This is a genomic window from Burkholderia sp. EMB26, from assembly GCF_024730645.1.
Taxonomy (GTDB): domain Bacteria; phylum Pseudomonadota; class Gammaproteobacteria; order Burkholderiales; family Burkholderiaceae; genus Burkholderia; species Burkholderia cenocepacia.
Genome location: NZ_CP078070.1, coordinates 1,075,280 through 1,131,687 on the forward strand (window position 1 = coordinate 1,075,280; position 56,408 = coordinate 1,131,687).

At 66.9% G+C, this 56,408-nt stretch carries 52 protein-coding genes and 1 other RNA gene (2 of these 53 running past the window's edge); 31 read left to right on the forward strand and 22 right to left on the reverse strand.

Features of this window, described 5'->3' with window-relative positions; all coding sequences use genetic code 11:
- The 7 genes from guaD to KU887_RS05120 all read right to left on the reverse strand — a co-directional run.
- Nucleotides 1-117: the 5' end (the start) of a guanine deaminase gene (gene guaD / locus KU887_RS05090; protein WP_062884693.1), read on the reverse strand. 1,203 nt of this gene lie to the left of the window's left edge; 117 of the gene's 1,320 nt are visible here — the first part of the coding sequence; its start codon is at nucleotides 115-117; its stop codon lies off the left edge, out of view.
- Nucleotides 114-461 carry a hypothetical protein gene (locus KU887_RS05095; protein ID WP_069352412.1) on the reverse strand — a complete coding sequence of 116 codons (348 nt, stop codon included), beginning with the start codon at nucleotides 459-461 and terminating at the stop codon, nucleotides 114-116. Before KU887_RS05095 ends, guaD begins: the two co-directional genes overlap by 4 nt.
- A gap of 27 nt (nucleotides 462-488) precedes the next feature.
- Nucleotides 489-1,514, reverse strand: coding sequence for an adenosine deaminase (locus KU887_RS05100; RefSeq protein ID WP_006482041.1), 1,026 nt, complete (start codon nucleotides 1,512-1,514; stop codon nucleotides 489-491).
- A gap of 18 nt (nucleotides 1,515-1,532) precedes the next feature.
- Nucleotides 1,533-2,537: a xanthine dehydrogenase accessory protein XdhC gene (gene xdhC, locus KU887_RS05105; protein ID WP_077190905.1), complete on the reverse strand. Its 1,005-nt coding sequence runs from the start codon at nucleotides 2,535-2,537 to the stop codon at nucleotides 1,533-1,535.
- 624 nt (nucleotides 2,538-3,161) lie between these two features.
- The gene (locus KU887_RS05110) at nucleotides 3,162-3,674 is read right to left on the reverse strand and encodes a disulfide bond formation protein B (protein WP_006489750.1); all 513 of its coding nucleotides are present in this window, start codon (nucleotides 3,672-3,674) and stop codon (nucleotides 3,162-3,164) included.
- 136 nt (nucleotides 3,675-3,810) lie between these two features.
- The gene (locus KU887_RS05115; protein WP_077056107.1) at nucleotides 3,811-5,187 is read right to left on the reverse strand and encodes an amidase; all 1,377 of its coding nucleotides are present in this window, start codon (nucleotides 5,185-5,187) and stop codon (nucleotides 3,811-3,813) included.
- Nucleotides 5,188-5,193: 6 nt separating this feature from the next.
- Nucleotides 5,194-5,874, reverse strand: a complete 681-nt coding sequence (locus tag KU887_RS05120; RefSeq protein ID WP_258254955.1) for a GntR family transcriptional regulator — start codon at nucleotides 5,872-5,874, stop codon at nucleotides 5,194-5,196.
- 281 nt (nucleotides 5,875-6,155) lie between these two features.
- Between KU887_RS05120 and KU887_RS05125 the strand changes: the two genes are divergently transcribed.
- Entirely contained in the window at nucleotides 6,156-7,346 is a 1,191-nt protein-coding gene (locus KU887_RS05125; protein WP_006496556.1) for a gamma-glutamyl-gamma-aminobutyrate hydrolase, read from the forward strand.
- Between the two features lie 115 nt (nucleotides 7,347-7,461).
- On the forward strand, nucleotides 7,462-8,160 hold the full coding sequence (locus KU887_RS05130) for a DUF2968 domain-containing protein (RefSeq protein WP_077190904.1): 699 nt from the start codon (nucleotides 7,462-7,464) through the stop codon (nucleotides 8,158-8,160).
- 78 nt (nucleotides 8,161-8,238) lie between these two features.
- On the opposite strand, the gene KU887_RS05135 is transcribed toward KU887_RS05130, so the two are convergent.
- Nucleotides 8,239-9,192, reverse strand: coding sequence for a hypothetical protein (locus KU887_RS05135; RefSeq protein WP_258254956.1), 954 nt, complete (start codon nucleotides 9,190-9,192; stop codon nucleotides 8,239-8,241).
- Nucleotides 9,193-9,546: 354 nt separating this feature from the next.
- Between KU887_RS05135 and KU887_RS05140 the strand changes: the two genes are divergently transcribed.
- Entirely contained in the window at nucleotides 9,547-10,842 is a 1,296-nt protein-coding gene (locus KU887_RS05140; RefSeq protein WP_006496552.1) for an MFS transporter, read from the forward strand.
- A gap of 81 nt (nucleotides 10,843-10,923) precedes the next feature.
- On the opposite strand, the gene KU887_RS05145 is transcribed toward KU887_RS05140, so the two are convergent.
- Nucleotides 10,924-12,831 (reverse strand): tetratricopeptide repeat protein, encoded by a 1,908-nt coding sequence (locus KU887_RS05145; RefSeq protein ID WP_043205431.1) that lies wholly within the window; start codon nucleotides 12,829-12,831, stop codon nucleotides 10,924-10,926.
- A gap of 58 nt (nucleotides 12,832-12,889) precedes the next feature.
- On the opposite strand from KU887_RS05145, the gene KU887_RS05150 reads away from it, so the two are divergent.
- The gene (locus KU887_RS05150) at nucleotides 12,890-14,536 is read left to right on the forward strand and encodes an FAD-dependent monooxygenase (RefSeq protein ID WP_006496550.1); all 1,647 of its coding nucleotides are present in this window, start codon (nucleotides 12,890-12,892) and stop codon (nucleotides 14,534-14,536) included.
- A gap of 6 nt (nucleotides 14,537-14,542) precedes the next feature.
- Here KU887_RS05150 and KU887_RS05155 read toward each other — a convergent pair whose 3' ends face one another.
- From KU887_RS05155 to KU887_RS05170, 4 genes are read right to left on the reverse strand one after another with little or no spacing between them, the layout of a single operon-like run.
- Nucleotides 14,543-14,794, reverse strand: coding sequence for a formate dehydrogenase subunit delta (locus KU887_RS05155; protein WP_006486928.1), 252 nt, complete (start codon nucleotides 14,792-14,794; stop codon nucleotides 14,543-14,545).
- Nucleotides 14,795-14,801: 7 nt separating this feature from the next.
- Nucleotides 14,802-17,753 (reverse strand): formate dehydrogenase subunit alpha, encoded by a 2,952-nt coding sequence (gene fdhF / locus KU887_RS05160; protein WP_124550252.1) that lies wholly within the window; start codon nucleotides 17,751-17,753, stop codon nucleotides 14,802-14,804.
- A gap of 17 nt (nucleotides 17,754-17,770) precedes the next feature.
- Nucleotides 17,771-19,348: an NADH-quinone oxidoreductase subunit NuoF gene (locus KU887_RS05165; protein WP_006486862.1), complete on the reverse strand. Its 1,578-nt coding sequence runs from the start codon at nucleotides 19,346-19,348 to the stop codon at nucleotides 17,771-17,773.
- Nucleotides 19,345-19,845, reverse strand: a complete 501-nt coding sequence (locus KU887_RS05170; RefSeq protein WP_034200858.1) for an NAD(P)H-dependent oxidoreductase subunit E — start codon at nucleotides 19,843-19,845, stop codon at nucleotides 19,345-19,347. The genes KU887_RS05165 and KU887_RS05170 overlap by 4 nt, the downstream gene beginning before the upstream one ends.
- Before the next feature lie 131 nt (nucleotides 19,846-19,976).
- Between KU887_RS05170 and KU887_RS05175 the strand changes: the two genes are divergently transcribed.
- The 3 genes from KU887_RS05175 (at nucleotide 19,977) to KU887_RS05185 (ending at nucleotide 22,154) form a co-directional block, all read left to right on the forward strand.
- Nucleotides 19,977-21,083, forward strand: a complete 1,107-nt coding sequence (locus tag KU887_RS05175; protein WP_196433031.1) for a substrate-binding domain-containing protein — start codon at nucleotides 19,977-19,979, stop codon at nucleotides 21,081-21,083.
- Between the two features lie 100 nt (nucleotides 21,084-21,183).
- Nucleotides 21,184-21,453, forward strand: coding sequence for a hypothetical protein (locus KU887_RS05180; protein WP_006486884.1), 270 nt, complete (start codon nucleotides 21,184-21,186; stop codon nucleotides 21,451-21,453).
- Nucleotides 21,454-21,800: 347 nt separating this feature from the next.
- Nucleotides 21,801-22,154, forward strand: coding sequence for a DUF4148 domain-containing protein (locus KU887_RS05185; protein WP_059721541.1), 354 nt, complete (start codon nucleotides 21,801-21,803; stop codon nucleotides 22,152-22,154).
- 248 nt (nucleotides 22,155-22,402) lie between these two features.
- Here KU887_RS05185 and ssrA read toward each other — a convergent pair.
- From ssrA to ompA, 4 genes are all read right to left on the reverse strand, one after another.
- Nucleotides 22,403-22,772, reverse strand: a transfer-messenger RNA (tmRNA) gene (ssrA, locus tag KU887_RS05190).
- Between the two features lie 17 nt (nucleotides 22,773-22,789).
- Nucleotides 22,790-23,503: a phosphoglycolate phosphatase gene (gene gph, locus KU887_RS05195; RefSeq protein ID WP_124550251.1), complete on the reverse strand. Its 714-nt coding sequence runs from the start codon at nucleotides 23,501-23,503 to the stop codon at nucleotides 22,790-22,792.
- A 13-nt stretch (nucleotides 23,504-23,516) separates the two neighbouring features.
- Nucleotides 23,517-24,215, reverse strand: a complete 699-nt coding sequence (gene ubiG, locus KU887_RS05200; RefSeq protein WP_006486844.1) for a bifunctional 2-polyprenyl-6-hydroxyphenol methylase/3-demethylubiquinol 3-O-methyltransferase UbiG — start codon at nucleotides 24,213-24,215, stop codon at nucleotides 23,517-23,519.
- Between the two features lie 152 nt (nucleotides 24,216-24,367).
- Nucleotides 24,368-25,036: an outer membrane protein OmpA gene (gene ompA / locus KU887_RS05205; protein WP_006476579.1), complete on the reverse strand. Its 669-nt coding sequence runs from the start codon at nucleotides 25,034-25,036 to the stop codon at nucleotides 24,368-24,370.
- A 541-nt stretch (nucleotides 25,037-25,577) separates the two neighbouring features.
- On the opposite strand from ompA, the gene gyrA reads away from it, so the two are divergent.
- The 16 genes from gyrA to cysM all read left to right on the forward strand — a co-directional run bounded on the left by gyrA (nucleotide 25,578) and on the right by cysM (nucleotide 43,276).
- Complete coding sequence (gene gyrA, locus KU887_RS05210) at nucleotides 25,578-28,181, forward strand: DNA gyrase subunit A (protein ID WP_012492866.1); 2,604 nt, start codon at nucleotides 25,578-25,580, stop codon at nucleotides 28,179-28,181.
- Between the two features lie 83 nt (nucleotides 28,182-28,264).
- A complete protein-coding gene (locus KU887_RS05215) occupies nucleotides 28,265-28,864 on the forward strand; it encodes a DUF2059 domain-containing protein (RefSeq protein ID WP_006486966.1) in 600 nt (199 codons plus the stop codon).
- Between the two features lie 155 nt (nucleotides 28,865-29,019).
- Complete coding sequence (gene serC, locus KU887_RS05220) at nucleotides 29,020-30,102, forward strand: 3-phosphoserine/phosphohydroxythreonine transaminase (protein ID WP_258254976.1); 1,083 nt, start codon at nucleotides 29,020-29,022, stop codon at nucleotides 30,100-30,102.
- A 33-nt stretch (nucleotides 30,103-30,135) separates the two neighbouring features.
- The gene (gene pheA, locus KU887_RS05225; protein ID WP_027807564.1) at nucleotides 30,136-31,218 is read left to right on the forward strand and encodes a prephenate dehydratase; all 1,083 of its coding nucleotides are present in this window, start codon (nucleotides 30,136-30,138) and stop codon (nucleotides 31,216-31,218) included.
- A 185-nt stretch (nucleotides 31,219-31,403) separates the two neighbouring features.
- Nucleotides 31,404-32,330, forward strand: a complete 927-nt coding sequence (locus KU887_RS05230; RefSeq protein WP_006496542.1) for a prephenate dehydrogenase/arogenate dehydrogenase family protein — start codon at nucleotides 31,404-31,406, stop codon at nucleotides 32,328-32,330.
- A 13-nt stretch (nucleotides 32,331-32,343) separates the two neighbouring features.
- Nucleotides 32,344-33,648 (forward strand): 3-phosphoshikimate 1-carboxyvinyltransferase, encoded by a 1,305-nt coding sequence (aroA, locus tag KU887_RS05235; protein WP_006496541.1) that lies wholly within the window; start codon nucleotides 32,344-32,346, stop codon nucleotides 33,646-33,648.
- Between the two features lie 13 nt (nucleotides 33,649-33,661).
- Entirely contained in the window at nucleotides 33,662-34,348 is a 687-nt protein-coding gene (cmk, locus tag KU887_RS05240; RefSeq protein WP_258254980.1) for a (d)CMP kinase, read from the forward strand.
- 142 nt (nucleotides 34,349-34,490) lie between these two features.
- Nucleotides 34,491-36,203, forward strand: a complete 1,713-nt coding sequence (gene rpsA, locus KU887_RS05245) for a 30S ribosomal protein S1 (protein ID WP_012492864.1) — start codon at nucleotides 34,491-34,493, stop codon at nucleotides 36,201-36,203.
- A gap of 22 nt (nucleotides 36,204-36,225) precedes the next feature.
- Nucleotides 36,226-36,549: an integration host factor subunit beta gene (locus tag KU887_RS05250; protein ID WP_006486894.1), complete on the forward strand. Its 324-nt coding sequence runs from the start codon at nucleotides 36,226-36,228 to the stop codon at nucleotides 36,547-36,549.
- Nucleotides 36,550-36,759: 210 nt separating this feature from the next.
- A complete protein-coding gene (locus KU887_RS05255) occupies nucleotides 36,760-37,053 on the forward strand; it encodes a lipopolysaccharide assembly protein LapA domain-containing protein (RefSeq protein WP_006486935.1) in 294 nt (97 codons plus the stop codon).
- A gap of 53 nt (nucleotides 37,054-37,106) precedes the next feature.
- A complete protein-coding gene (gene lapB / locus KU887_RS05260) occupies nucleotides 37,107-38,279 on the forward strand; it encodes a lipopolysaccharide assembly protein LapB (protein ID WP_006496539.1) in 1,173 nt (390 codons plus the stop codon).
- A gap of 90 nt (nucleotides 38,280-38,369) precedes the next feature.
- Nucleotides 38,370-39,770, forward strand: coding sequence for a UDP-glucose/GDP-mannose dehydrogenase family protein (locus tag KU887_RS05265; RefSeq protein ID WP_034200853.1), 1,401 nt, complete (start codon nucleotides 38,370-38,372; stop codon nucleotides 39,768-39,770).
- Between the two features lie 7 nt (nucleotides 39,771-39,777).
- The gene (gene rfaE1 / locus KU887_RS05270) at nucleotides 39,778-40,728 is read left to right on the forward strand and encodes a D-glycero-beta-D-manno-heptose-7-phosphate kinase (RefSeq protein WP_006486931.1); all 951 of its coding nucleotides are present in this window, start codon (nucleotides 39,778-39,780) and stop codon (nucleotides 40,726-40,728) included.
- Between the two features lie 64 nt (nucleotides 40,729-40,792).
- Nucleotides 40,793-41,785 carry an ADP-glyceromanno-heptose 6-epimerase gene (rfaD, locus tag KU887_RS05275; protein WP_006496538.1) on the forward strand — a complete coding sequence of 331 codons (993 nt, stop codon included), beginning with the start codon at nucleotides 40,793-40,795 and terminating at the stop codon, nucleotides 41,783-41,785.
- Nucleotides 41,786-41,858: 73 nt separating this feature from the next.
- Entirely contained in the window at nucleotides 41,859-42,164 is a 306-nt protein-coding gene (locus tag KU887_RS05280; protein ID WP_060266629.1) for a helix-hairpin-helix domain-containing protein, read from the forward strand.
- A 209-nt stretch (nucleotides 42,165-42,373) separates the two neighbouring features.
- Nucleotides 42,374-43,276, forward strand: coding sequence for a cysteine synthase CysM (cysM, locus tag KU887_RS05285; protein ID WP_012492863.1), 903 nt, complete (start codon nucleotides 42,374-42,376; stop codon nucleotides 43,274-43,276).
- A gap of 77 nt (nucleotides 43,277-43,353) precedes the next feature.
- Here cysM and mltB read toward each other — a convergent pair whose 3' ends face one another.
- Nucleotides 43,354-44,697, reverse strand: a complete 1,344-nt coding sequence (gene mltB / locus KU887_RS05290; protein ID WP_077021933.1) for a lytic murein transglycosylase B — start codon at nucleotides 44,695-44,697, stop codon at nucleotides 43,354-43,356.
- A gap of 43 nt (nucleotides 44,698-44,740) precedes the next feature.
- Here mltB and KU887_RS05295 point away from each other — a divergent pair, with 43 nt between their 5' ends.
- Nucleotides 44,741-45,664: a histone deacetylase family protein gene (locus KU887_RS05295; RefSeq protein WP_006486840.1), complete on the forward strand. Its 924-nt coding sequence runs from the start codon at nucleotides 44,741-44,743 to the stop codon at nucleotides 45,662-45,664.
- 28 nt (nucleotides 45,665-45,692) lie between these two features.
- Here KU887_RS05295 and KU887_RS05300 read toward each other — a convergent pair whose 3' ends face one another.
- Nucleotides 45,693-46,601, reverse strand: coding sequence for an alpha/beta hydrolase (locus KU887_RS05300; protein WP_006486872.1), 909 nt, complete (start codon nucleotides 46,599-46,601; stop codon nucleotides 45,693-45,695).
- A 216-nt stretch (nucleotides 46,602-46,817) separates the two neighbouring features.
- Here KU887_RS05300 and KU887_RS05305 point away from each other — a divergent pair, with 216 nt between their 5' ends.
- The 5 genes from KU887_RS05305 to KU887_RS05325 all read left to right on the forward strand — a co-directional run bounded on the left by KU887_RS05305 (nucleotide 46,818) and on the right by KU887_RS05325 (nucleotide 51,248).
- A complete protein-coding gene (locus tag KU887_RS05305; protein WP_012492862.1) occupies nucleotides 46,818-47,852 on the forward strand; it encodes a methionine ABC transporter ATP-binding protein in 1,035 nt (344 codons plus the stop codon).
- Nucleotides 47,842-48,495 (forward strand): methionine ABC transporter permease, encoded by a 654-nt coding sequence (locus KU887_RS05310; RefSeq protein WP_006486982.1) that lies wholly within the window; start codon nucleotides 47,842-47,844, stop codon nucleotides 48,493-48,495. The genes KU887_RS05305 and KU887_RS05310 overlap by 11 nt, the downstream gene beginning before the upstream one ends.
- A gap of 28 nt (nucleotides 48,496-48,523) precedes the next feature.
- Complete coding sequence (locus tag KU887_RS05315; protein ID WP_059721535.1) at nucleotides 48,524-49,318, forward strand: MetQ/NlpA family ABC transporter substrate-binding protein; 795 nt, start codon at nucleotides 48,524-48,526, stop codon at nucleotides 49,316-49,318.
- A 228-nt stretch (nucleotides 49,319-49,546) separates the two neighbouring features.
- Nucleotides 49,547-50,296 (forward strand): electron transfer flavoprotein subunit beta/FixA family protein, encoded by a 750-nt coding sequence (locus KU887_RS05320; RefSeq protein ID WP_006496532.1) that lies wholly within the window; start codon nucleotides 49,547-49,549, stop codon nucleotides 50,294-50,296.
- 16 nt (nucleotides 50,297-50,312) lie between these two features.
- Nucleotides 50,313-51,248, forward strand: coding sequence for an electron transfer flavoprotein subunit alpha/FixB family protein (locus KU887_RS05325; RefSeq protein ID WP_006486854.1), 936 nt, complete (start codon nucleotides 50,313-50,315; stop codon nucleotides 51,246-51,248).
- A 226-nt stretch (nucleotides 51,249-51,474) separates the two neighbouring features.
- Here the strand turns inward: KU887_RS05325 and KU887_RS05330 are convergent, their stop codons facing one another.
- A complete protein-coding gene (locus KU887_RS05330; RefSeq protein ID WP_034200850.1) occupies nucleotides 51,475-52,761 on the reverse strand; it encodes a D-amino acid dehydrogenase in 1,287 nt (428 codons plus the stop codon).
- 146 nt (nucleotides 52,762-52,907) lie between these two features.
- Here KU887_RS05330 and KU887_RS05335 point away from each other — a divergent pair, with 146 nt between their 5' ends.
- Entirely contained in the window at nucleotides 52,908-53,396 is a 489-nt protein-coding gene (locus tag KU887_RS05335; protein ID WP_012492860.1) for an Lrp/AsnC ligand binding domain-containing protein, read from the forward strand.
- 90 nt (nucleotides 53,397-53,486) lie between these two features.
- Nucleotides 53,487-54,665, forward strand: a complete 1,179-nt coding sequence (locus tag KU887_RS05340; RefSeq protein ID WP_069352405.1) for a PA0069 family radical SAM protein — start codon at nucleotides 53,487-53,489, stop codon at nucleotides 54,663-54,665.
- A 51-nt stretch (nucleotides 54,666-54,716) separates the two neighbouring features.
- Here the strand turns inward: KU887_RS05340 and KU887_RS05345 are convergent, their stop codons facing one another.
- Nucleotides 54,717-55,184, reverse strand: a complete 468-nt coding sequence (locus tag KU887_RS05345) for an NINE protein (RefSeq protein WP_006486876.1) — start codon at nucleotides 55,182-55,184, stop codon at nucleotides 54,717-54,719.
- A gap of 111 nt (nucleotides 55,185-55,295) precedes the next feature.
- Nucleotides 55,296-56,408, reverse strand: the 3' portion of a protein-coding gene (locus tag KU887_RS05350; protein ID WP_258254988.1) for a sorbosone dehydrogenase family protein. 27 nt of this gene lie beyond the right edge of the window; only the last 1,113 of its 1,140 coding nucleotides appear in the window; its start codon lies beyond the right edge, outside the window; it ends in the stop codon at nucleotides 55,296-55,298.

Below are 56,408 nucleotides of genomic sequence, written 5' to 3' on the forward strand. Positions count from 1 at the left end.
GACCTTGCCGTCGTCGACGATCAGGAGCCCGTCGGTCTCGTGGTTCGCGGCCTGGCTCGATTGCGCCGGGTCGCCGTTGAAGGTCAGCAGCTGGGAACGGAAAGCGGTTTGCGTCATGACGAATGGTCCTGCATCAAGGTAAGGCGAACAGAAGAAAGCGATCGGCGCAGCACGGCGGCGGGACGGTGCGTCGCGAGCGGCAGCGGCACGCGGCGTGCGGCGCGGCCGGCGGCGATGGCATGGGCGAACGTGGCGGCCGAAGCCGCCCGCAAGTGGTTGCCCGCGCACCTCGCGGCCGTTGCACCCGCATCCGGTGCGGCGGCGAACGGCACGGCCAGCCGCGACGGCCGGTGCGCACAAGCGTCGACACACGGCGCCGTCGCGCCGCATGCACGCAGCCCACCGGCCCGGGGCCAGGCCGAACCGGTGAGCGCGAAGCGGATGCCGTTGCCGTGTTTCATCTGTCTAGCGTTCCTCGATGCGGGCCGTCACGCCGCCTGCCAGTACGCGTCGAGGCGCGCGTACAGTGCGTCGCGCTGCGCCGGTTCGATGAACGACGCCTCGAAGCCGTTGCGGATCACCGCATGGACTTCGGCATCCGTGAGTTGCAGCCCTTCGGCCGTCGCGAAGTAGTTTTCATTGACGTAGCCGCCGAAATAGGCCGGATCGTCGGAGTTGATCGTCACCGCGACGCCGCGGTCGAGCAGCGCCTTCAGCGTGTGCTTCGCCATGTCGTCGAACACGCACAGCTTCAGGTTCGACAGCGGGCAGACGGTGAGCGCCGTGCGCGATCGGGCGAGGCGTTCGACGAGCGCGGCATCCTCGATGCTGCGCACGCCGTGGTCGATCCGGTCGACCTTCAGCACGTCGAGCGCTTCGTAGATGTAGGCGGGCGGGCCTTCCTCGCCCGCATGCGCGACGAGCTTCAGCCCGAGTGCGCGGGCCTTCTCGAACACGCGCGCGAACTTCGTCGGCGGATGGCCGAGCTCGGACGAATCGAGGCCCACGCCGATCAGGCGATGACGATAGCGTTCGAACAGCGGCAACGCGGATTCGAACGTCGCGAGCGCGTCCTCTTCCGACAGGTGGCGCAGGAAGCACAGGATCAGCTTGCTCGACAGCCCGCGTCGTTCGGCATCGGCGAGCGCGCGCTCGATGCCCGCGACGACCGTCTCGATCGGCACGCCGCGCTCGGTGTGCGTCTGCGGGTCGAAGAACAGTTCGGTGTGGACGACGTTGTCGGCGAGCGCGCGTTCGCAGTACGCGGCCGTCATGTCGTAGAAATCCTGCTCGGTGAGCAGCACGCTCGCGCCGGCGTAGTAGATGTCGAGGAACGATTGCAGGTCGGTGAACGCATACGCGGCGCGCAGCGCATCGATCGAGTCGTAAGCGAGCTTCACGCCGTTGCGCTGCGCGAGCGCGAAGATCAGTTCGGGCTCGAGCGAGCCTTCGATGTGGATGTGCAGCTCCGCTTTCGGCGCGCGGGCAATCTTGTCCTTGAATGTCGGGGTCATGGCGTCGTTCTTGGTCGGTCAGTAGGTAGGGGAAGCCTGCGCGGACGCATTCGCCTCGACGGCCTGCAGCAACTGCGCGGCCACCGAGATCGCAATCACTTCGGGCGCCTTGTCGATGATGCCTTCGACACCGATCGGGCAGCGCATCCGCGCGACCTGGGCCGGGTCGATGCCGATCGCGGCGAGCCGGTGATCGAACTGCACGCGCTTCGTGTGCGAGCCGGTCATCCCGAAGTACGCATAGTCGCCGCGTCGCAGGATGCGCTCGGCCAGCACGAAATCGAGTGCATGGTCGTGCGTCATCACGACGAAGTAGGACTGCGGCGGCGCGGCGTCGACCGCGTCCGCCGGGGACGCAGCCGCGTCGATCACGAGGTTGCCGATATCCGCGAGCGCGTCGGCCGGCGGGAACACCGCATCGGGCCCGTCGATCCAGCGCACCTGGCACGGCAGCGTCGCCAGCACCTTCACGAGCGCGGTGCCGATGTGCCCGGCGCCGAACAGCACGACGGGGAACGCATACGGCGCGATCGTCTCGGTCATCAGCGATACGCCGCCGGTTTCCCACAGCAGGCAGTCGGCACGCGCGGCTTCCGATTCGGGCTCGCTCAACAGCGGCGCGCCCGGCGAGGGGCCGAATGATACGCTACGCACGGTCGCGGCGCCGGCCGCGACGCGCTTCGCGAGCGACATGATCCAGCCGAGATCGCCGACGTCGAGCCGCTCGAACGCGAGCACCACGGCGCCGCCGCAGCACTGGCCGAGACTCGGGCCGAGCGCGAGCCGCTCGAGCCGGCGGGCGTGCGGCACGTGCGCGCCGTCCTTCAGCAGGTGCCGCGCGATCTCGATCGCCTTCCATTCCAGATGACCGCCGCCGATCGTATGGCGGGCCGTGTCGCGCGTGACGAGCATCTTGGTGCCGGCTTCGCGCGGCGCGGAGCCGTCGGTGTGCGCGACCGTCACGAGCACGGCCGCTTCGCCGTGCGCGAGCAGTTGCTGCAGATCGCCGAGCCAGGCTTCCATCAGCACGCTCCGTTCGGGACGACGCGGCACGACACGCGGCGCGGGCTGGCGGGCGCGGCGGCAACGAGGACGGACGGGAGCGGGGCCGGCCGGCTGCAGGGCCGATGCCGTGCGGTGGCCGCGGACTGACGGCGTGCGCGTACGGCGCCGCCGGACGCGCGGACGCCATGAGGGTGACGGATGCGGATGGTTTGCGTTGTCATGATGAATCCAGTCGACATTGCGGATCGGGCGCGCGTTACGCAGGGAGCGGTGAGACCGCCTGGCCTCGCGCACGTAGATCGCCATCCAGTCCCGAAGATAGCACCGCCACGCGGCCGGAACATGGCCGGGCGGTGATCCGGGCTATCAGGAGGCGATCATGTCGATCATAGGCCCGCCGCGCGGGATCGGGGGACGATGCATGCACATCGGGCCGAAACGCATGCGTGGCGGGGCGGGGGCGCGGCAATCGCGCGACACGCGTTCGCCCGGAAATCCAGGCGACGGCGGGGTAGGTGTTTACGCGCGGCGGCCGGGCAGGGCCGCCGGAGGCGTCGGCTGCAGCCGGGTGACGACTTGCCGGCGGCGCGCGGCCCGTTCGGCGGGGCCGCGCAGGCCATGGGCCAAAACGCGGCCGGCCGGTCAGCCCGCGAGCTTGCGGCGATGGCGCCAGAGGCTCGCGACGACCGCGACCAGGATCACGGCGAAGCCGATCAGCGCCCAGCCGGGCAGCAGGATGCCGAAGATCGGCGGGTAGACGGTCTCGCACAGCCCGGCGACCTTGAACATGCCGGGGAACCACTGCGCGGGCGGCAGGCTGTCGACGATCGGCTGCAGCGTGTCGAAGCCGCAGCTGAAGCCCGGATTCATCTGGATCGACAGGTGCCGTGCGGCCGTGCCGACACCGCCGGCCGCGGCGATCGCGATCAGCAGCTCGAGTACCCAGACGCCGCGCCAGTTGCGGATCCCGGCAGCCAGGAACGCGAAGATCCCGATCGCGCAGAAGAAGTAGCGCTGGATGATGCACAGCGGGCACGGGTCTTCGTTCTTCACGTACTGCAGGTACAGCGCGCCGGCCAGCAGGGCGATGCACACCCATCCGAGCAGCATCAGCAGGCGGCGTTCGCGGCGTAGTGCAAGCGTGTAGTCGTTCATGTCGGCGGGGTTCCTCGTCGGTCGGTCCGGAAAACAATCGCGCGATTTTAGCGCGAACGGTCTGGCACGAAACTGACAGCGCGCGTGCGGCACCCTGCCGCACCGCGCTCGGTCCGCCGACGATCGGCGGGCGCGGTCAGCGGATCGTGTTCAGCACGGCCTCGACCGACTGGCCGATCGCGAGCAGCGCGTCGTCGCGATGCGGCGCCGCCGCGAGCATCAGGCCGACCGGCGCTGCGTCGCGCGGATGGCACGGCAGCGACAGCCCGCACGCATCGAGGAAGTTGAACGCGCTCGGGTTGCGCAGGATCAGCGCGTTGGTGCGCGTGAACGCGTCGTCGTCCGTTTCGAGTTCGGCGATGCGCGGCGGCACGACCGGCACCGTCGGCGCGACGAGCGCGTCGAAGCGCGCCCAGACCGTGTGCGCGGCTTCGTCGAGCATCGCGGCGCGCGCGGCGAGCAGGTCGAGATAGTCGGCGGCGCTCGCGGGTTCGCCCTTCAGGATCCGCGTCAGCACGCGCGGGTCGTACTGGTCGCGATGCGTGGCGAGCAGCGGACGATGCCACGCGTACGCCTCGATCGGCGAGAAGCCGAAACGGTTGATCTCCGGCAGCCGGTCGAGCGCGGGGAAGCGCACTTCGGTGACGATCGCGCCGGCGGCTTCCAGATGCTTGAGCGCGGTGTCGAGCGCGGCCGCGACGTCGGCATCGACGCCGTCCGTCACGTAGTTCGTCAGCACGCCGAGCCGTACGCCTTCGAGCGGCCGGGCGGCCGGCACGTGCGGCTCGAGCCCCGCCAGCATCCGGTCGACGAGCGCGCAGCACGCGACCGTGAGGCCGATCGGGCCGAACGAGTCGAGCGTCGTCGACAGCGGCACGCCGCCTTGCGTCGGAATCCGGCTCGCGGTCGGCTTGAAGCCCGTGAGCCCGCACAGCGCGGCCGGGATGCGGATCGAGCCGCCGGTGTCGGTGCCGAGCGCGACGGCGGCCATCCCGTCGGCGACCGACGCGGCCGCCCCCGACGACGAGCCGCCCGAAATCCGCGCGTCGCCCGGCACGTCGCGGTGGTACGGCGAGCGCGGATTGCCGAAGTGCGGATTCAGCCCGAGCCCCGAGAACGCGAATTCGCTCATGTTGGTGCGGCCGACCAGCACCGCGCCCGCGCGCTTGAGCCGCGCGACGGCGACCGCATCGGTGCGCGCGGCCGGTGCGCCGTCGAGCACGCGCGAGCCCGCGCGCGTCACCTGGCCCGCGACGTCGAACAGGTCCTTGACCGATACCGGAATGCCCGCGAGCGGCGACAGCACGGTGCCCGCGGCGCGCAGCCGGTCGTGCGCGTCGGCGGCCGCGCGGGCGTTGTCGGCATCGACTTCGGTGAAGACGACCGCGCCCTGGCCCGCCGGATCGGCGATCCGGTCGAGCGCGGTGTCGACGAGCGCGCGGCTCGTGGTCCGGCCGGCGGCGAGGTCGGCGGCGAGCTGGGCGAGCGGGGGGAACGGCGTGAAAGTGGTCATGGCGGCTCAGGGGCGAAGATGTTGGACAAGCGTGAAGCGGAACGAATCGATGTGGCTTTCGACGGCTGCGCGCGCACCGGCGGCGTCGCGGGCGGACAGCCGGTCGAACAGCGCGCGGTGCTCGTGCTGGACGTCGGCGAGATGGTGCGGTTCGGACAGCGTGACGAACCAGAAGCGCAGCGAGCGCTCGTGCAGCGCGCGCAGGATGTCGGCGAGCACCGCATTGCGCGCGGCCGCGGCGATCGTCTGGTGAAACGCGCGGTCGAGCTCCATCATGCCTTCGACGTCGTGCGTGTCGACGCAGGCCTGCCCGTCGTCGAGCAGCGCGGCCAGGTGCGCGAGATCGTCGGGTGTCGCATGGCGCGCGGCGAGTTCGGCGCAGTGCGCTTCGTTGATGCGCCGCACGTCGATCACCGCGACGATGTCGTCGAGCGACAGCGGCTGCACCATCAGGCCCTTGCGCGGCATCACGGACAGCAGCCCTTCGAGCACGAGCCGATGCACGGCCTGGTGCACCGGCGTGCGGCCGATCCCGGTGCGTGCGACGAGGTCGGCTTCGTTGAGCGCGGCGCCCGGCTTCAGGCGCATCGTGATGATGTCCCGCTGGATCAGCGCGTACGCGCGCTCGGCAAGGCTGGCCGGCGATGCGGCGGGGCGGTCGCGTGCGACGTCGGTCAGCGTACTCATGCGGGCGGCGGCAGCGGGGCCGGAGGGGGCGCGATCATGACGCGGAGGCTCGGAAAGCGTGGACGATCTCTGGATATTATTGTGATATATCACGGATGTCCACTGGGGAAGATATCGGGAAAGCCGGTGCCGGCGCGTGAGCGGAGCCGCCCCGCGGCACGACTTGCCACCGACTTGCAACAATATCGACAGGATGTTGCAGGTTTGCCGCGCGATCGTGCACTGAAGCATAATGAATCTTCGTCAATCCATACGCGCGAGCGACGTACCAGACCATCGTCATGAGCGAAACCACGCCTTCCCCGGCCGGTCTGCCCGGCACCTCTTCCGCTTCTTCCGATTCCCCCCGCCCCGATCCGGCGAAAACGCCCGATGCGCCGGCCACGCAGGCCGCCGCGCACAACGTCGCCGACGACGGCGCGTCGCCCGTCACGGCCGCGTCCGAGCCGGGCGCGCCCGGTGCGGCAGGCGCCGTAGGCGATGGCGCTGCCGCAGCCGCGCCGCCGAAGCCCGGCGCGCCGCCGCCCGGATTCGGCGCGCAGCCCGATTTCGACACGCCGCGGCCGCCGCCCGCGAACGCGCAGAATGCGCCGCCGGCCTACCTGAAGCAGAGCGACACGCCGTGGTCGGTGTTCGGCCGGATCGTCGCGGCGCGCGCGCGGCGGCTGTTCGACCGCGCCGGCCAGCGCATCACGCAGCGCACGCTGCGCATCGGCGTGTCGGCGCGGATCTTCCATCCGGAGCCGGGCGCGAAGGGGCTGCGCGGCAAGACGCTGCAGTATCTCGAGGAATCGATCGCTCACTGGGTGATGTCGCGCGACGTGCTCGTGTTCATGATTCCGACCGTCGGCCATCAAGGCATGATCCATCCGAGCAACATCCGCCTGCGCGATTACGCGAAGCATCTCGACGGCCTGCTGCTGCAAGGCGGCGCCGACGTGTCGCCGCAGACCTACGCGGCGTCGGATGCGCGTCCCGAATGGCCCGGCGATCGCGTGCGCGACATGTACGAGCTCGAGCTGCTGCACGAATTCGTCGAGTCCGGCAAACCCGTGCTCGGCGTGTGTCGCGGCTGCCAGCTGATCAACGTCGCGTTCGGCGGCTCGTTGTACCAGGACATCGCCACCGACGTGCCGACCGCGAATGCGCACGTGAGCGAGCATTACGACCAGCATCGTCACGCGATCCGCTTCCCCGACTCGTCGACGCTCGCGAGTATGTTCCCGGGGCGCAGCGAAGCGATCGTCAACTCGATTCACCACCAGGCGATTCGCGATCTCGGCCGCGATCTGAACATCGAGGCCGTATCGGCCGGCGATGGAATCATCGAAGGCATTCGCCATCGGCGCTCGCCGTTCGTCGTCGGCGTGCAGTGGCATCCGGAGTTCCATCGCGCGGGCGGCTCGGAACTGCTCGACTGCACGCCGCTGCTCGATGCGTTCCTGCGCGCGGCGCGTGAAACGCGTCTGTAGCACGCCGCATTTTCCGTGTTGCACGAAGGCCGGCCGCATCCCGATAAATTCGAGATGGGGCCGTTTCGTTTTGAACGATAATCGCGAGTTCCGATTCGTTCGCCGGAGTCTGACGTTGGTTTTCCGAAACTTTTCCCCTGCACGATGCGCAACGTGGATCGTTGCGCTGGTTGCCTGCGCGCAAGCGGGCGCGGCCTGGTCCGCCGACGCGAGCGCACCTGTTGCCGGCACGCGTCCGGCGGTCACGAGCCTGAGCGGCGGCGCGTCATCGGCGGCATCGGGCGCGGTCGCGACGGACGCCGCCGCACAAGGCAACGTCGCCGAGCTGACGCAGATGCTGCACGACGGCCGGATCGTCGAGATGCGCACCACGTACAACGGCAGCTACGGCGCGAGCCTGATGTTCGATCCGCGCGAGATGACGTATTACGTCGCGCTGTTCCAGGACAAGAACCTGTGGCGCGTGATCCGTTCGCAGGAAAAGAATCGCGCGGAGACGGTGTACGCGAACTTCGTGCAGCAGACCGCGCAGCTCGCCGATATCGAGATCCGCCAGACCGAGCTGCAGGCGCAGAAGGCATTTCTCGAGCGCGTGATCGCGCTGCAGGCGAATCGTGCGCAACAGTTGCAGGCCGATCTGAGCGTCGCGCGCAGCCAGCAGGCCGAAGTCGCGCAGCGGCAGAAGTCGGCGCAGGAGCAGGCGCAGGCGCTGCAGGTCGAGAAGCGGGCTGCGCAGTTGCAGTTGCGCGATCTGCAGGAGCAGGTGCGGCAACTCGAGAGACAGACCGAGACAGGGCTGCCCGCGCACAAGTAACGGTTCGTCGAACGGACGGAGCGAGACGAGCGAAAACCCGGCGAAGCGATCTTCGCCGGGTTTTTTATTGCGCGGGCGTCAGTGCGTGAACGCGTCCGGCGTGTCGGTCACGCGGCGGTGCGACAGTTGCGACGTCCAGTCGAAACCGGCCGCGCTCGGGTGTGCCGGGCGGGCCGGCTGCGTGGCGCGCAGCGCGTTCGCCATTGCGATCAACGTGGCCGGATCGTCGAGCGAGCCGCGTGCATCGCGCGTGTTGGCGATGCGCGGCGGTGGAGCGAGTCGATCGCGTGTGCCGGTGCCGGCCGCGTCGCGCGGGATCGGCGGATGCGCAGCGAGCCGCGGCACGACCGGTGTGCGGGTCGGTGACTTCGTCGTGCGCAGGCCGGTTGCTCGACGTGGTGAAGCAGGCGTGACGTGCCGCACGTCGGCCGTTGCTTGCGGGTGAAGCGTTGCCGGTCGAAGCGCGACGCGGTGCCTGGCTGGCGGCGATTCGACCGTGTGCGCGACGGGCGTCGCCATCTTGTGCTGCGGCATGACGCGCGTCGATGTATCCGGCTGTGCCGAGGCGACACGTATCGAGCCGGTCGATGTCGTGACGTGATCGGACGTACGGCCGGTCGCTTGAATCGCATGCACGGGCCCGAAACCCGCAGGCGGGTCGTACGTGCCGATCAGCCAGCCGATGATGCCGAGCGCGCCGATGCTCCAGCAGACCGCGTACATCGCGCGCCGGTCGCGAGGGCGGCGCGCGGGATGGCGCAACCACCGGGCAGGGGCCGCAGCCGGCGCGACAGCCCGCCCGCCCGAAGCCGGCAGCGTGGCCGCCGGTAGCGGTTGCCACCGGCATGCGCGGTGCGGCGAGCCGACATCGACGCAGGACGTCGTCAGGGTCGCGAGGCCGTGCTTGCCGGGCCGTGCGCCGGGTGCGCCGAGAAACCGCCATTCGCGGCCGAACGGCGGGACGTGATCGAGCGGATTGACGCGCGGGCGGGCGAGCGCGCCTTCGATCGGAACGAGGGGCGATGGGGTCATGAAAGGGGTACACCGTGCGATACGGGCAACCGTGCCGGCGCGCCGCGGAAATGTCGTTGCAAATCGTGACATTGTGGTCAGCCGGCGAAGGCAGGTCGATCAGATCAATCTGATTCTTGTGCCCGTTTGAGGGCGACTGGTACGAGGTGGGTGCCGCGACAGCCGGGACGGGCGCGCCACAAGGCAAATGTCGGCCTGGCGTGGCATGATTCGCGAATCATGCCGGCGGCGCGTCGTTACGCGCCGTGCCGTCGGCGGGCAGCGATGCCCGTGCGCGCGGGTCAACCCGGCGCGTCGCGCATCGCCGGATTCATGCGGCGCGGTATTCGCGCCATCCGAGCTGAGCGAGAAAACATGTCCACAGCGTCCCCTGCCATTGCGCAGGAATCGAAAGTCCGCACCGTCTTCCGGGTGGTCAGCGGCAATTTCCTGGAAATGTACGACTTCATGGTCTACGGGTATTACGCGTCGGCCATCGCGAAAACGTACTTTCCGAGCGGCAACGCCTTCGCATCGCTGATGCTGTCGCTGTCGGTATTCGGCGCGGGCTTCCTGATGCGGCCGGTCGGCGCGATCGTGCTCGGCGCGTACATCGACCATCACGGCCGCCGCAAGGGGCTGATCCTGACGCTCGGGCTGATGGCGATCGGCACGCTCACGGTGGCCGCGATACCGGGCTATGCGACGATCGGCGTGCTCGCGCCGGTGCTCGTGCTGCTCGGCCGGCTGTTGCAGGGCTTTTCGGCGGGCGTCGAGCTCGGCGGCGTGTCGGTCTACCTGTCGGAAATCGCGACGAAGGGGCACAAGGGGTTCTATACGTCGTGGCAGTCGGGCAGCCAGCAGGTGGCCGTCGTGTTCGCCGCGTTCGTCGGTGTCGTGCTGAACCGCGCGCTGCCGGTCGAGGAAATGACCGCGTGGGGCTGGCGCATTCCGTTCCTGATCGGCTGCCTGATCGTGCCGTTCCTGTTCCTGATCCGCCGGTCGCTGAAGGAGACCGACGAATTCCTGGCGAAGCGTCACCGTCCGACGATGGGCGAGATCATGCGCTCGATGCTCGACAACTGGGGCGTCGTGGTGGCCGGCATGGGGATGGTGATCATGACGACGGTGTCGTTCTACATGATTACCGCCTATACGCCGACCTTCGGCAAGGAAGTGCTGCACCTGTCGTCGCTCGATGCGCTGATCGTGACCGTCTGCGTCGGGATCTCGAACCTCGTGTGGCTGCCGCTGTCCGGTGCGTTGTCCGACCGCATCGGCCGCCGCCCGGTGCTGATCGCGTTCACCGTGCTGACGCTGCTGTCGGCTTACCCGGCCGTGCTGTGGCTCGTCGGCGATCCGTCGTTCCTGCGGCTGCTCGCGGTCGAGCTGTGGCTGTCGTTCCTGTACGCGTCGTACAACGGGGCGATGGTCGTCGCGTTGACCGAAGTGATGCCGGCCGACGTGCGTACGGCCGGCTTTTCGCTCGCGTACAGCCTGGCCACGACGATCGGCGGCTTCACACCGGCGATCTCGACGCTGCTGATCCACCAGACGGGCAACAAGGCGGCGCCGGGGCTGTGGTTGAGCGTGGCCGCGATCTGCGGCTTGATCGCGACGCTCGTGCTGTACCGCACGGCCGACGCGCGCAACCAGTACAAGTCGGTCTGACGGCGGCAGGGCTAGCGCGCGGCGTCGGCCGCGCATCACATCGAAACAGGGAGCGCGATGCGCTCCCTGTTTCGTTTGCGGTCATGCTTCGCGCAGCAGGTCGGCCACCGCGGCCGCCACGTCGCGCCACGCGCCCGGTGCAGGCTGGCGCGCGATCCTGGCCCGCGGATACCACGGGCAGTCGTCGCCGGTGAACCAGCGCCAGTCGGCTGCGAACGGCAACATGACCCACAGTGGCTTGCCGAGCGCGCCCGCGAGGTGCGCGACCGCCGTGTCGATCGTGACGACGCCGTCGAGGCGCTCGATCAGCGCGGCCGTATCGGCAAAGTCGTTCAGCCGGCCGTCGAGACGATGTACGCGCGGATGCGCGTCGACGCGCGCCCGTTCGTCGTCGTCGAGCGCGGGCTGCAGCACGATCCAGTCGATGTCCGGCAGCGCGAGCAGCGGCGCGAGCGCGTCGAACGGCATCGAGCGGTTTTCCTGCGCCTGGCGGCGTCCCGACCAGGCCAGGCCGAACTTGCGCTTCGACTGTCCGCCGAGCGAGCCGCGAAAGCGCCGGCGGGCGCCGTCGGGGGCGTCGAGGTAGCGCGAGCCGGCGATGTCGTCCGGCTGAAGCCCGAGCAGGAACGGCAGGCTCATCAGCGTGCAGGCGACGTCCGCGGCAGGCGGCTTCGCGGCGCCCTGCGCGACGAGCGTCACGCGCCAGCGCGACGCGGCCGGCGCCAGCAGCGCGACGAGCTCCGGCTGGACTTCGAGGACGACGCGCGCGCAGCGTGCGCGGACCAGCGGCACGAAGCGGACGAACTGCAGTGTGTCGCCGAACCCCTGTTCCGCGCGGATCAGCAGCGTGCGCGACGCAATCGGCTCGCCCTGCCAGCGCGGCAGCGTGCCGAGCGGCGTCGCGCCGGGCGTCTCGTGGCGCGCTTCGTAGGCGGGCAGGCCGCGCGTGAAGTCGCGCAGCGTCAGCAGCGTGACCGCGCGGTGCAGCCGCGCGAGCGTGAGATCGGGCGCGACGCGCAGCGCCTGGTCGTATGCGCGCAGCGCCATCTCGTGCGCGCAGAGCGCGTGATGCGCGTTGCCGAGATTCAGCCACGCGAGCCCGAACGACGGATCGAGCCCGACGGCGCGTTCGTAGTAGGGCAGCGCGTCGCGGTGGCGCGCCTGCGCGCAGAGCGCATTCGCAAGCCCGAACAGCGCGAGCGGAAACGGCGGATGCAGCGCGAGCGCGGCTTCGAATGCCGCGGCCGCCTCGGCATGCCGGCCGACCGCATCGAACGTATTGCCGAGATTGAAATGCGCGGCGACGAACCGCGGCTGCGCGGCGATCGCGGCCTGGAAGTGTGCGATCGCATCGTCGGCGCGCCCCATCGCGTTCAGCGCCATCGCGAGGTTGTTGTGCGCGCCCGCGTGCCCGGGCCGGAGCTCGAGCGCGCGACCGAACGCGGCGAGCGCGTCGTCGTGGCGGCCGAGCGCGTTCAGCGCGTTGCCGAGATTGTTGTGGATCGACGCGTCGTCGGGCGTGAGCCGCAGCGCGCGGCGGAAGGCGTCGATCGCATCGTCGTGGCGCTGCAGCGCCGCATACGCGTTGCCGAGGTTGTAGTGCGCGAGCGGAAATTCGGGCGCGAGCGTCAGCGCGTTGCGAAAGCGGTCGATCGCTTCGTCGAGCCGGCCGAGGGCTTTCAGCGCGTTGCCGAGATTGAGCTGCAGCGCCGCATCGTCCGGACGCAGCGCGACGGCGCGGCCGACGAGATCGGCCGCCTCGGCGTGTTGGCCCTGCTGGTGCCGCAGCACGCCGAACAGGTGCAGCGCGTCGGCGTCGGCGGGGTTGGAGGCGAGCGCGTTGCGATAGCCGTGCTCGGCCTCGGCGAGGCGGCCCGCACGGTGTGCGGCGTACGCCTGGTCGAATGCGGAATCCATGACGCGAAAACTGGCGGAAAGCGCGTATTTTCCCACACCGCGCGGCGGGGCCGCGGATCGGCCGGTCGGCATATGGCCCCGTCACGCGGAGCGGCGTAGACTTGCATGATCGCGTGTCATCGAGGTCCTCATGGCTGACACACTGTCCGATATCCCGCCCGTGCTGATCGTCGGCGCGGGACCGACCGGCCTTGCCGCGGCGATGAGCCTCGCGCGGGCCCACGTGCCGGTGCGCATCATCGATCGTCTCGTCGCGCCCGCGCCGTTTTCGCGTGCGATCGGCATCCAGGCGCGCACGCTCGAACTGCTGGAGCAGCATCGCGCGGTCGAGCCGTTTCTCGCGCTCGGTCATCGCGCGCATGCGGCCGAGCTGCATGCCGACGGCCGCGTGATCGCGCGGCTCGATTTCGATCCGCTTCAAACGCGCTATCCATATCTGATGTTCCTCGACCAGAGCATCACCGAGCGGCTACTCGCCGAGCATCTGGCCGGGATGGGCGTGAGCGTCGAGCGCGGTACGACGCTGACCGCCTGCGACGCGGGCGGCACGTCGCTCGACGTGACGCTTCGCCGCGCCGACGGCCGCGACGAGTCGTTCACGCCGTCGTACCTGATTGCGGCCGACGGCGCGCACAGCACGGTCAGGCATCTGCTCGGCCTGGGCTTTGCCGGGCATGCGTTCGAACAGACGTTCCTGCTTGCCGATTTCGCGGCGATACCCGACTGGCCGGACGAAGAGATCCGCCTGTTTACGACATCCGCGGGCATCGCGGGCCTGTTTCCGATGGGGGGCGGTCGTTACCGGCTCGTCGCGGACCGGCCGCCCGGCAGCGATGCGTCGCCTGACGCGCCGGCGCCGTCGCTCGACGAATGCGACGCGATCATCCGCGCGCGCGTCGGCGCATCGATCGCGCCGAGCGATCTTGCATGGTCGTCCTATTTCCACCTGCACAGCCGGATGGTCGACCGGCTGCGTCACGGCCGCGTGTTCTTCGCGGGCGACGCCGCGCACGTCCACAGCCCGGCCGGCGCGCAGGGCATGAACACCGGCATCCAGGAGGCGTTCAACCTGGGCTGGAAGCTCGCCCGCGTCCTCCGTGCAGGCGCGCCCGAGCGATTGCTCGACACGTATCACGCGGAGCGCCACCCGATCGAGCGCGACGTGTTGCGGCAGACCGGTTTCGTCACGCAGGTCGTCGGAGCCGAGCGCGGCGCGATGAAGCTGCTGCGCGATCATGTCGTGCCGCTGCTGGCGTCGTTCGGGCCGATGCGCGACGCGGTCAGGCGCACGGTCAGCGAGCTCGGCGTGCAGTACCGGAAGAGTCCGCTCACGCTCGAGCGCGTGCTCGACGGCGGCCCGCGCGCCGGCGAACGCGCGCCCGATGCACTCGTGCACGTGCTCGACGGGCCGCTCGGTCGCGCGCCCGGCACGGCGCGGCTGTACGATCTTCACGATCCGGCGAGCTTCACGCTGTTGCTGCTGGAAGAGCCGGTGAATACCGACGCCGGCGAGGTACGGCCGATCTCGGCCGACGCGCAGGTGCTCGTGCAGGGGCTCGAACGGATCATGCCGGAAGCGGTGCGCGTGTGGCGTGTCGCCGATGCCGAAGGCGACGGGGCGGCGGGGCTCGCGCAGGAATACGGCCGCTCGCGGCCGTCGTTCTATCTGCTGCGGCCCGACGGCTATGTCGCCGCGCGCGGGCGTACGGCAACCGACGCGAACGCGTTGCTGCGCCACTGCGAAAGCTGGTTCGCGGGCATGTCGGTGTCCGCGTAGCCGCGCTCAGGCCGGCGCCGCCGCGGGGACGAGCGCCGCGCGATGCGCGGCGATCGCGTCGCGCACGATCGGCGCCGCGCGTTGCCCGGCTTCGCTCGACGGATCGTCGAGCGCGGCGAGGAATGCGCGACGCATCCGCGGCTCCCAGAAGCGCCGGATATGCTCGGCGATCCCGGTCAGCGCTTCGTCGCGATCGGGCATCGATTCGAAGAATGCGCCGATCTGGTTGGCCATGTCGATCAGGTGGTCGTTGTCCATGGTTGCCTCACTTGCCTGTCGTCACGGCGGCCGGCGCGGCGGCGCGGCGCTCGAGCAGGTCGAGCTGCTCCGTGTTGAAGCGCGCATACGAGCGCTGCCAGTCGGACGGTTGCGCAACCGGCATCACCTGCACGGCCGTCACCTTGTATTCGGGGCAGTTCGTGGCCCAGTCGGAACTGTCCGTCGTGATCACGTTCGCCCCCGATTCAGGGAAGTGGAACGTCGTGTACACGACGCCCGGCTGCATGCGGTCGGACACCCGCGCGCGCAACACGGTCTGACCGGCACGCGACTCGATGCCGACCCAGTCGCCGGTCCGGATCCCGCGATCTTCCGCGTCGTGCGGATGGATCTCGAGGCGATCCTCTTCATGCCACTGAACGTTCTCGGTCCGGCGCGTCTGCGCGCCGACGTTGTATTGCGACAGGATGCGGCCCGTCGTCAGGATCAGCGGATAGCGCTGCGTGACCTTCTCCGGCGTCGGAATGAACTTGGTGATCACGAACCGGCCCTTGCCGCGCACGAACGTGTCGATGTGCATGGTCGGCGTGCCGTCCGGCGCCTGTTCGTTGCACGGCCATTGAATGCTGCCGAGCGCGTCGAGCTTCTCGTACGACACGCCCGAGAAGGTCGGCGTGAGCCGCGCGATCTCGTCCATGATTTCCGACGGATGCGTGTAGTGCATGTCGTAGCCGAGCGCCTGCGACAGCAGCAGCGTGACTTCCCAGTCCGCGTAGCCCGCGAGCGGCGGCATCACCTTGCGCACGCGCGAGATCCGGCGTTCCGCGTTCGTGAACGTGCCGTCCTTCTCGAGGAACGTCGAGCCCGGCAGCAGCACGTGCGCGTATTTCGCGGTTTCGTTCAGGAAGATGTCCTGCACGACGATGCATTCCATCGCGGACAGTGCGGCCGCGACGTGCTGCGTGTTCGGGTCCGACTGGACGATGTCCTCGCCCTGGCAGTAGAGCCCCTTGAAGCTGCCGTCGAGCGCCGCGTCGAACATGTTCGGGATGCGCAGCCCCGGCTCCGGCTGCAGCGTGGCCGACCACGCCTGCTCGAACTGCGTGCGCACGACCGTGTCACCGATGTGCCGGTAGCCGGGCAATTCGTGCGGGAACGAGCCCATGTCGCACGAACCCTGCACGTTGTTCTGGCCGCGCAGCGGATTGACGCCGACGCCTTCGCGGCCGACGTTGCCGGTCGCCATCGCGAGGTTGGCGATGCCCATCACCGTCGTCGAGCCCTGCGCGTGTTCGGTGACGCCCAGCCCGTAGTAGATCGCGGCGTTGCCGCCCGTTGCATAGAGGCGCGCGGCCTCGCGCACTAACTCGGCCGGCACGCCCGTCACGTCGGCGGTCGCCTCGGGCGAATTGTCGGCCTGCGCGACGAAGTCGCGCCATTGCTCGAACGCGCGCGTCTCGCACCGCTCGGCGACGAATGCGTCGGCCACCAGCCCTTCGGTGACGATCACATGCGCCAGCGCATTGACGATCGCGACGTTGGTGCCCGGACGCAACTGCAGGTGGTGCGTGGCCTTCACGTGCGGACCGTCGACGACGTCGATGCGGCGCGGGTCGATCACGATCAGCTTCGCGCCTTCGCGTACGCGCCGTTTCAGTCGCGAGCCGAATACCGGATGGCCGTCGGTCGGGTTCGCGCCCATCACGACGATCACGTCGGCCTGGCCGACCGATGCGAACGTCTGCGTGCCGGCCGATTCACCGAGCGTCGTCTTGAGGCCATAGCCGGTCGGCGAGTGGCACACGCGTGCGCAGGTATCGACGTTGTTGTTGCCGAACGCGGCGCGCACGAGCTTCTGCACGAGATAGGTTTCCTCGTTCGTGCAGCGCGACGACGTGATGCCGCCGATCGAATCGCGGCCGTATTTCTGCTGCAGCTTGCGGAATTGCGTCGCCGCGTAGGTGAGGGCTTCTTCCCAGCTCACTTCGCGCCACGGGTCGGTGATCTTCTCGCGGATCATCGGCTTCGTGATGCGGTCCTTGTGCGTCGCATAGCCCCACGCGAAACGTCCCTTCACGCAGGCGTGGCCTTCGTTCGCGAGACCGTTCTTGTGCGGCGTCATGCGCACGACCTGCGTACCCTTCATCTCGGCCTTGAACGAGCAGCCGACGCCGCAGTACGCGCAGGTCGTGACGACCGAGTGTTCGGCCTGGCCGAGCTGCACGACGGATTTTTCCTGCAGCGTGGCCGTCGGGCAGGCGGCGACGCACGCGCCGCACGACACGCATTCCGATGCCATGAACGATTCGCTTTCGCCGGCGGCGACGCGCGATTCGAAGCCGCGCGCGGCGATCGTCAGCGCGAACGTGCCCTGCGTTTCCTCGCACGCGCGCACGCAGCGGTTGCAGACGATGCACTTCGACGGATCGTACGTGAAGTACGGATTCGATTCGTCCTTCGTGTCCTTCAGGTGATTCGCGCCATCGAAGCCGTAGCGCACTTCGCGCAGCCCGACCACGCCGGCCATGTCCTGCAGCTCGCAATCGCCGTTGGCGGGGCAGGTGAGGCAGTCGAGCGGATGGTCGGAGATGTACAGCTCCATCACGTTGCGGCGCAGCGACTGCAGCCGGTCCGACTGCGTGCGCACCTTCATGCCGGCCTCGGCGGGCGTCGTGCACGACGCCGGATAGCCGCGCCGGCCTTCGATCTCGACGAGGCACAGCCGGCACGAGCCGAACGGTTCGAGCGAATCGGTCGCGCAGAGCTTCGGGACGTTGACGCCGGCTTCGATCGCCGCGCGCATCACCGACGTGCCGGCCGGCACCGTGACCGGCTGGCCGTCGATTTCGAGCGTGACGTCGGTGTCGGCATGCCGTTGCGGCGTGCCGTAGTCGGTTTCGTCGAATGGGTCGAATGCGCGTGCCTGCGCAGCGCTCTTGCACGCGCATTGGCCCGAGCCGCAGCCGCCTTGGCGGACGTTGTTCGTGTCGAGGGACATGCAGGGCTCCTTCTGGGTCAGGCCGCAGCCTTGACCGGGCCCGACGCGGCATCCTTGCCGGCTGCGAGCCCGAAATCTTCGGGGAAATGGTCGAGCGCGGACAGCACCGGGTACGGCGTCATGCCACCCATCGCGCACAGCGAACCGGCGAGCATCGTGTCGCACAGGTCGCGCAACAGCGTGACCTGCCGCTCCGACGTGTCGCCGTCGCGAATCCGCGCGATCGTCTCGACGCCGCGCGTCGAACCGATCCGGCACGGCGTGCACTTGCCGCACGATTCGATCGCGCAGAACTTCATCGCGTATTCGGCCAGCTCGGCGAGATTCGACGTGTCGTCGTGCAGCACGATGCCGCCGTGGCCGACGACCGCGCCGATCGCCGTGTACGCCTCGTAGTCGAGCGGCACGTCCCACTGATGGTCGGGCAGGTAGGTGCCGAGCGGGCCGCCGACCTGCGCGGCGCGAGCCGGCCGGCCGCTGGCCGTGCCGCCGCCGAAGTCGAACAGCAGCTCGCGCAGCGTGACGCCGAACGCAAGCTCGACGAGGCCGCCGTGACGGATGTTGCCTGCCAGCTGGAACGGCAGCGTGCCGCGCGAGCGGCCCATCCCGTAATCGCGATAGAACGCGGCGCCGCGCGCGAAGATCACCGGCGCCGTCGCGAGCGTGATCACGTTGTTGATGACGGTCGGCTGGCCGAACAGGCCCGCGAGCGCGGGCAGCGGCGGCTTCGCGCGCACGACGCCGCGCTTGCCCTCCAGCGATTCGAGCAGCGCCGTTTCCTCGCCGCACACGTACGAGCCCGCGCCTTTCGCGACCTGCAGCTCGAACGCATGCGCGGAGCCGAGCACGTGCTCGCCGAGCCAGCCGGCTTCACGCGCGCGGACGATCGCGGCTTCAAGCGTGGCGATCGCGTGCGGGTATTCGCTGCGCACGTAGATGTAGCCGACCGTCGCGCCGGTGGCGACGCCCGCGATGATCATTCCTTCGATCAGGCAGTACGGATCGCACTCCATCAGCAGGCGGTCGGAGAACGTGCCCGAATCGCCTTCGTCCGCGTTGCAGACGATGTATTTCTGCGCGGCGCGTGCTTGCCGCACGGTACGCCACTTGATGCCGGCCGGGAATGCCGCGCCGCCGCGGCCGCGCAGCCCCGATTCGATCAGCGTTTCGCAGGCGGCATCGCCGTCGAGCGCCAGTGCGTTCTTCAGGCCGGCGAGGCCGCCGTGTTGCAGATAGTCGTCGATCGACAGCGGATCGGTCAGGCCGATGCGCGCGAACGTGAGTCGCTGCTGACGGGCGAGGTAGGGCAGTGCGTCGACGAGGCCGACACTGCTCGGATGCGTGCCGCCGTCGAGCCAGTTGGCGTCGAACAGGGCGGGCACGTCGGCGGCCGACAGGTTCGCATAGCCGACGCGGCCCGCGGCCGTCCCGACCTCGACGAGCGGTTCGAGCCACAGCAGCCCGCGCGAACCGTTGCGAACCAGTTCGATCGCGACGCCGCGCCGTTCGGCTTCGGCCACGATCGCGGCGGCGAGCGCGTCGGCGCCGAGCGCGAGCGCGGACGAATCGCGCGGAACGTAGATGCGGGTCGTCATGCCAGCTCCTGCGTGTGGGCGACCGCGTCGGCCAGCAGCGCGTCGAACTTCTCCGGCGTGACCTTCGCGTGGAGCACGCCGTTGACCGTCATCGACGGCGATTGCGCACATAGCCCGAGGCAGTAGACCGATTCGAGCGCGACGTCGTCCGGCGCGTGGGGCGCGGCGGCATCGCCGTGCGCGGCGTCGAACCGGCAGCCCGTGCGGGCTTCCGCATGAGCGGCGAGCGTTTCGCAGCCCATGCTGCGGCACGCTTCGGCACGGCACATCTGGATCGTCACGCGCGCGGGCGGCGCGGTGCGGAAATGGTGGTAGTAGGTCAGCACGCCGTGCACTTCCGCGCGCGACAGGTTCAGCGCTTTGGCGAGCGGCGCGACGCAGCCCGGCGGCACGTAGCCCGCGTCGTCCTGGATCGCATGCAGGATCGCGACGAGCGACCGGCCGGCGCGCGCATGGCGCCCGACGAGCGCGTCGGGCGCAGGGGAATTCGGGGACATCGGTTATGCTCCTCCAAAGTCTCATATGCGCTCGAAATTCATATAGTGCGCATCGGGACTTCGTTCTGATTGATTTCGACCAACGATAAGCGGAAGATTTCGCGGTCGCAATAGGAAATCGGAGTGCATAATTGATTCGAATCGAATGCGACGCGTATCTGACCGTACGCGACACCGAAGGCCGTTCGGCCAGTCTGTCCGACGTCGCGCCGCTGCTGGAGCTCGTGGCCGATACGGGCAGCATTGCGCAGGCCGCGCAAGCGAAGGGACTGTCGTATCGGCACGCGTGGGGCATGCTGCGCGCGCTGGAGTCGTGCATCGGCGGGGAATTGATCGAAACCGCACGCGGCAAGGGTTCGACGCTGTCGGCGCTCGGGCAGGCGGTCGTCGATGCGCAGCGTCTGGCGCGCAGCCGCCTCGACGGGAACCTGCGTACGCTGGCGGCGGAGGTGGCCAGCGAGCTCAACCGGCGGCTCGCGCAGCGCGATGGCGCCGTGCGCATTCATGCGTCGCACGGTTACGCGGTCGCGGCGCTCGTCTCCGCGCTCGTCGATGCGCAGGCGGCCGTCGACATCAAGTATCGCGAGAGCGTCGAGGCCGTGCAGGCGCTCGTCCGCGGCGAATGCGATCTCGCCGGCTTTCATTTGCCGCGCGGCGCGTTTCGCGCGCAGTGCGCGCAAATCTACCGGCCCTGGCTCGACGACACGCGCCACGTGCTGATTCATCTGACGCGCCGCCAGCAGGGGCTGTTCGTCCCGCGCGGCAATCCGAAGCAGGTCCGCGGGCTGGCGGATCTGGCACGCAACGACATCCGCTTCGTCAATCGCCAGCCGGGGTCGGGCACGCGCATGCTGCTGGATCTCGCGTTGCGCGCGATCGGCATCGATCCGGAGCGCATCGACGGCTATGCGTCGGCCGAACTCACGCATTCGGCGATCGCGGCGTTCGTCGCGAGCGGCATGGCCGATCTCGGTTTCGGTGTCGAGCCGGCCGCCCGTCATTTCGGGCTCGACTTCATTCCGGTCGTCGACGAGGACTATTACTTCGCCTGCGAGCGCGCCCGGCTCGATGTGCGGCCGCTCGCCGACGTGCTGGCGCTGCTGCGCGACGCACGGTTCGTCGAACGGGTCGCGCATCTCGACGGCTACGATCCGGCCGCGTGCGGCGCGCTGGAGTGCATCGCGACCGGGCTGGCCGGCAGCGACGGCGCGAGCGCGTCTGACGGCAATTTCCGGTAACGAAGACGCGATCGAACCGCGCTGCAGCAGTGGGGGATTTGCGCTACGCTTGCCGCTTGATCAACGTTCCAACAAGCACGCCGTTCAGGCGTCATCCGCCATGAAATTTTCCGTTCCCCTTGCCGCGGCAGCGTTGACCGCGGGGCTGCTGGTCGTCGCTTCGCCGTTTGCGTTCGCGCAGAATTCCCCGGGTGTGCCGGGCGGGATCCTGAGCGAACAGTTTCGCCTGAACGAACATCCGCAGATGCCGTTCGCGGCGTCGGCGCCGTCGCAGAAATACCAGGGCAGCAAGAAGTCGGCATTGCGCCGCAAGGGGGACCTGGGCGATCCGAACGGCTGCAACCTGAAGTGCCCGATGGATAGCCGGTAACGCGCAGGCTGTGTGCTTGCGCCCGGGTGAGGCGCCTGTCCTCTGGACAGCAGCCGGATCAACTGACAACCGATTGCGCCCGATCCGCTTTGTTCGAGCCCCGCGAAGCCTGCCGCTTCGCGGGGCTCGTGCTTTGGGGCAGGCATTTCCTGCAATGCGGGGACGGATCAAGCGACCGTTCGCCCGCATTGCGATATCGACGGTGATTCAGGGTTAACCCGTAAATCAGGAAGGATGTCTTCCTGAAACCTGCCTTATTCTTAAGCATCCACCTACATAAACTTCGGTTTGTCGGCGCTGATCAACGTGTTCACCGCCGAATCAGACAAACCTGGAGGTAGGTCATCATGAAGTCGCTCGTTCAAGCTGTTGTCGTTGCTGCCGCTCTCGTTGCCCCGGTCGTGTCGTTCGCCCAGTCGGGTTCGACGATCACCCGTGCGCAGGTCCGTGCCGAACTGGTTCAGCTCCAGCAGGCCGGTTACAACTCCGCCCGTGGCGAAGATCCGCATTATCCGGAAGCGATCCAGGCCGCAACGGCGCGTATCGCGGAGCAGCAGCGCAGTGCACTGGTGCAAGCGCAAGGCGCCGACGTCAGCGGCTACGGTGCGCAGGCACAGGGCGCATCGGCATCGGGTTCGCGTGCGATGGGCGTGCGCCCGGCCAGCGCGGAAGAAATGAAGTCGCTGTATCGCGGCAGCTAAGTCGTACATCGCCCGGTGCGGGCAGGCGCGACGCCTGACCGCCGGGCCGGCCGCTGCCCCGCGCAAGCGATGATGGCGCGGGCGCGGCAGAACATCCGTCACCTCCTGCCGCCGGAACGCCGGCGGCATTCCGCCCGGCCCGCCCGTGGCTGGGCGCTTTTTCGGAAGGGGTCGGACGTGCGTTTCGTCGGCAACAAAAAACCCCGCAGACTTGCGTCTTGCGGGGTTCGTGCGACGAGCGCGGAATTTGGTGGAGGCGGCGGGAATCGAACCCGCGTCCAGAAGCGCTCCACGACTAGTTCTACATGTTTAGTCCAGTCTTTTGATTTAACCGCAGCGACGCGGACGAACACGCTGCACTACGGCGATTCGCTAGATTTTCGACCCTGGCGTCGCGACGCCGACAGGGCTTAACTGACGTAAATGACCTCTGTCGGTATTGCTACCGGTCTTGCGACACTAGCCCGTCAGTGAACTAGGCAGAGGACGGCGGCCCTTAGGCTGCCAGTGCGAACGTATCGTCGTTTGCAGTTACGATTTTCCCATTGATTAACGAGGTGACGGGTCCTCGACATGCCCTAGCCGCTTCACAACCCCTGTCGAAACCAGGTCGCCCCCGCGGATAAGATCAAACATTATAGCCCAACATCGCGCAGCAGGTCCCGCAGTTCCTGCGTCGTGTCGACGAGGTGCTGGGCCTGCCAGTCGGCCGGCGCGATACCGTCGCCGCAATAGCCGTATGCGGCCGCGACCGTGGCCATGCCGGCGGCGCTGCCGGCCTGAATGTCGCGCAGGTCGTCGCCGACGTAGACGATGCGCGCGGGCGCGAGCGTCAGCTGGCCGGCTGCATGCAGCAGCGGGGCCGGATGCGGCTTCGAGTGCGGCGTTGTGTCGCCCCCGACGACGCAGGCGGCCCGCGACGCGAGGCCGAGCAGCTCGACGAGCGGTGCCGTGAGCCGCATCGCCTTGTTCGTGACGATGCCCCAGCGCACGCCGCGCGCATCGAGTTCGTCGAGCACGTCGCCGATGCCCGGGAACAGCGTGGTATGCACGCACAGATCGGTCGCATAGTTGGCGAGGAACTCGTCGCGCATCGCGTCGTAGCCCGGCGTGTGCGGGTCGATGCCGAACGCGCCGCCGAGCAGCCCGCGCGCGCCGGCCGAGGCCAGCGGCCGCAACACGTCGAGCGACGTTTCGGGCAGGCAGCGTTCGCGCTGCATCTTGTTGACGGCTGCCGCGAGATCGGGCGCCGTGTCGGCGAGCGTGCCGTCCAGATCGAACAGGACCGCATCGCAGTGCAGCAGGCGCGGTTCGTCGGCGATCCGCGCGGTCGAAAGGGGAGTCGTCATGCCGGTCGGGGAGTCACGCGCCGCGGCGGCACGCGACGAGGTAGTTGATGTCGGTGTCGTTCGACAGCGCGAAGCGCTTGCCGATCGGGTGATACGTGATGCCCTTGATCTCGACGATGTGCAGATCCGTCGCACGCACGAAGCCGGCCAGCTCCGACGGGCGGATGAAGCGCGCGTAATCGTGCGTGCCCTTCGGCAGCATTTGCGCGATGTACTCGGCGCCGATCACGGCGAACAGATAGGACTTCAGGTTGCGGTTCAGCGTCGAGAAGAACACCCAGCCGCCCGGCTTCACGAGCGTCGCGCACGCAGCCACGACATCGCCCGGCGACGGCACGTGCTCGAGCATTTCCATGCAGGTGACGACGTCGTAGGTACCCGGTTCGCGCGCGGCGATCGCTTCGGCGGCGATCGCCTCGTAATCGACCGAAATGCCGCTTTCGAGGCTGTGCAGGTCGGCCACGCCGAGCGCTTCGGTCGACAGGTCGATGCCTTTCACCTGGGCGCCGAGCCCGGCCATCGATTCGGACAGGATGCCGCCGCCGCAGCCGATGTCGAGTGCGCGCTTTCCGGCCAGATGCGCATGCGCGTCGATCCAGCCGAGCCGGACCGGGTTCAGGTCGTGCAGCGGTTTGAATTCGGCATTCGGATCCCACCAACGGTGGGCGAGGTCGCTGAATTTCTGGAGTTCGTGCGGATCGGCGTTGGTCATGTCGGCAAACGGGCTACGAGAGGAGGGCGGTGCTTCGGTGCGTCAGCCCCGAGTATATAAGCGGGCGGACCACGAGGCCAGCGAGCGCCTGGACGGGCGTCAATGAAAAAGCCCCGCCGGAGCGGGGCTTTGAAGCAGTCGAAAACCGCGGCTTAGTTTGCCGGAACGGTCGTCTTCTGCACTTGCTGCGTACCAACCACTTCGACTTCCACGCGGCGGTCCGGTGCGAGGCAGGCGATGAGTTGCTTGCGGTTCTTCTGGTTGCAGCCAGTCGTAACCGGGTTGCGCTTGCCCTTGCCTTCCGTGTAGATCTTGTTGGCCGGCACACCCTTGCTGACCAGGTACGACTTCACGGCTTGCGCACGGCGCAGCGACAGACGGTCGTTGTACTTGTCCGAACCGATGCGGTCCGTGTAGCCCGTTGCGACGACCACTTCCGTGTTCATGCCTTCGATCTTCGAAGCCAGTTCGTCCAGCTTTTGCTTGCCCAGCGGCTTGAGCGTTGCCTTGTCGAAGTCGAACAGTGCGTCAGCTTGATACGTGATCTTCTGGCTCGTGATGGCCGGAGCGACCGGAGCGACCGGCGGCTGCGGTGCCTGGGCGACCAGTGCGCCATCGCACTTCGCGTTGGCGGTGGCCGGCGTCCAGAACGCATCGCGCCAGCAGAGCTCGTTCGTGCCGTTCATCCACACCCATTCGCCCGTGCCGTTCACCCAGTTGTCATTGACGGCTTGACGCGACGCCGGCACCGACTGTGCCGAAGCGGATGCAGCCATAACTGCGGTAGCTGCAATGAACGCGAGCTTTGAAAGTTTATTCATATTTCTCCTCTCGAAATTGAGATTACCGCAGGTTTACTGCGAGCCTGTTGACGGTGACAAGTCATACATTGCTCGAAGTATAACATTGGTGCGGCACAAAAAACGCGGCACCGCTCTGTGTAGACTTCGAGCAGCGTCTAACTTTCAGTGCGTTGGCATTTTGCCATATCGTTCCCTTCCTACGAAAAAAAATCCTCCCCACCCCAAGATCGCTTCAACTTTGTGGTGCATGCGCAACACCGACCTGCCGTAACTTTTAGAGATTGTCAAGAGCGGGGCGGCGAAATTGCGCGAATGCGTACAGTTGTTTACTCGTGTGCGTGAAACACGGTGATGCGATCGCCTGCGACGTCGAGTCGCACGCGCGTGGGTGCGATGCGATTGCGGCCGATTCGTCGCGGCCGCGATTTTTGCTATTTATATATAGAGGGGAAGGCGAATTGGCGGCTGATGGGCGCATGTTAGAATCTCGCGTTGCGTTGCGCATGCAGCGCCCACGCGAAAGGCGTTCGCCGTCTTCGCTCCGAAACGATACGGATACATGGATCAATTCGCCAAAGAGACCCTGCCCACCTCCCTAGAGGAGGAAATGCGCCGTTCGTATCTCGATTACGCGATGAGCGTGATCGTCGGACGTGCCCTCCCTGATGTCCGCGATGGCCTGAAGCCCGTGCACCGGCGCGTGTTGTTCGCGATGCACGAACTGAACAACGACTGGAACCGTGCGTACAAGAAGTCGGCGCGTATCGTCGGTGACGTGATCGGTAAATACCACCCTCACGGCGATACCGCGGTCTACGACACGATCGTGCGGATGGCGCAGGATTTCTCGCTGCGCTACATGCTGATCGACGGGCAGGGCAACTTCGGCTCGATCGACGGCGACAATGCCGCGGCGATGCGTTACACCGAAATTCGCATGGCGAAGATCGGTCACGAGCTGCTCGCCGACATCGACAAGGAAACGGTCGATTTCGAGCCGAACTACGACGGCAACGAAATGCAGCCGTCGGTCCTGCCGTCGCGCATCCCGAACCTGCTGATCAACGGCTCGTCGGGCATCGCGGTCGGCATGGCGACCAACATCCCGCCGCACAACCTGAACGAAGTCGTCGACGCGTGCCAGCACCTGCTGGGCAACCCGGAAGCGACGATCGACGAGCTGATCGAGATCATCCCGGCGCCGGACTTCCCGACGGCCGGCATCATCTACGGCGTCGCCGGCGTGCGCGACGGCTACCGCACCGGGCGCGGCCGCGTCGTGATGCGCGCGGCCACGCACTTCGAGGAGATCGACCGCGGCCAGCGGATGGCGATCATCGTCGACGAGCTGCCGTACCAGGTGAACAAGCGCTCGCTGCTCGAGCGGATCGCCGAGCTCGTCAACGAGAAGAAGCTCGAAGGCATTTCCGACATCCGCGACGAGTCCGACAAGAGCGGCATGCGTGTCGTGATCGAGCTCAAGCGCGGCGAAGTGCCTGAAGTGGTGCTGAACAACCTGTACAAGGCGACGCAGCTGCAGGACACGTTCGGCATGAACATGGTCGCGCTGGTCGACGGCCAGCCGAAGCTGCTGAACCTGAAGGAAATCCTGCAGTGCTTCCTGTCGCACCGACGCGAAGTGCTGACGCGCCGCACGATCTACGAACTGCGCAAGGCCCGCGAACGCGGCCACGTGCTCGAAGGTCTCGCGGTCGCGCTCGCGAACATCGACGAGTTCATCGCGATCATCAAGGCCGCGCCGACGCCGCCGATCGCGAAGCAGGAACTGATGGCCAAGCCGTGGGATTCGTCGCTCGTGCGCGAGATGCTGACGCGCGCCGAGAGCGAGAACGCGGCGGCCGGCGGCCGTTCCGCGTACCGTCCGGAAGGCCTGAACCCGGCGTTCGGGATGCAGGCCGACGGGCTGTACCGCCTGTCCGACACGCAGGCGCAGGAAATCCTGCAGATGCGCCTGCAGCGCCTGACCGGCCTCGAGCAGGACAAGATCATCGGCGAGTACCGCGACGTGATGGCGCAGATCGCCGACCTGCTGGACATCCTCGCGCGCCCCGAGCGGATCACGACGATGATCGGCGAGGAGCTGACCGCGGTGAAGGCCGAATTCGGCGACGCGCGCCGCTCGAGGATCGAGCTGAACGCGACCGAGCTGAACACCGAGGATCTGATCACGCCGCAGGACATGGTCGTCACGATGTCGCATGCGGGCTACGTGAAGTCGCAGCCGCTGTCCGAGTACCGCGCGCAGAAGCGCGGCGGTCGCGGCAAGCAGGCGACGCAGATGAAGGAAGACGACTGGATCGAGACGCTGTTCATCGCGAACACGCACGACTACATCCTGTGCTTCTCGAACCGCGGCCGCGTGTACTGGGTCAAGGTCTATGAGGTGCCGCAAGGCTCGCGCAACTCGCGCGGCCGTCCGATCGTCAACATGTTCCCGCTGCAGGAAGGCGAGAAGATCAACGTCGTGCTGCCGGTCAAGGAATTCTCGGCCGACAAGTTCATCTTCATGGCGACGTCGCTCGGCACCGTGAAGAAGACGCCGCTCGAAGCGTTCAGCCGCCCGATGAAGAAGGGCATCATCGCGGTCGGCCTCGACGAGGGCGACTACCTGATCGGCGCGTCGATCACCGACGGTGCGCACGACGTGATGCTGTTCTCGGACTCCGGCAAGGCCGTGCGTTTCGACGAGAACGACGTGCGCCCGATGGGGCGCGAGGCGCGCGGCGTGCGCGGCATGCAGCTCGAGGACGGGCAGCAGGTCATCGCGCTGCTGGTCGCGGGCAGCGAGGAGCAGACCGTGCTCACCGCTACCGAAAACGGCTACGGCAAACGCACGCCGATCACCGAGTACACGCGCCATGGCCGCGGCACGAAGGGTATGATCGCGATCCAGACGTCCGAGCGCAACGGCAAGGTCGTGGCTGCCACGCTCGTCGACGCCGAGGATCAGATCATGCTGATCACGACGGCCGGCGTGTTGATTCGCACCCGCGTATCCGAGATTCGCGAGATGGGGCGCGCCACGCAAGGTGTTACACTCATCAGTCTCGATGAGGGTACCAAGCTCTCTGGCCTGCAGCAGATCGCCGAGGCCGAAGAGGGAGAGGGCGAGGCCGACGAGGCGTCGGACGGCGAAGCCTGAAGAACGGATGAGACTCTGGCCGCCGCGGGCGAAAAGCGCCGCGGCCGGCGAGCAACCATTCATATTTCCAAAAGGGAGTGATGATGCAAAAGCAATTCAAGCAACTGGTCCTGCTGGCTGCACTGGTGCCGACGTTCGCGATGGCGCAGGCGCTGTCGAATTCCGCACCGGCTGCACCGGCGGCAGCTGCGCCGATCGACGCCGACAAGAAGGCGGCGATCAAGGATCTGCTCGACGCGATCGACGCGCCGAAGCTCGTGTCGGCAATCGGCAACAGCGCCGAAATGCAGGCCAAGCAACTCGTGCCGGCCATCCTGTCGGACGCGCTGTCGGAAAACAAGACGCTGAACGACAAGCAGAAGCAGGCTGCCGTTCCGACGCTGCAGAAGAACGCGGTGCCGAAGCTGGTCGACGGCGCAGGCAAGGTGTTCGGTACGCAACAGTTCCAGAGCGACGCGATGTCGGCTCAGTACGACGCATACGCGAAGTACTACAGCACGTCGGAGATCAAGGATCTGACGACGTTCTACAAGAGCCCGACGGGCCGCAAGTTCATCCAGGTTCAGGATCAGGTCGGTCGCGACGTGGTCAACGGCCTGATGCAGAAGTACATGCCGCAAGCGATCCAGGCAACGCGTACGCAGGCTGACAAGGAAGTCGCAGCAGTCAAGCCGGGCAAGTAAGCTGTCCGGGCGCGCCCCCGGCCGTTCGGCCGGGTTTGGCGGGAGCCTGACGACAGTGCGATAATGGCCGTTTGCGCGCGAGCGCAAGCGGCCATTTCTTTTCTGGCGCGTTTTGCCGGCGGCAAGCCGGTCGCGTCCCTCCCGAGGTTTTCACGATGCGCGTCTTTAATTTCTCCGCCGGCCCTGCGGCGATGCCCGAGGAAGTGCTGCGGCAGGCCGCCGACGAAATGCTCGACTGGCATGGCAGCGGCATGAGCGTGATGGAGATGAGCCATCGCGGCAAGGAATTCATGTCGATCCACGAGGCCGCGCTGACCGACCTGCGCGACCTGCTCGGCGTGCCGGCGAGCCACCGGATCCTGTTCCTGCAAGGCGGAGGCATCGCGGAAAACGCGATCGTGCCGATGAACCTGCTCGGCGCGCGCAACACGGCCGACTTCGTCGTGACGGGTTCGTGGTCGCAGAAATCGTTCGGCGAGGCGAAGAAGTTCTGCACGCCGCATCTGGCCGCGAGCGGCAAGACGGAGGCCGGCTTCACGCGTGCGCCCGCGCGCGCCGAATGGCAGCTGTCGGACGATCCGGCCTACGTGCACCTGTGCACCAACGAGACGATCGACGGCGTCGAGACGTTCGAGATCCCGGATCTCGGCGACGTGCCGCTGGTCGCCGATGTCTCGTCGCACATCCTGTCGCGCCCGATGGATGTCGCGAAGTACGGCGTGCTGTTCGGCGGCGCGCAGAAGAACATCGGGATGGCCGGCGTGACGGTCGTGATCGTGCGCGAGGATCTGCTCGATCGCGCGCTGTCGATCTGCCCGTCCGCATTCGAATGGAAGACCATCGCCGCGAACAACTCGCTGTACAACACGCCGCCCACCTACGCGATCTACATCGCGGGCCTCGTGTTCCAGTGGCTGAAGCGGCAGGGCGGCCTTGAGGCGATCGAGGCCCGCAACATCGAAAAATCGAAGCTGCTCTACGACACGATCGACGCGAGCAGCTTCTATCTGAACAAGGTCGAGCCGGCAGCACGTTCGCGGATGAACGTGCCGTTTTTCCTGGCCGACGAAACGCGCAACGAAGACTTCCTTGCCGGCGCAAAGGCGCGCGGGCTGCTGCAGCTGAAGGGCCACAAGTCCGTCGGCGGCATGCGGGCGTCGATCTACAACGCGGTGCCGCTCGAGGGCGTGAAGGCGCTCGTCGAGTACATGAAGGACTTCGAGCAGCGCGGCGCCTGACGGCGGCGCTGTTCAAACAGCACGGCAAAACGCATGGACGACGAACTGAATTCCCGCCTGAAACCGCTGCGCGACCGCATCGACGCGATCGACGCGCAGCTGATCGCGCTCCTGAACCAGCGCGCCGCGGTGGCGCTCGAGGTGGGCGAGGTCAAGAAGCATTTCAACGCGCCGGTGTTCCGGCCGGAGCGCGAGCTGCAGGTGATCGCGCGGCTGCAGGACATGAGCGCCGGGCCGCTCGCGAGCGAGCACATCAGCGCCATCTGGCGCGAGATCATGGCGGCGAGCCGCGCGCTCGAGCAGACGATCCACGTCGCGTTCCTCGGGCCGGTCGGCACGTATAGCGAACAGGCGATGTTCGAGTATTTCGGCCAGTCGATCGAAGGGCTGCCCTGCCCATCGATCGACGAGGTGTTCCGCTCGGTCGAGGCCGGTGCGTCGGCATTCGGCATCGCGCCGGTCGAGAATTCGACCGAAGGCGCCGTATCGCGCACGCTCGACCTGCTGCTGCAGACTCAACTGCTGATCAGCGGCGAGCTCGCGCTGCCCATCCATCACAACCTGCTCACGCAGAGCGGCACGCTCGACGGGGTGAAGCGTGTCTGCGCGCATGCGCAGGCGCTTGCGCAATGCCAGCAGTGGCTCGCGGCGAATGCGCCGCAGCTCGAGCGGCAGGCCGTGGCGAGCAACGCGGAGGCCGCGCGCCTCGCGGCGGCCGATCCGACCGTCGCCGCGATCGCAGGCGACCGCGCAGCCGCGCATTACGGCCTGCAGATCGCGTTCTCGCTGATCCAGGACGATCCGCACAACCGCACGCGCTTCGTGATCATCGGCAAGCAGCCGGCCGGCCAGAGCGGTCACGACCAGACGTCGCTGATCGTGTCGGTGAAGAACGAGCCGGGCGCCGTGTTCAAGCTGCTCGAGCCGCTCGCGCGGCATGGCGTGTCGATGACCCGCTTCGAGTCGCGTCCGGCGCGCGTCGGCACGTGGGAGTACTACTTCTACATCGACATCGAAGGGCACCGCGACGATGCGGCGGTGGCGGCCGCGCTGGCGGAACTCGGCCAGAAGGCCGCGTTCCTGAAGGTACTCGGTTCGTATCCGCGCGCACGCTGATGCGCGGCGGCCCGTCGCCTGCTCGCGCAGGCGTGGTGGCCGGGCGGGCAGGGCAGGCCGGTCGGCGCTGCCGAAGGCGGGTTCGGGCGGTATCCGGTGCAGGCTGCGCCGGGTGCTGGCCCGGTGCCCGGAATCTGGAATTCCGCGTGCGGGCGTCGTTTCGTGCGCGTAACTTGGCTCTTGTCGTGTCAGGCTTTGCATTCAACAAACTGGTCATCTTCGGCGTCGGCCTGATCGGCGGATCGCTGGCCCGCGCGCTGCGCGAGCGCGCGCCGGGCGGCGCGGGCGAGATCGTCGGCGTGGGCCGCTCGCGCGCATCGGTCGAGCGCGCGCTGTCGCTCGGCGTGATCGATCGCGCGGCGGCACTCGACGACGACGCGCAGTTGCGCGACGCGCTCGCCGGCGCCGATCTCGTCTTGCTGGCCGCGCCCGTCGCGCAGACGGGCCCGTTGCTCGCGCGCATCGCGCCGTGGCTCGACGGCGCGACGATCGTCACCGATGCCGGCAGCACCAAGTCCGATGTCGTCGCGGCCGCGCGGGACGCGCTCGGCGCGCGGATCGCGCAGTTCGTGCCCGGTCACCCGATCGCGGGGCGCGAATCGAGCGGGGTCGAGGCTGCGTTGCCGGACCTCTACGTCGGTCGCAACGTCGTGCTGTGTCCGCTGCCGGAGAACGCGCCCGAAGCGGTGGCCCGGATCGACGCGATGTGGCGCGCGACCGGCGCCGACGTGCGCACGATGAGCACCGAGCAGCACGATCGCGTATTCGCGTCGATCAGCCATCTGCCGCACGTGTTGTCGTTCGCGCTCGTCGAGCAGATTCTCGGCGAGGCCGACGCGGAACTGAAATTCTCGTACGCGGCCGGTGGTTTCCGCGATTTCACGCGCATCGCGGCGTCGAGCCCGGAAATGTGGCGCGACGTGTGCGTCGCGAACCGCGCGGCGCTGCTCGACGAACTCGACGGCTACACGCGCGTGCTCACGCGGTTGCGCGCGGCGATCGACGCCGGCGACGGCGCGGCGCTCGAAGCCGTCTTCACGCGCTCGCGCGCCGCACGCAAGGCATGGCAGGAACGCGGCGGCGCGCCCGCTGCCGAACCGGTCAAGAAATAACAGGACGATTCCCATGGACTACCTCGATCTCGGCCCGTACTCCAGCGCATCGGGCACCGTGCGCCTGCCCGGCTCGAAAAGCATTTCGAACCGCGTGCTGCTGCTCGCGGCGCTCGCCGAAGGCGAAACGACGATCACCAACCTGCTCGACTCCGACGACACGCGCGTGATGCTCGACGCGCTCGGCAAGCTCGGCGTGAAGCTCGCGCGCGACGGCGACACCTGTGTCGTCACCGGCACGCGCGGCGCGTTCACCGCGAAGACGGCCGACCTGTTCCTCGGCAACGCGGGCACGGCCGTGCGGCCGCTGACCGCCGCACTCGCGGTGAACGGCGGCGACTACCGCGTGCACGGCGTGCCACGCATGCACGAGCGGCCGATCGGCGATCTCGTCGACGGCCTGCGCCAGATCGGCGCGCAGATCGATTACGAGCTGAACGAAGGCTACCCGCCGCTGCGGATCAAGCCGGCGACGATTTCGGTCGATGCGCCGATCCGCGTGCGCGGCGACGTGTCGAGCCAGTTCCTCACCGCGCTCCTGATGACGCTGCCGCTCGTGAAGGCGAAGGACGGCCGGACCGTCGTCGAAGTCGATGGCGAACTGATCTCGAAGCCGTACATCGATATCACGATCCGGCTGATGGCGCGCTTCGGCGTGACCGTCGAACGCGACGGCTGGCAGCGCTTCGTGGTGCCGACCGGTGTCCGCTACCGCTCGCCGGGGCGGATCATGGTCGAGGGCGACGCGTCGTCCGCATCGTACTTCCTCGCGGCCGGCGCGCTCGGCGGCGGCCCGCTGCGGGTCGAGGGCGTGGGGCGCGCGAGCATCCAGGGCGACGTCGGCTTCGCGAATGCGCTGATGCAGATGGGCGCGAACGTGACGATGGGCGACGACTGGATCGACGTGCGCGGCATCGGCCACGATCACGGCAAGCTCGAGCCGATCGACATGGACTTCAACCTGATTCCCGACGCCGCGATGACCATCGCGGTCGCGGCGCTGTTCGCGAACGGCACGAGCACGCTGCGCAACATCGCGAGCTGGCGCGTGAAGGAGACGGACCGCATCGCCGCGATGGCGACCGAGCTGCGCAAGGTCGGCGCGATCGTCGAGGAAGGCCCCGACTATCTCGTCGTCACGCCGCCGGCCAAGCTCACGCCGAACGCGGCGATCGATACGTACGACGATCACCGGATGGCGATGTGCTTCTCGCTCGTCAGCCTGGGCGGCGTGCCCGTGCGGATCAACGATCCGAAGTGCGTCGGCAAGACGTTCCCCGACTATTTCGACCGCTTCGCCGCGCTCGCCAAAGCCTGACCCGACTGTTCCGATGAAATCGACCCGACCCTTTCACCCGACTCCCGTCATCACGATCGACGGCCCGACCGCTTCTGGCAAGGGCACCGTCGCGGCGCTCGTCGCCGCGCACCTTGGCTTCCACCTGCTCGACAGCGGCGCGCTGTACCGGCTCGCGGCGCTCGCGAGCGTGCGCTACGGCATCGCGGCGGAGGACATCGACGCGCTCGTGAAGCTGATCGACGATCTGCACATCACGTTCCGTGAGGGGTGCGCGCAACTCGACGGCGTCGACGTGTCGAACGACATTCGCGCCGAAGCGGTCGGCAACCGCGCGTCGGCCATTGCCGTGCACGGCCCCGTGCGCGCCGCGCTCGTCGCGCGCCAGCGCGCGTTCCGCAAGACGCCGGGCCTCGTGGCGGACGGGCGCGACATGGGCACCGTGATCTTCCCGGACGCCGTGCTGAAGGTGTTCCTGACGGCCAGCGCCGAGGCGCGCGCGACCAGGCGGCATAAGCAATTGATGCAAAAAGGTTTTTCTGCTAATATGGATGACTTGCTCCGGGATCTTCGTGAACGTGACGCGCGCGACAGCAATCGCGCGGCCGCGCCGCTGAAGCCTGCGGCAGATGCCAAGCTGCTCGATACGTCGGCACTTTCGGTCGATGAAGCCGTCGATCAGGTGCTGCAATGGTACCGGGCGCTCGGCCAGCCCGCCTGAGTAGGCGGGCAGCGGTAGGTGCTCCGCGTCGCAAGCGCGGAGCGTGTTTCGAACCCTTAACCCCGTGTGGTCCTCGATCTGGCCCTTTCAGCCTGCCATTCCGGCCGGCGTGGCACAGCGAGCCATGCACAATCAGATTTTTATGTCCGACCTGCAAACCTCCAACCCGAATACCGAATCCTTTGCGGCTCTGTTCGAAGAGTCGCTGACCCGCCAAGACATGCGCGCCGGCGAAGTGATTTCCGCCGAAGTCGTGCGCGTCGACCACAACTTCGTGGTCGTCAATGCAGGCCTGAAGTCCGAGGCTTACATTCCGATCGAGGAATTCCTGAACGATCAGGGCGAGGTTGAGGTGCAGTCGGGCGATTTCGTGTCCGTCGCGATCGACGCACTCGAAAACGGCTACGGCGACACGATCCTGTCGCGCGACAAGGCGAAGCGCCTTGCATCGTGGCTGTCGCTGGAAAAGGCGCTCGACAACAACGAGCTCGTCACCGGCACGATCACCGGCAAGGTGAAGGGCGGCATGACCGTGATGGTCAACGGCATCCGCGCGTTCCTGCCGGGTTCGCTGGTCGACACGCGTCCGGTCAAGGACACGACCCCGTACGAAGGCAAGACGCTCGAGTTCCGCGTGATCAAGCTCGATCGCAAGCGTAACAACGTCGTGCTGTCGCGTCGTGCAGTGATCGAAGCAACCCAGGGCGAAGAGCGCGCGAAGCTGCTCGAGACGCTGAAGGAAGGCGCGATCGTCAACGGCGTGGTCAAGAACATCACCGACTACGGCGCATTCGTCGACCTCGGCGGCATCGACGGCCTGCTGCACATCACCGACATCGCATGGCGTCGTGTGCGTCACCCGAGCGAAGTCCTGTCGGTTGGCCAGGAAGTCACCGCGAAGATCCTCAAGTTCGACCAAGAGAAGAACCGCGTCTCGCTGGGCATCAAGCAACTGGGCGACGATCCGTGGGAAGGCATCTCGCGCCGTTACCCGTCGGGCACGCGCCTGTTCGGCAAGGTCACGAACATCACCGACTACGGCGCATTCGTCGAAGTGGAATCGGGCATCGAAGGCCTCGTCCACGTGTCGGAAATGGACTGGACCAACAAGAACGTTGCGCCGTCGAAGGTTGTCCAGCTGGGCGACGAAGTCGAAGTCATGGTCCTCGAGATCGACGAAGACCGTCGTCGTATCAGCCTCGGCATGAAGCAGTGCAAGCCGAATCCGTGGGATGACTTCAGCCGCAACTTCAAGAAGGGCGACAAGATCACGGGCGCAATCAAGTCGATCACCGACTTCGGCGTGTTCATCGGTCTGCCGGGCGGCATCGACGGCCTGGTCCACCTGTCGGACCTGTCGTGGAGCGAAGCCGGCGAAGAAGCCGTTCGCAAGTACAAGAAGGGCGACGAAGTCGAAGCAATCGTGCTCGGTATCGACGTCGAGAAGGAGCGCATTTCGCTCGGCATCAAGCAGCTCGAAGGCGACCCGTTCAGCAACTACGTTGCAATGAACGACAAGGGCTCGATCGTCGACGGCGTCGTGAAGACGGTCGATGCGAAGGGTGCGGTCGTCACGCTGACGGGCGACGTCGAAGGCTACCTGCGTGCGTCGGAAATCTCGCAGGATCGCGTCGAAGACGCACGCAACGTGCTGAAGGAAGGCGACAAGGTCAACGCGATGGTGATCAACATCGATCGCAAGTCGCGCGGCATCAACCTGTCGATCAAGGCGAAGGATTCGGCTGAACAACAGGAAGCGATCCGCGGCCTGCAGTCGGACTCCAGCGCTGCTGCGACCGGTACGACCAACCTCGGCGCGCTGCTGAAGGCGAAGCTCGACGGCCAGAACCAGTAAGCCTTACGAGGTCTGCTGAAGTATGACCAAATCCGAGTTGGTCGCGCAGCTGGCATCGCGATTTCCGCAACTTGTCCTCAAGGATGCGGATTTCGCGGTGAAAACGATGCTCGATGCGATGTCCGACGCCCTGGCGAAAGGGCATCGCATTGAAATTCGGGGTTTCGGCAGCTTTGGCCTCAATCGTCGCCCGGCGCGCGTCGGACGCAACCCGAAGTCGGGGGAGAAAGTGCAGGTGCCCGAGAAGTTCGTGCCGCACTTCAAGCCTGGCAAGGAATTGCGTGAACGCGTCGACGGCCGCGCCGGTGAACCGCTGAAGGCTGACGATCCGGACGACGAGCGTTGAGCGTCGTTCGGTTTGCCCGGAACCTGTCCGGCGAAGGCTGAAAAGAAAAGCGCCCCTTGCGGGCGCTTTTTTCATTTCCGGCAACCTGACGCGCAACGTGGCGCACAGGATCTGCGCAGCCGCGGAAACGCTTCCTTTACAATACGGGTCGATTCGGTGCGACGAAGGGGAGTCGCGCGCCGCGGCAAACCTCAACAAAGAGAGGGCTTCATGAAGTTTATCGTCTGGCTGATCCGGGTATTGGTGTTCGTCCTGCTGCTGGTGCTTGCGCTGGCCAATACACAAACCGCGACGCTGAATTTCGTTGCCGGCTACGCATGGCAAGCGCCGCTGATCCTGATCGGCCTGGCATTCTTCGCCGTGGGGCTGCTGGCCGGCCTGCTGTCCGCGCTGCCTTCGATCTTCCGGCTGCGCATCGAGAACGGGCGTTTGAAGCGCGATCTGCGTGCGGCGCGCGAAACGCCTGCCGTCATCGATCAGCCGCCGATGCCGCCCGTCATTTAACACGGACGCCGCGCGATCATCGCGCGGTTTTCGTCTCTGCTTCGATATTTCGCATGGATCTGGATTTCTGGTGGTTGCTCGCGATTCCGGTCGCGTTCGCGCTCGGGTGGGCGGCGTCACGCTATGACCTGAAGAATCTCCTGTCGGAGAGTGCCAACCTGCCGCGCTCGTATTTTCGCGGCCTGAATTTTCTGTTGAACGAACAACCCGACAAGGCGATCGATGCGTTCATCGAGGTGGCCAAGCTCGATCCCGAAACGGTCGAGTTGCACTTCGCGCTCGGCAACCTGTTTCGCCGTCGCGGCGAGACCGATCGCGCGATCCGCGTGCACCAGAACCTGCTGAGCCGCACCGATCTGCCGGTCAACGAGCGCGACCACGCGCTGTACGAGCTCGGCCAGGATTTCCTGAAAGCCGGCCTGCTCGATCGCGCCGAAGAGGCGTTCCACAAGCTCGCCGACGGCGACTACGCGCTTGGCGCACAGCGGGCGCTGCTGACGATCTACGAGATCGAGAAGGACTGGAACAAGTCGATCGATACCGCGAGGCGCATCGAATCGATGAGCGACAAGCCGCTCGGCACCGAAATTGCGCAGTTCCACTGCGAACTCGCGCAGGACGCGCTGCAGCGCAAGAACGCCGCCGCGGCGGCCGAACAGTTGCGCCTCGCGCTGACGGTGAATCCGCAGAACGTCCGGGCGACGGTCCTGTCCGGCGACGCGGCCGAGGCGGCGGGCGATCACGCGGCCGCAATCGAGCACTGGAAGCGCGTCGAAGCGCAGAATCCGGCGTATCTGCCGCTCGTCGCGGACAAGCTGATGAAGGCGTACGTCGCGCTTGGCAAGAACGTCGAGGGCGCGGAATTGCTGATGGGGTACGTCGATCGATATCCGTCGAACGACCTGCTCGATATCGCCTATCAGCATATCGCCGGATTGCGCGGCCAGGATGCGGCCCACACGCTCGCGCGCACGCAGATGGAAAAGTCGCCGAACCTGTCGGGGATGCTGCATCTGCTCGATGCGCAGATCGCGGCGGCCGACGAACCGCGTCGTAAGGAACTTGAAATGATGCGTGCGCTGATCAAGCAGCGCACGAAAAATCTGCCACGGTATACGTGCCAGAATTGCGGTTTCCGGGCACGGCTCTTCTACTGGCAGTGCCCCGGATGCAGCGGCTGGGAAACCTATGCGCCGCGCCGCGTCGAACCTGCGATGCCGGGCTGATCCCGGCACGCGGAGCCAACGCGCTGCGGTTGCCGCCGGGCTCGTCCCGGCGGCCAAGTTAGTCCATTACCGGGAAGTACCGGAACATCTATGAAAATCACCATCATCGGCACCGGCTATGTCGGTCTCGTCACGGGCGCCTGCCTCGCGGAGATCGGTCACGACGTCTTCTGTCTCGACGTCGATCCGCGCAAGATCGACATCCTGAACAACGGCGGGATGCCGATTCACGAACCGGGGCTGCTGGACATCATCGCGCGCAACCGCACGGCGGGGCGCCTGCGCTTCTCGACCGACATCGAGGCGAGCGTCGCGCATGGCGAGATCCAGTTCATCGCGGTCGGCACGCCGCCCGACGAGGACGGCTCGGCCGACCTGCAATACGTGCTCGAGGCCGCGCGCAACATCGGCCGCCACATGACGGGCTTCAAGGTGATCGTCGACAAGTCGACGGTGCCGGTCGGCACCGCGCAGCGCGTGCGCGGCGTGGTCGACGAAGCGCTTGCGGCACGCGGGCTCGCGGGCAGCGTCGCGCACCGCTTCTCGGTCGTGTCGAACCCGGAGTTCCTGAAGGAAGGCGCCGCGGTCGAGGACTTCATGCGCCCCGACCGGATCATCATCGGCGTCGACGACGACGAAACCGGCACGATCGCGCGCGAGAAGATGAAGAAGCTCTACGCGCCGTTCAACCGCAACCACGAGCGCACGATCTACATGGACGTGCGTTCGGCGGAATTCGCGAAGTATGCGGCGAACGCGATGCTCGCGACGCGCATCTCGTTCATGAACGAAATGTCGAATCTCGCCGACAAGGTCGGCGCCGACATCGAGGCCGTGCGCCGCGGGATCGGCTCCGATCCGCGCATCGGCTATCACTTCCTGTATGCCGGCGTCGGCTACGGCGGCTCGTGCTTCCCGAAGGACGTGCAGGCGCTGATCCGCACCGCAGGCGAGAACGGCCAGCCGCTGCGTATCCTGGAGGCCGTCGAGGCCGCCAACCATGCGCAGAAGGACGTGCTGATCGGCAAGATCGAGCAGCGCTTCGGCGCCGACCTGACGGGCCGCGAATTCGCGGTCTGGGGCCTCGCGTTCAAGCCGAACACCGACGACATGCGCGAAGCGCCGAGCCGTCGCCTGATCGCCGCGCTGCTCGAACGCGGCGCGACCGTGCGCGCCTACGATCCGGTCGCAGTCGACGAAGCGCGCCGCGTGTTCGCGCTGGATTTCGGCGACGATGCGGACGCACTGGCGCGGCTGCATCTCGTCGATACGCAGGACGTCGCGGTCACCGGTGCGGATGCACTCGTGATCGTGACCGAATGGAAGGAATTCCGCAGCCCAGATTTCACGCGCCTGAAGGCGGAGCTGAAGGCACCGGTGATCTTCGACGGGCGCAACCTGTACGAGCCGGATGCGATGGCCGAGCTGGGCATCGACTACTACGCGATCGGCCGGCCGTATGTCGATCCCCAGTTGTCCTCCCGTGGCTGAACCTACGATGAATACTCTTCGCGAAGTCGTTCCGGTGCCGCGCGAGCAACTCGCGCGCTCGCGTGTGCTCGTCGTCGGCGACGTGATGCTCGACCGTTACTGGTTCGGCAACGTCGACCGCATTTCGCCTGAGGCGCCGGTGCCGGTCGTGCACGTGCAGCGTCAGGAGGAGCGGCTCGGCGGTGCGGCCAACGTCGCGCGCAATGCCGTGACGCTCGGCGGCCAGGCCGGGCTGCTGTGCGTCGTCGGTTGCGACGAACCCGGCGAGCGGATCGTCGAGTTGCTCGGCAGCAGCGGCGTGACGCCGCATCTCGAGCGCGATCCGGCGCTGCCGACCACGATCAAGCTGCGCGTGCTCGCGCGCCAACAGCAACTGCTGCGCGTCGACTTCGAGGCGATGCCGACGCATGAGGTATTGCTTGCGGGGCTCGCGCGCTTCGATGTGCTGCTGCCGCAGCACGACGTCGTGCTCATGTCGGATTACGCCAAAGGCGGCCTCACGCACGTCACGACGATGATCGAGAAGGCGCGTGCGGCGGGCAAGGCGGTGCTGGTCGACCCGAAGGGCGACGACTGGGCACGCTATCGCGGCGCATCGCTGATCACGCCGAATCGCGCGGAACTGCGCGAGGTGGTCGGGCAGTGGAAATCGGAAGACGACCTGCGCGCGCGCGTCGCGAATCTGCGTGCGGAGCTCGACATCGACGCACTGTTGCTCACCCGTTCGGAAGAGGGCATGACGCTCTTTTCCGCCGGCGGCGAACTGCATGCGCCGGCGCTCGCGCGCGAAGTGTTCGACGTGTCGGGCGCGGGCGACACCGTGATCGCGACGGTCGCGACGATGCTCGGCGCCGGGGTGCCGCTCGTCGACGCGGTGGTGCTTGCGAATCGCGCGGCAGGCATCGTGGTCGGCAAGCTCGGCACGGCCACGGTGGATTACGACGAACTGTTTCACTGAGCGCATTCGGCGGCGCGACGAGCGCGTCGCCCGAGCGGGCTCGCACTTTTCAGGCAGGACGATCATGACCCTCATCGTCACCGGCGCAGCCGGTTTTATCGGCGCGAACATCGTCAAGGCGCTCAACGAGCGCGGCGAGACGCGCATCATCGCGGTCGACAACCTGACCCGCGCAGACAAGTTTCGCAATCTCGTCGATTGCGAGATCGACGACTATCTCGACAAGACCGAATTCGTCGAGCGCTTTGCGCGCGGCGATTTCGGCAAGGTACGCGCGGTATTTCATGAAGGCGCCTGTTCGGACACGATGGAAACCGACGGCCGCTACATGATGGACAACAACTTCCGCTACAGCCGCGCGGTGCTCGATACCTGCCTCGCGCAGGGCACGCAGTTCCTGTATGCATCGTCGGCCGCGATCTACGGCGGCTCGACGCGTTTCGTCGAGGAGCGCGACGTCGAGGCGCCGCTGAACGTGTACGGCTATTCGAAGTTCCTGTTCGACCAGGTGATCCGTCGCGTGCTGCCGAGCGCGAAGAGCCAGATCGCGGGCTTCCGCTATTTCAACGTGTACGGCCCGCGCGAGACGCACAAGGGCCGCATGGCGTCGGTCGCGTTCCACAACTTCAACCAGTTCCGCGCGGAAGGCAAGGTGAAGCTGTTCGGCGAATACAACGGTTATGCGCCGGGCGAGCAGACGCGCGATTTCGTGTCGGTCGAGGACGTGACCAAGGTGAATCTGTTCTTCTTCGACCATCCGGAGAAGTCGGGCATCTTCAATCTCGGCACGGGCCGGGCGCAGCCGTTCAACGATATCGCTTCGACGGTCGTGAACACGTTGCGCGCGCTCGACAACCAGCCGCCGCTGACGCTCGCGCAGCAGGTCGAGCAAGGGTTGATCGAGTACGTGCCGTTCCCCGATGCGCTGCGCGGCAAGTACCAGTGCTTCACGCAGGCCGACCAGACGAAACTGCGCGCGGCTGGCTACGACGCACCGTTCCTGACCGTGCAGGAAGGCGTCGATCGTTACGTGCGTTGGCTATCCGGCCAGGTTTAAACCGGCGCGTTGCATCGATAGACTGGGTCTCACGGTCGGCAGCCGCCGGCCGTTTTCTTCGGAGATCCAGCACATGTTCAGGAAATGGTTTGCCGCAGCGGTCATGCTCGGCGCAGTAGCGTCGGCCTGGGCGGCCGTCGACGTCAACACCGCGAACGAGGATGCGCTCGTCGGCATCAAGGGCATCGGCCCCGCACGCGCGAAGGCGATTCTCGACGAGCGCGGCGCACGCGGTCCGTTCAGGAATGCGGACGATCTCGCCAAGCGTGTGAAAGGCATGGGCGGGCACACCGTCGAGCGGCTTCAGCAGGAAGGCTTGACGATCGGTGCGGCGGCAGCGAAGCCTGCTGTCGCACCGGCCCGCACCGCGCAGAAATAACGCGTCACGCAACCGACAAAGCGCTCCTTCAGTCGCCGTCGTTGCGACGGCTTCCCGCGGCATGCCGCGGGTTTTTTGCGTGGGGCGGCGTGCGGGGCGATCACGAACCGCGGCACGCGTATTCCATCGGCGCAATGGGGTTGCCGGCGCGCGTGCCGGTGCTGGTTTACAATCGATCGATTGATCGGCCTCGTACTCACGGTATACCCATGGCTTACAAAACTATCGAAGACACGATCGGCAATACGCCGCTCGTGCAACTGGTCCGCCTGCCGGACGACGAGATTCGCGCTCGCAACAACGTGGTGCTCGCGAAGCTCGAGGGCAACAATCCGGCCGGTTCCGTGAAGGATCGCCCGGCGCTGTCGATGATCAGCAAGGCCGAGGCGCGCGGGCGCATCAAGCCGGGCGATACGCTGATCGAGGCGACGAGCGGCAACACAGGCATCGCGCTCGCGATGGCCGCGGCAATCCGCGGCTACAAGATGGTGCTGATCATGCCGGAGGATCTGTCGGTCGAGCGCCGCCAGAGCATGGCGGCTTATGGTGCTGAAATCATCCTGACGCCGGTGAAGGGCGGGATGGAACTGGCGCGCGACCTCGCGGAGCAGATGCAGCGCGAAGGCAAGGGCGTGATCCTCGACCAGTTCGGCAACCCCGACAATCCGATCGCGCACTACGAAGCAACGGGGCCGGAGATCTGGCGCGATACCGAAGGACGCGTCACGCACTTCGTGTCCGCCATGGGCACGACGGGCACGATCATGGGCACGTCGCGCTACCTGAAGGAGCAGAATGCGGCGATCGAGATCGTCGGTGCGCAGCCGGAAGACGGCTCGCGTATTCCGGGCATTCGCAAGTGGCCGGAAGCCTACATGCCGACCATCTTCGATCGCAGTCGCGTCGATCGCGTCGAAAACGTGAGCCAGGCCGCGGCGGAAACGATGGCGCGCCGGCTCGCGGCGGTCGAAGGCATCTTCGCGGGGATTTCATCGGGCGGCGCATGCGAAGTCGCGATGCGCATCGCGCGTCAGGTCGAGAATGCGACGATCGTGTTCATCGTCTGCGATCGCGGCGACCGTTACCTGTCCACGGGCGTGTTTCCGGCTTGAGCGAGAGAGAGGCGCGATTCGCGCCGCGATAAAAAAAGCGCCGCTCGTGCGGCGCTTTTTCTTTGGCTGGCCGGCGCTTATTGCGACTGAGCCTCGCCAGCGGCGGGCTGCAGCGCGCCGCTCGCTTCCATCTGCGCTTTCACGGCCTCGCCGAGCTGGTACACGGTGAGCGCGTAGAAGAAGCTGCGGTTGTAGCGCGTCAGCACATAGAAGTTCTTCAGGCCGAGCATGTATTCGGTCGCGCGCCCCGGCGTCGGCAGGTCGACCACGGTCACCGGCGTGCCGGCTTCGGTCGTGATGTTGACCGTCGGCTCGTTCAGCGTCATGCCCGCGCGCAGCAGTTGCGACAGCGCCCAGTGCGGTTCGGGCTGGCCGTCGGCGGCGGCCTGTGCGATGCCCAGGCTGCCCGTGTCGGGCGTGATCTGCCAGACCACCGGGCGGTCGGTTTCCCAGCCGTGCTGCTTCAGGTAGTTCGCGACACTGCCGATCGCATCGACAGGACTGCTGCGCAGATCGACATGGCCCGTGCCGTCGAAGTCGACCGCATATTCGCGGATGCTGCTCGGCAGGAACTGCGGAATCCCGATCGCGCCGGTGTACGAGCCGAGCACGGTGGTCGGGTCGAGCTGGTTGTCGCGGGTCCAGACCAGGAAGTCTTCGAGGTTCTTGCGGAAGGTTGCCTGGCGGCTGTCGCGATTCGGCGTGTCCGGGTAGTCGAACGTGAGCGTCGTCAGCGCGTCGAGCACGCGGAAATTGCCCATGTAGCGGCCGTAGATGGTCTCGACGCCGATGATGCCGACGATCACCTCGGGCGGCACGCCGAACTGCTCGGATGCGCGCTGCAGCGTCGCCTGGTTCGCCTTCCAGAACTTCACGCCCGCGTTGATGCGGATCGGCTCGATGAAGCGCGAGCGATACACGCGCCAGTTCTTGACCGTCGGCGACGGGGCCGGCCTCACGAGCTTGACGGCCGTCGCCGAGTAGCTGACGCGCGAGAACAGCGCATGCAGGCTCGCCGAATCGAAGCCGTTGCGACTCACCATCTCGTCGATGAACGCGTCGACCTTCGCGTTGCTCGCGTAACGCTGTGGAACGATTTCCTCTTCGAAGGTCTGACCTTGCGGTGTCGGCTGCTGCGGCTGGGCCTGGGCGACGAGCGTGCCGGCGGACTTCGCAGGCTGCGTCTGCGCCATGGCAGGCGCGGTGCCGAGGGCCGCGGCGATGGCAGCGACGACGAGCGGAGCGCGAACACGGAACAGCGCGGAGAGAAGGGCGGCAGGCTTGCTGGAATTCATGTCGAAGCGGGCGGACAGGGCGATGGTGTTCGGCGCAGTATACCCGACGCATCCGGCGCGCCGGGACGAAGCTGGCCCCCGTTGTGGTAAGTTAGCGGCGAATTCGCGGCAGACGATGGACATCATTGAGGGAGACCTGCGGCGCATCGTGCGCCGCGGATGACAGCTTATGGCAACCGCTTTCTACACGCACCCCGACTGCATGCTGCACGAGATGGGGGAATGGCATCCGGAATGTCCGGCCCGCCTGTCGGCGATCCAGGATCAACTGATTGCGAGCCGCATCGACGACCTGATCGTGCACGAAACCGCGCCATTCGCGAGCGAGGTCGCGCTGGGCCGCGTGCATACGCAGGCGCACATCGACTACATCCGCAGCATGACGCCGGTCGACGGTTACGTCGAGATCGATCCCGATACGCTGATGAATCGCGACACGTGGCGCGCGGCACTGCGCGCGGCCGGCGCGGCGATCGCGGCGACCGACGCGGTGATCGAAGGCCGCTATGCGAATGCGTTCTGCGGCGTCCGTCCGCCCGGTCACCATGCGGAGCCGGCGCGCGCGATGGGCTTCTGCTTCTTCAACAACGTCGCGATCGCCGCGCGGCATGCGCTCGACGTACACGGCATCGAGCGTGTCGCGATCATCGATTTCGACGTGCATCACGGCAACGGTACCGAGGCGGCGTTCGCGAACGACGAGCGCGTGCTGATGTGCAGCTTCTTCCAGCATCCGCTGTATCCGTTCTCGGGCGTCGATCATCAGGCGCCGAACATGGTCAACCTGCCGATGCCCGCACGCAGCAACGGGATGGCGATCCGCGAAGCGGTCGACATGTTCTGGCTGCCGCGTCTCGACGCGTTCAAGCCGCAGATGCTGTTCGTGTCGGCCGGCTTCGATGCGCATCGCGAGGACGACATCGGCAATCTCGGCCTCGTCGAAGCCGACTTCGAATGGCTGACCGCGCAGATCGTCGACGTGGCGCGCCGGCATGCGCAGGGCCGCATCGTCAGTTGCCTCGAAGGCGGCTACAACCTGTCCGCGCTCGGGCGCAGCGTAGTCGCGCACCTGCGCGTGCTGGCCGGGATCTGATTTCCGCTTGACCGGCGGGCCGGCGTGTTCAGTGCGCCGGCACGCGCGCATGAATCCACGCGATCAGCGCGTCGATCACGCGATCGCGTTCGAGATCGTTCATCGTTTCGTGGAAACCGCCTTCGTACAGCGTCAGCGTACGGTCGGGCGAGCCGACGCGCGCGCCGAACGCGCGACTGCCGTCGGGTTCGGTCAGCTTGTCCTCGGTGCCGTGATAGACGAGCACCGGTACCCGCAGCGCGCCGCGGCCATTTTCGATGCGCGCCATCGCGTCGAGAATCTCCGCGCCGGTGCGGGCGGGCACCGCGCCGTGATGCACGAGCGGATCGGCGCGATTGGCGGCGACGACGGCCGGATCGCGCGACAGCAGCGCCGCATCGATCCTGATCGCGGGGAACGTGGGCCACACCCGGCTGATGACGCGGCTGACCGCAAGCATCCAGCGCGGCACGTCGCGCCCCGGCGCGAGCGCCGGACTCGACAGCACGAGGCCTGTCAGCCCATGGCCACGGGCCGGTGCGCGTTCGATCGCATAGAGCGCCGCGACCGCGCCACCCATGCTGTGTCCCATCAGGAACAGCGGCGCATCGCCACGCGCGGCTTCGGCGACCAGCGCATCCGCATCGTTCAGGTAGCCGTCGAAGCGCTCGACCCACACGCGTTTGCCGGGCGATTGGCCATGCCCGCGCAGATCGATCGCCAGCACGTCGATGCCGGCTGCATTCAGCCGGCCGGCGAGCGCGGCATAGCGGCCCGCGTGTTCGGCGAGGCCATGCACCAGCGCGATCGTCGCGCGCGGCGGCGCGGTGCCGTCGCCGGCCGGCCAGCGGTACGACGCCAATTCGAGCCCGTCCGCGGTACGCAGCCGGCCCATGCGCGGCGCGGGTGCCGATCCGGTGGCGGCGGGTGCGGCGGCCGGCGTGGTGGTGATACTCATCTGGCGTGTCCCCTGTTCGTTGGTCGGTGTTCCGGATCATAGACGCGGCCTTCCCGCGCGAGCCCAGCGGCGCCCCTCTAATTTCGTCCGGTTATGAAAAGATCGAAATCGATTATTAAGGGGAATGAGGGGTTTGCGGTAAAATCGCCGGTTATTCCAGATGCATCGGCGGCCGACTGGCGGGCCAACTCGCCGGCCGGCCGCCGTTTTGTTTACATGATCGAATTACGCAATCTCTCGCAGCGTTTCCCCGGCCCGGGCGGCTGGGTCGATGCGCTGCGCAACGTCAACCTGACGATCCCGCAAGGCGAGGTGTTCGGCATCATCGGCCGAAGCGGCGCCGGCAAGAGCACGCTCGTGCGCACCATCAACCTGCTCACGCGGCCGAACGAAGGCAATGTCGTCGTCGGCGGGCGCGACCTGATGCTGCTGTCGGCCGGTGCGCTGCGCGAGGCACGCCGCGAGATCGGCATGATCTTCCAGCACTTCAACCTGCTGTCGTCGCGCACGGTGTTCGACAACGTCGCGCTGCCGCTCGAACTGGCCGGTGCGAGCCGTGCCGACATCGAAGCCGCCGTGCTGCCGCTGCTCGATCTGGTCGGGCTGTCCGCGCAGAAGGATCGCTATCCATCGCAGATCAGCGGCGGCCAGAAGCAGCGCGTCGGCATCGCTCGCGCGCTGGCGAGCCAGCCGAAGGTACTGCTGTCGGATGAAGCGACGTCCGCGCTCGATCCCGAAACCACGCGTTCGATCCTCGACCTGCTGAAGCGCATCAACCGCGAGCTCGGCCTGACGATCGTGCTGATCACGCACCAGATGGAAGTGATCAAGCAGGTCTGCGATCGCGTCGCGGTGCTCGATGCGGGACGCGTGGTCGAGGAAGGTCGCGTGATCGACGTGTTCCTGCAGCCGCATCACGAAGTGACGCGCGCGCTGATCGGCGACGTGATCGCGCAGGAGCTGCCGCCCGCGCTGAAGGCGCGCGTGGCCGAGCGGCTGAAGACGGGCAGCGGCCATCTGCTGCGGCTCGCCTTCACGGGCTCGGGGGTCGACCAGCCGATCCTGTCGGAGACGATCCGCCGGTACGAACTCGATTTCAACATCCTGCATGGCCAGATCGACGAGATCCAGGGGCAGGCATTCGGTTCGCTCGCGGTGCTCGCGGGCGGCGAGCCGGGCAAGGTCGGGCAGGCGCTCGCGTTCCTGCGCGAGCAAGGCGTGGTGGTAGAGGAGCTTTCGTATGTTGAGTGAGATGTTCGATATGTTCGTGCAGTCCTTCTGGGAGACGCTGATCATGGTCGGCATCTCCGGAGCGGTCGGCGCGCTCGTCGGCCTGCCGCTCGGCGTGCTGCTCTACCTGACCGATCGCCAGGGCGTGCTGCAGAACCTCGCGGTGAATCGCGTGCTCGGCGGCATCGTGAACGCCGTCCGCTCGACGCCGTTCATCATCCTGCTGGTCGCGGTGATTCCGTTCACGCGGCTCGTCACCGGCTCGTCGATCGGCACGGCCGCGGCGGTCGTGCCGCTGACGCTCGCGGCCGCGCCGTTCATCGCGCGTCTCGTCGAAACGGCGCTGCGCGAAGTCGACCGCGGGCTGATCGAGGCCGCGCAATCGATGGGCGCGACCACGTCGCAGATCGTATTCAAGGTGCTGTTGCCCGAATCGCTGCCGGGCGTCGTCGCGGGCCTGACGATCACGTTCGTGTCGCTGGTCGGCTATTCGGCGATGGCGGGTGCGATCGGCGGCGGCGGCCTCGGCGATCTCGGCATCCGCTACGGTTACCAGCGCTATTTGCCGGAAGTGATGTGGACGGTCGTCGCGATCCTGATCGTGTTCGTGCAGATCGTGCAATCGTTCGGCGACTGGCTGGTGCGCCGGCTGAGCCACAAATAAGACAGACCGATCCGATAGGGGAGACACGATGCAACGACGCTTCATGCTGAAATTTGCCGCGGCGCTGGGCGCGGCCGCACTGTTCGCGGGCGCGCACGCCCGGGCCGAAACCATCAAGGTGGGCGTGACGGGCGGCCCGCACGCGCAGATCATGGAAGTGGTGAAGCAGGTCGCGGCGAAGGGCGGCCTGGAGATCCGCATCGTCGAATTCTCCGACTACGTGCAGCCGAACGCCGCGCTCGCGTCGGGCGACCTCGACGCGAACAGCTACCAGCACGATCCGTATCTGCAGGCGCAGGTGAAGGATCGCGGCTACAAGCTGATCAAGGTCGCGGATACCGTCACGTTCCCGATGGGCATCTATTCGAAGCGCGTGAAGTCGCTGGCCGAGCTGAAGCCGGGCGCGCGCGTCGCCGTTCCGAACGATCCGACCAACGGCGGTCGCGCGCTGCTGTTGCTGCAGAAGCAGGGGCTGCTGAAGCTGCGCGCGGATGCGGGGCTGAAGGCGACGCCGCTCGATATCGTCGACAATCCGCGCAAGCTGAAGATCGTCGAGCTCGACGCGGCGCAGATCCCGCGCTCGCTCGGCGACGTCGACGCGGCCGCGATCAACACCAACTACGCGATGGAAGCGGGGTTGAAGCCGAAACAGGACGCGATCGCGATCGAGGGCCCGAACGGTCCGTACGCGAACATCCTCGCGATTCGCGAGACGGACCGGAACAAGCCGTGGGTCGCGAAGCTGATTGCGGCGTATCACTCGGCCGACGTGAAGCAGTTCATCGAAGGCAAGTTCGGCGGCGCGGTCATCGCCGCCTGGTAACGGGCGAAGCACGGGATGCCCGGCGGGATTAGAGTCGATGATCGAAAACCCGGGCTTTGCGTCCGGGTTTTTTCTCTTTTAAAATAGAACGACCGTTCGCTATCATTGGCGCGTCGCCAAGAAGCGGTATCCTCGACAACCATCATGGTTGGGTCCGCCTGGCCGCGCAGTCATGAGGCCTCGCTATAAAATGGCCTCTGGTCGTATTCGTAACTTTGGAGCGTGTGCATGAAAATCCTGGTGCCAGTGAAAAGAGTGGTCGATTACAACGTGAAGGTCCGCGTGAAGTCGGACAACACGGGCGTCGACATCGCGAACGTGAAGATGTCGATGAACCCGTTCGACGAAATCGCCGTTGAAGAAGCCGTGCGCCTGAAGGAAGCGGGTGTCGCGACCGAAGTGATCGCGGTGTCGGTGGGCGTCACGCAAGCGCAGGAAACGCTGCGCACGGCGCTGGCGATCGGCGCGGATCGCGCGATCCTCGTCGAGTCGAACGACAGCGTCGAGCCGCTGGCCGTCGCGAAGATCCTGAAGGCGCTGGTCGACAAGGAACAGCCGCAGCTCGTGATCCTCGGCAAGCAGGCGATCGACGACGATTCGAACCAGACGGGCCAGATGCTGGCCGCGCTGGCAGGCCTGCCGCAAGCGACGTTCGCGTCGAAGGTGACGGTGGCCGACGGCAAGGCGACGGTGGCGCGCGAAGTCGACGGCGGCGCGGAAACGCTGTCGCTGACGCTGCCGGCGGTCGTCACGACCGACCTGCGCCTGAATGAGCCGCGCTACGTGACGCTGCCGAACATCATGAAGGCGAAGAAGAAGCCGCTGGAAACCGTGAAGCCGGAAGACCTCGGTGTGGACGTCGCGCCGCGTCTGAAGACGCTGAAGGTGGTCGAGCCGCCGAAGCGCGCAGCCGGCGTGAAGGTGCCGGACGTGAAGACGCTGGTCGAGAAGCTGAAGACCGAAGCCAAGGTGCTGTAAGAGGGAGCGGAAAGAAATGACGATTCTGGTGATTGCAGAACACGACAACGCGTCGATCAAGGCCGCGACGCTGAACACGGTGGCGGCGGCAGCGAAGATCGGTGGTGACATCCACGTGCTGGTCGCGGGCCACAACGCGCAGGCGGCGGCAGACGCTGCAGCGAAGATCGCAGGCGTGTCGAAGGTGCTGCTGGCCGACGCGCCGCAACTGGCCGAAGGCCTGGCGGAAAACGTCGAAGCGACTGCGCTGAACATCGCGAAGGACTACTCGCACATCCTCGCGCCGGCGACGGCCTACGGCAAGAACATCGCGCCGCGTATCGCGGCGAAGCTGGACGTTGCGCAGATCTCGGACATCACGGCAGTCGATTCGGCCGACACGTTCGAGCGCCCGATCTACGCGGGTAACGCGATCGCGACGGTGCAGTCGAGCGACCCGATCAAGGTCATCACGGTGCGTGCAACGGGCTTCGATCCGGTGGCGGCGGAAGGCGGCAGCGCGGCGGTCGACAAGATCGAAGCGGCGGCCGACGCCGGCAAGTCGCAGTTCGTGAGCCGCGAAGTGACGAAGCTGGACCGTCCGGAACTGACGTCGGCGAGCATCATCGTGTCGGGCGGCCGCGGTCTGGGCAGCGGCGAGAACTACACGAAGGTGCTGGAGCCGCTGGCCGACAAGCTGTCGGCAGCGCTCGGCGCATCGCGCGCGGCAGTCGACGCCGGCTACGTGCCGAACGACTACCAGGTCGGCCAGACCGGCAAGATCGTCGCGCCGCAGCTGTACATCGCGGTCGGCATTTCGGGTGCGATCCAGCACCTGGCCGGCATGAAGGATTCGAAGGTGATCGTCGCGATCAACAAGGATCCCGAAGCACCGATCTTCAGCGTGGCCGATTACGGCCTCGTCGGCGATCTGTTCGCGCTCGTGCCGGAACTCGTGACCGAGCTCGGCTGACGCGGTGTGATGCTTCAGCGGTAAGCACACGAGAAGAGGGGCGCGACGAGCGCCCCTTTTTGTTGTGTCATCGCGGAAGAGGCGCGAGCGGCGTGCGCCTGGACGATCCGCGATCGTCTCGTGCCGAGCGGCGCTCGCACGCTCGCAGTCGCCCAAAAGAGAAAGGCGCCCTCGGGCGCCTTTCTCGCTGATGCAACGGGCCCGCATCGCCGCGGGCCGTTCCGACTTACGCGTATGCCGGGCGCGTCTGGCCGGGCACGTCCTTCAGGTAACGATGCACCGACAGGTCGTCGGCCTGGATCGCGGGCATCTTGCCCGAGATCAGGTCCGCGAGCAGTTGGCCCGAGCCGCACGACATCGTCCAGCCGAGCGTGCCGTGGCCGGTGTTCAGGAACAGGTTCGACACCGGCGTGCGGCCGACGATCGGCGTGCCGTCCGGCGTCATCGGGCGCAGGCCCGTCCAGAACGTCGCCTTCGACGTATCGCCGCCGCCCGGGAACAGGTCGTTCACGCACATCTCCAGCGTTTCGCGGCGTGCCGCGCGCAGCTTCTTGTCGAAGCCGACGATTTCCGCCATGCCGCCGACGCGGATGCGCTGGTCGAAGCGCGTGATCGCGATCTTGTAGGTCTCGTCGAGCACGGTCGACACGGGCGCGGCGGCTTCGTTGACGATCGGCGCGGTGATCGAATAACCCTTGAGCGGATAGACCGGAATCTTCATCAGGTTCGAGATGAAGCTCGTCGAGTACGAGCCGAGCGCGACGACGTACGCGTCCGCGCGCACCGTCTCGCTGCCGCACTGCACGCCGGCGATCTTGCCACCCGCGATCGCGAGCGCATCGATCGGCGTGTTGTAGCGGAACTTGACGCCAAGCGATTCGGCGAGCGCGGCGAGGCGCGTCGTGAACAGCTGGCAATCGCCCGTTTCGTCGCCCGGCAGGCGCAGGCCGCCCGTCAGCTTGTGCGAGACGGCGGCGAGCGCCGGTTCGGCCTTTTTCAGTTCGGCCGGCGACAGCAGTTCGAACGGCACGTTCGCTTCCTGCAGCACGGCGATGTCCTTCGCCGCGCCGTCGAGCTGCTGCTGCGTGCGGAACAGTTGCAGCGTGCCGCCCGTGCGGCCCTCGTACTGGATGCCGGTATCGGCACGCAGCGCCTGCAGGCAGTCGCGGCTGTATTCGGCGAGACGGACCATGCGGCCCTTGTTGACGGCATAGCGCTCGGCCGTGCAGTTGCGCAGCATCTGATACATCCACTGGAGCTGGAAGCGCGTGCCGTCGAGGCGGATCGCGAGCGGCGCGTGCTTTTCGAACATCCACTTGACGGCTTTCAGCGGCACGCCGGGCGCGGCCCACGGCGCGGCATAGCCGGGCGAGATCTGGCCTGCGTTCGCGAAGCTCGTCTCCAGCGCCGGGCCGGCTTCCCGGTCGATCACCGTGACTTCATGGCCGGCGCGCGCGAGGTAATACGCGCTTGCCACGCCCACCACACCGCTGCCCAGAATGACGACTCGCATAGCTGCTCCAGATGGAAGGGACCAGGTTGAGGCCGGGCGCACCCTGCGGCTCCGTGTAACCTCTAGCTGATCTAGTTTTTTGAGCTATGGTATTGTCGAATGTGCAGTTTTTGTTATCGTATTTTTTCGGTTTTCAGCATAAACAAATGAGAACGCAACGTCAGCCCGTACGCTCGCTCGACAAGCTCGACCGACGCATCCTGAAACTGCTCCAGGACGACGGCCGGATGGCGATGAAAGACCTTGCGGAACAGGTCGGCCTGACCGTCACGCCGTGTATCGAGCGTGTGCGGCGCATGGAGCGCGACGGCGTGATCACCGGTTATCACGCGCGGGTCGACCCGGGCCAGCTGGGCGCCGCGCTGCTGGTGTTCGTCGAGATCACGCTCGGCCACAAGGGCGGCAACATGTTCGAGCAATTCCGCCGGGAAGTGATGAAGATCGACGAGGTGCTCGAATGCCATCTCGTCTCCGGCGATTTCGACTATCTGATCAAGGCGCGGATCGGCGAGATGGCCGACTACCGCAAGCTGCTCGGCGACATCCTGCTGCAGTTGCCCGGCGCCGTGCAGTCGAAGAGCTACGTCGTGATGGAAGAAATCAAGGAAACGCTGACGATCGCCGTCGGCGAATGACGTGCCGGCGGCCCGTTGTCGGGCCCTTTATCCCGCCCTTGGCATGCTGCGCCCAATACTGTATAAATGTACAGTATTGGGCGCAGGCGAATGGGTGGGCACATGGACGATCGGTCCGACAACGAATTTCCGATAGCGCCGCCCGTGCCCCGCAAGGGGCGCGGTGCGGTCGACAACCTGCAGGGGCGGTATGAACTCGCGCAGCGCGAAGCGGTGGACGACGGCTGGACGCACGAGTCCGACGATGCCGATTTCCCCGCGCCGCTGCGCACGCAGGTATTCGAGGAGCGGGCGAAGAGCATCCTGACGCACAACCAGTCGCCCGATATTCCGTTCAGCGTGTCGCTCAATCCGTATCGCGGTTGCGAGCACGGTTGTATCTACTGTTTCGCGCGGCCGACGCACAGCTATCTCGGGCTGTCGCCGGGGCTCGATTTCGAAAGCCGCATCTACGCGAAGGTGAACGCGGCCGAGCTGCTCGAACGCGAGATTTCCCGCAAGCGCTACGTGCCGGAGCCGATCGCGCTCGGCGTCAACACCGACGCATACCAGCCGGTCGAGCGCGACCTGCGCATCACGCGCAGCGTGGTCCAGGTGATGCACGATCGCGGGCTGCCGTTCGCGGCGATCACGAAATCGTCGCTGATCGAGCGCGATCTCGACCTGCTCGCGCCGATGGCCGAACGCGGGCAGGTGATGGCGGCGGTCACGATCACGACGCTCGATGCCGAACTCGCGCGCACGCTCGAGCCGCGCGCGGCCACGCCGGCGCGGCGGTTGCGCACGATCCGCGCGCTGCGCGATGCGGGCGTGCCGGTCGGCGTGAGCATCGCGCCGGTGATTCCGTTCGTGACCGAGCCGGACATGGAGCGCGTGCTGGAGGCGTGCGCGGAAGCCGGTGCGACGCATGCGAGCTACATCATCCTGAGGTTGCCGTGGGAGGTCGCGCCGCTGTTCAAGAGCTGGCTTGCCGCGCATTTTCCCGATCGTGCGGAGCGCGTGATGAACCGCGTGCGCGACATGCGCGGCGGCAAGGATTACGACTCGGATTTCTCGAAACGGATGAAGGGCGAGGGGATCTGGGCCGACCTGTTGCGGCAGCGCTTCCGTCAGGCGGTCAAGCGGCTCGGGTTGAACGAGCGCACGAACGGCATTCTCGATCTGTCGCGGTTCAGCGGTGCGCCGGCCGCTGCGGTGCCGGCGCCGCGTGTTGCGGTTCGCTCAGCCGGCGCGAAGCCGCGCGACGACATGCAGTTGAACCTGTTCTGATGGACGAGCGATACGGTTGCCGGTGTGCCGTATCGACCGTATCGGTGGTGCTTACTGCGAAATCTGCTTGGCTGCTTCGACCTGCGATTCGAAGTAAGTCTGGAACGACAGCGCGAGCGCGGTCATCAACAGGAACGCGCCGATCAGCAGCGAGAAGATCACGACGAAGATCACGGTCCAGCCCGACTTGCTGTGCTTGCCGGTGTCCGCGTTGAATTGCGCATCCCATTTTTCGTCGGGACGCAGCCCGTAGACGAGTGCGGCGAGGAACGCCGCCAGCAGCGAGATTGCGCCGGGGACCGCGAGCCACCAGCCGAGGCCGGCGCTGCGCTGGGTAGCCGCGAGCAGGAGGAAGCCCGGGATGCCGACGATCGTCGCGAGCAGGTGGGCCCAGCCGTACACGTCGCGAAAGCCGTACAGATAGAAGCGGTGCGCGCCGAGCGATCCGAGCAGGAACGCGAGGGCGGCGGTGAGCGTCTTGGAGCGGAAGCGGCGGGGCGATGCGGTGCTGCTGGACATGGATGGCGGCGTCTTGTCGTTGGCATGGGCGGGGCCGGCAGGCCGGCGCGGGCGCGCGGCCCGGCACGCATTCTACGATGCCCGGTCGGGCCCGGTCACCCCTCGCCCGCGTCAAGGTGCCGCATAGGTCACGCGATAGATCGCGCCTGCGTAATCGTCGCTGACGAGCAGCGAGCCGTCCGGCAGCGGCAGTACATCGGCCGGGCGTCCCCATACCGTGCCGTCGGGTCGCAGCCAGCCGGTAACGAACGGCGTCTGGCGTGCATGGCTGCCGTCCGCCGAGACGACCACGCGCATCACGCGGTAGCCGACCTTCGTGCTGCGGTTCCACGAGCCGTGTTCGGCAATGAAGACATTATTGCGATACGACGCCGGAAACATCGGCCCGGTATAGAAGCGCATCCCGAGCGCCGCGACGTGCGCGCCGAGTTTCAGGACGGGCGGCACGTAACGGCGACAGACGTCGGCGCTGCCGAATTCGGGGTCGGGCGTATCGCCGCCGTGGCAGTAGGGAAAGCCGAAGTCGAGGCCGGCGCGGGGCGCGCGGTTCAGCTTGTCGTCGGGTACGTCGTCGCCCATCATGTCGCGCCCGTTGTCGGTGAACCACAGCTCGCCCGAATCGGGGTGCCATGCAAAGCCGACCGTATTGCGTATGCCGCGGGCGACCACTTCGCGTCCGCTGCCGTCGGCGTTCATTCGCGCGATGATCGCGTAGCGGTTGCGATCGGCGAGGCAGGCGTTGCACGGTGCGCCGGTCGGCACGTACAGCTTGCCGTCGGGGCCGAACGCGATGAATTTCCAGCCGTGATGGTGGTCGGTCGGCAGCGCGTCGGTCACCGCGACAGGGGCGGGCGGTCTGGCGAGCCGGTCGTCGATATGGTCGATGCGCACGATGCGCGACACGGCGGATATATAGAGAGCGCCGTCGCGGTAGGCGACGCCGACGGGCATGTCGAGCCCGGACGCGACGACGTAGCGCGCGCTGATCCGGCCCTCGTGCATGACGAACGCGTGGACGCGGCCGTCTCGTGTGCCGACATACAGGATGCCGCGCGGCGACCACGCCATTTCGCGCGCGGCCGGTACGGCGTCCGTCAGCACGTCCACGTGGAAGCCGGGCGGCACGACGAGTTCGTTCACCGGCAGCGGCGCGGTAAACGCCGGCGCGGACATGGAGCAGGCAAGGCCGGCAAGCAGCGCCGCGAATGGGCGCCGTGCGCGGCG

Coding starts and splice junctions, on each gene's coding strand:
- KU887_RS05095 (WP_069352412.1), bottom strand. CDS start 461: ATGAAACACGGCAACGGCATCCGCTTCGCGCTCACCGGTTCGGCCTGG.
- KU887_RS05100 (WP_006482041.1), bottom strand. CDS start 1,514: ATGACCCCGACATTCAAGGACAAGATTGCCCGCGCGCCGAAAGCGGAG.
- xdhC (WP_077190905.1), bottom strand. CDS start 2,537: ATGGAAGCCTGGCTCGGCGATCTGCAGCAACTGCTCGCGCACGGCGAA.
- KU887_RS05110 (WP_006489750.1), bottom strand. CDS start 3,674: ATGAACGACTACACGCTTGCACTACGCCGCGAACGCCGCCTGCTGATG.
- KU887_RS05115 (WP_077056107.1), bottom strand. CDS start 5,187: ATGACCACTTTCACGCCGTTCCCCCCGCTCGCCCAGCTCGCCGCCGAC.
- KU887_RS05120 (WP_258254955.1), bottom strand. CDS start 5,874: ATGAGTACGCTGACCGACGTCGCACGCGACCGCCCCGCCGCATCGCCG.
- KU887_RS05125 (WP_006496556.1), top strand. CDS start 6,156: ATGAGCGAAACCACGCCTTCCCCGGCCGGTCTGCCCGGCACCTCTTCC.
- KU887_RS05135 (WP_258254956.1), bottom strand. CDS start 9,192: ATGACCCCATCGCCCCTCGTTCCGATCGAAGGCGCGCTCGCCCGCCCG.
- KU887_RS05140 (WP_006496552.1), top strand. CDS start 9,547: ATGTCCACAGCGTCCCCTGCCATTGCGCAGGAATCGAAAGTCCGCACC.
- KU887_RS05145 (WP_043205431.1), bottom strand. CDS start 12,831: ATGCCGACCGGCCGATCCGCGGCCCCGCCGCGCGGTGTGGGAAAATAC.
- KU887_RS05150 (WP_006496550.1), top strand. CDS start 12,890: ATGGCTGACACACTGTCCGATATCCCGCCCGTGCTGATCGTCGGCGCG.
- KU887_RS05155 (WP_006486928.1), bottom strand. CDS start 14,794: ATGGACAACGACCACCTGATCGACATGGCCAACCAGATCGGCGCATTC.
- fdhF (WP_124550252.1), bottom strand. CDS start 17,753: ATGTCCCTCGACACGAACAACGTCCGCCAAGGCGGCTGCGGCTCGGGC.
- KU887_RS05165 (WP_006486862.1), bottom strand. CDS start 19,348: ATGACGACCCGCATCTACGTTCCGCGCGATTCGTCCGCGCTCGCGCTC.
- KU887_RS05170 (WP_034200858.1), bottom strand. CDS start 19,845: ATGTCCCCGAATTCCCCTGCGCCCGACGCGCTCGTCGGGCGCCATGCG.
- KU887_RS05180 (WP_006486884.1), top strand. CDS start 21,184: ATGAAATTTTCCGTTCCCCTTGCCGCGGCAGCGTTGACCGCGGGGCTG.
- KU887_RS05185 (WP_059721541.1), top strand. CDS start 21,801: ATGAAGTCGCTCGTTCAAGCTGTTGTCGTTGCTGCCGCTCTCGTTGCC.
- gph (WP_124550251.1), bottom strand. CDS start 23,503: ATGACGACTCCCCTTTCGACCGCGCGGATCGCCGACGAACCGCGCCTG.
- ubiG (WP_006486844.1), bottom strand. CDS start 24,215: ATGACCAACGCCGATCCGCACGAACTCCAGAAATTCAGCGACCTCGCC.
- ompA (WP_006476579.1), bottom strand. CDS start 25,036: ATGAATAAACTTTCAAAGCTCGCGTTCATTGCAGCTACCGCAGTTATG.
- gyrA (WP_012492866.1), top strand. CDS start 25,578: ATGGATCAATTCGCCAAAGAGACCCTGCCCACCTCCCTAGAGGAGGAA.
- KU887_RS05215 (WP_006486966.1), top strand. CDS start 28,265: ATGCAAAAGCAATTCAAGCAACTGGTCCTGCTGGCTGCACTGGTGCCG.
- serC (WP_258254976.1), top strand. CDS start 29,020: ATGCGCGTCTTTAATTTCTCCGCCGGCCCTGCGGCGATGCCCGAGGAA.
- pheA (WP_027807564.1), top strand. CDS start 30,136: ATGGACGACGAACTGAATTCCCGCCTGAAACCGCTGCGCGACCGCATC.
- aroA (WP_006496541.1), top strand. CDS start 32,344: ATGGACTACCTCGATCTCGGCCCGTACTCCAGCGCATCGGGCACCGTG.
- cmk (WP_258254980.1), top strand. CDS start 33,662: ATGAAATCGACCCGACCCTTTCACCCGACTCCCGTCATCACGATCGAC.
- rpsA (WP_012492864.1), top strand. CDS start 34,491: ATGTCCGACCTGCAAACCTCCAACCCGAATACCGAATCCTTTGCGGCT.
- KU887_RS05250 (WP_006486894.1), top strand. CDS start 36,226: ATGACCAAATCCGAGTTGGTCGCGCAGCTGGCATCGCGATTTCCGCAA.
- KU887_RS05255 (WP_006486935.1), top strand. CDS start 36,760: ATGAAGTTTATCGTCTGGCTGATCCGGGTATTGGTGTTCGTCCTGCTG.
- lapB (WP_006496539.1), top strand. CDS start 37,107: ATGGATCTGGATTTCTGGTGGTTGCTCGCGATTCCGGTCGCGTTCGCG.
- KU887_RS05265 (WP_034200853.1), top strand. CDS start 38,370: ATGAAAATCACCATCATCGGCACCGGCTATGTCGGTCTCGTCACGGGC.
- rfaE1 (WP_006486931.1), top strand. CDS start 39,778: ATGAATACTCTTCGCGAAGTCGTTCCGGTGCCGCGCGAGCAACTCGCG.
- rfaD (WP_006496538.1), top strand. CDS start 40,793: ATGACCCTCATCGTCACCGGCGCAGCCGGTTTTATCGGCGCGAACATC.
- KU887_RS05280 (WP_060266629.1), top strand. CDS start 41,859: ATGTTCAGGAAATGGTTTGCCGCAGCGGTCATGCTCGGCGCAGTAGCG.
- cysM (WP_012492863.1), top strand. CDS start 42,374: ATGGCTTACAAAACTATCGAAGACACGATCGGCAATACGCCGCTCGTG.
- mltB (WP_077021933.1), bottom strand. CDS start 44,697: ATGATGTCCATCGTCTGCCGCGAATTCGCCGCTAACTTACCACAACGG.
- KU887_RS05295 (WP_006486840.1), top strand. CDS start 44,741: ATGGCAACCGCTTTCTACACGCACCCCGACTGCATGCTGCACGAGATG.
- KU887_RS05300 (WP_006486872.1), bottom strand. CDS start 46,601: ATGAGTATCACCACCACGCCGGCCGCCGCACCCGCCGCCACCGGATCG.
- KU887_RS05305 (WP_012492862.1), top strand. CDS start 46,818: ATGATCGAATTACGCAATCTCTCGCAGCGTTTCCCCGGCCCGGGCGGC.
- KU887_RS05310 (WP_006486982.1), top strand. CDS start 47,842: ATGTTGAGTGAGATGTTCGATATGTTCGTGCAGTCCTTCTGGGAGACG.
- KU887_RS05315 (WP_059721535.1), top strand. CDS start 48,524: ATGCAACGACGCTTCATGCTGAAATTTGCCGCGGCGCTGGGCGCGGCC.
- KU887_RS05320 (WP_006496532.1), top strand. CDS start 49,547: ATGAAAATCCTGGTGCCAGTGAAAAGAGTGGTCGATTACAACGTGAAG.
- KU887_RS05325 (WP_006486854.1), top strand. CDS start 50,313: ATGACGATTCTGGTGATTGCAGAACACGACAACGCGTCGATCAAGGCC.
- KU887_RS05330 (WP_034200850.1), bottom strand. CDS start 52,761: ATGCGAGTCGTCATTCTGGGCAGCGGTGTGGTGGGCGTGGCAAGCGCG.
- KU887_RS05335 (WP_012492860.1), top strand. CDS start 52,908: ATGAGAACGCAACGTCAGCCCGTACGCTCGCTCGACAAGCTCGACCGA.
- KU887_RS05340 (WP_069352405.1), top strand. CDS start 53,487: ATGGGTGGGCACATGGACGATCGGTCCGACAACGAATTTCCGATAGCG.
- KU887_RS05345 (WP_006486876.1), bottom strand. CDS start 55,184: ATGTCCAGCAGCACCGCATCGCCCCGCCGCTTCCGCTCCAAGACGCTC.